The 47,726-nt window shown below is 71.0% G+C and carries 47 protein-coding genes and 4 tRNA genes; 18 read left to right on the forward strand and 33 right to left on the reverse strand.

What is annotated here, in order from left to right:
* Nucleotides 1-1,162 (reverse strand): IS110 family RNA-guided transposase (locus tag ESG85_RS18970; protein ID WP_128980783.1); only part of this gene is annotated, 1,162 nt, incomplete at its 3' end.
* Between the two features lie 212 nt (nucleotides 1,163-1,374).
* Between ESG85_RS18970 and ESG85_RS18980 the strand changes: the two genes are divergently transcribed.
* The 7 genes from ESG85_RS18980 (at nucleotide 1,375) to ESG85_RS19010 (ending at nucleotide 6,349) form a co-directional block, all read left to right on the forward strand.
* Nucleotides 1,375-2,517: a hypothetical protein gene (locus tag ESG85_RS18980; protein WP_128980803.1), complete on the forward strand. Its 1,143-nt coding sequence runs from the start codon at nucleotides 1,375-1,377 to the stop codon at nucleotides 2,515-2,517.
* A gap of 12 nt (nucleotides 2,518-2,529) precedes the next feature.
* Nucleotides 2,530-3,666: a hypothetical protein gene (locus ESG85_RS18985; RefSeq protein WP_128980805.1), complete on the forward strand. Its 1,137-nt coding sequence runs from the start codon at nucleotides 2,530-2,532 to the stop codon at nucleotides 3,664-3,666.
* Entirely contained in the window at nucleotides 3,666-4,238 is a 573-nt protein-coding gene (locus tag ESG85_RS18990) for a hypothetical protein (protein ID WP_128980807.1), read from the forward strand. Before ESG85_RS18985 ends, ESG85_RS18990 begins: the two co-directional genes overlap by 1 nt.
* A 40-nt stretch (nucleotides 4,239-4,278) precedes the next feature.
* A complete protein-coding gene (locus tag ESG85_RS36655; protein ID WP_128980809.1) occupies nucleotides 4,279-4,752 on the forward strand; it encodes an ATP-binding protein in 474 nt (157 codons plus the stop codon).
* A gap of 165 nt (nucleotides 4,753-4,917) precedes the next feature.
* Complete coding sequence (locus ESG85_RS19000; RefSeq protein WP_128980811.1) at nucleotides 4,918-5,829, forward strand: peptidoglycan-binding protein; 912 nt, start codon at nucleotides 4,918-4,920, stop codon at nucleotides 5,827-5,829.
* Nucleotides 5,830-5,865: 36 nt separating this feature from the next.
* Nucleotides 5,866-6,099: a hypothetical protein gene (locus ESG85_RS19005; RefSeq protein ID WP_128980813.1), complete on the forward strand. Its 234-nt coding sequence runs from the start codon at nucleotides 5,866-5,868 to the stop codon at nucleotides 6,097-6,099.
* On the forward strand, nucleotides 6,086-6,349 hold the full coding sequence (locus tag ESG85_RS19010; RefSeq protein WP_128980815.1) for a hypothetical protein: 264 nt from the start codon (nucleotides 6,086-6,088) through the stop codon (nucleotides 6,347-6,349). Before ESG85_RS19005 ends, ESG85_RS19010 begins: the two co-directional genes overlap by 14 nt.
* A gap of 104 nt (nucleotides 6,350-6,453) precedes the next feature.
* Here ESG85_RS19010 and ESG85_RS19015 read toward each other — a convergent pair whose 3' ends face one another.
* The 10 genes from ESG85_RS19015 to ESG85_RS19065 all read right to left on the reverse strand — a co-directional run bounded on the left by ESG85_RS19015 (nucleotide 6,454) and on the right by ESG85_RS19065 (nucleotide 19,712).
* The gene (locus ESG85_RS19015; RefSeq protein WP_128980817.1) at nucleotides 6,454-10,353 is read right to left on the reverse strand and encodes a DNA-directed RNA polymerase subunit beta'; all 3,900 of its coding nucleotides are present in this window, start codon (nucleotides 10,351-10,353) and stop codon (nucleotides 6,454-6,456) included.
* 108 nt (nucleotides 10,354-10,461) lie between these two features.
* Nucleotides 10,462-13,944: a DNA-directed RNA polymerase subunit beta gene (rpoB, locus tag ESG85_RS19020; protein WP_128980819.1), complete on the reverse strand. Its 3,483-nt coding sequence runs from the start codon at nucleotides 13,942-13,944 to the stop codon at nucleotides 10,462-10,464.
* Between the two features lie 543 nt (nucleotides 13,945-14,487).
* A complete protein-coding gene (rplL, locus tag ESG85_RS19030) occupies nucleotides 14,488-14,874 on the reverse strand; it encodes a 50S ribosomal protein L7/L12 (RefSeq protein WP_128980821.1) in 387 nt (128 codons plus the stop codon).
* A gap of 112 nt (nucleotides 14,875-14,986) precedes the next feature.
* Nucleotides 14,987-15,517 (reverse strand): 50S ribosomal protein L10, encoded by a 531-nt coding sequence (gene rplJ / locus ESG85_RS19035; protein WP_128980823.1) that lies wholly within the window; start codon nucleotides 15,515-15,517, stop codon nucleotides 14,987-14,989.
* 258 nt (nucleotides 15,518-15,775) lie between these two features.
* Complete coding sequence (locus ESG85_RS19040) at nucleotides 15,776-16,708, reverse strand: SCO4651 family lipoprotein (RefSeq protein WP_128980882.1); 933 nt, start codon at nucleotides 16,706-16,708, stop codon at nucleotides 15,776-15,778.
* Nucleotides 16,709-16,882: 174 nt separating this feature from the next.
* Complete coding sequence (rplA, locus tag ESG85_RS19045) at nucleotides 16,883-17,611, reverse strand: 50S ribosomal protein L1 (RefSeq protein ID WP_128980825.1); 729 nt, start codon at nucleotides 17,609-17,611, stop codon at nucleotides 16,883-16,885.
* Between the two features lie 108 nt (nucleotides 17,612-17,719).
* Nucleotides 17,720-18,154 carry a 50S ribosomal protein L11 gene (gene rplK / locus ESG85_RS19050; RefSeq protein WP_128980827.1) on the reverse strand — a complete coding sequence of 145 codons (435 nt, stop codon included), beginning with the start codon at nucleotides 18,152-18,154 and terminating at the stop codon, nucleotides 17,720-17,722.
* Nucleotides 18,155-18,313: 159 nt separating this feature from the next.
* On the reverse strand, nucleotides 18,314-19,201 hold the full coding sequence (nusG, locus tag ESG85_RS19055) for a transcription termination/antitermination protein NusG (protein ID WP_128980829.1): 888 nt from the start codon (nucleotides 19,199-19,201) through the stop codon (nucleotides 18,314-18,316).
* Between the two features lie 44 nt (nucleotides 19,202-19,245).
* Nucleotides 19,246-19,533, reverse strand: coding sequence for a preprotein translocase subunit SecE (gene secE, locus ESG85_RS19060; protein WP_128980831.1), 288 nt, complete (start codon nucleotides 19,531-19,533; stop codon nucleotides 19,246-19,248).
* Between the two features lie 106 nt (nucleotides 19,534-19,639).
* Nucleotides 19,640-19,712, reverse strand: a tRNA-Trp gene (locus ESG85_RS19065).
* Between the two features lie 283 nt (nucleotides 19,713-19,995).
* Here ESG85_RS19065 and ESG85_RS19070 point away from each other — a divergent pair.
* The gene (locus ESG85_RS19070) at nucleotides 19,996-21,222 is read left to right on the forward strand and encodes a pyridoxal phosphate-dependent aminotransferase (RefSeq protein WP_128980833.1); all 1,227 of its coding nucleotides are present in this window, start codon (nucleotides 19,996-19,998) and stop codon (nucleotides 21,220-21,222) included.
* Between the two features lie 131 nt (nucleotides 21,223-21,353).
* Nucleotides 21,354-22,388 (forward strand): adenosine deaminase, encoded by a 1,035-nt coding sequence (locus tag ESG85_RS19075; RefSeq protein ID WP_128980835.1) that lies wholly within the window; start codon nucleotides 21,354-21,356, stop codon nucleotides 22,386-22,388.
* A 41-nt stretch (nucleotides 22,389-22,429) separates the two neighbouring features.
* Here the strand turns inward: ESG85_RS19075 and ESG85_RS19080 are convergent, their stop codons facing one another.
* The 6 genes from ESG85_RS19080 to ESG85_RS19105 all read right to left on the reverse strand — a co-directional run bounded on the left by ESG85_RS19080 (nucleotide 22,430) and on the right by ESG85_RS19105 (nucleotide 24,965).
* Nucleotides 22,430-23,485, reverse strand: coding sequence for a UDP-N-acetylmuramate dehydrogenase (locus ESG85_RS19080; RefSeq protein WP_128980837.1), 1,056 nt, complete (start codon nucleotides 23,483-23,485; stop codon nucleotides 22,430-22,432).
* Nucleotides 23,486-23,555: 70 nt separating this feature from the next.
* On the reverse strand, nucleotides 23,556-23,984 hold the full coding sequence (locus ESG85_RS19085) for a MaoC family dehydratase (RefSeq protein ID WP_128980839.1): 429 nt from the start codon (nucleotides 23,982-23,984) through the stop codon (nucleotides 23,556-23,558).
* Between the two features lie 2 nt (nucleotides 23,985-23,986).
* A complete protein-coding gene (locus ESG85_RS19090) occupies nucleotides 23,987-24,439 on the reverse strand; it encodes a MaoC family dehydratase N-terminal domain-containing protein (protein WP_128980841.1) in 453 nt (150 codons plus the stop codon).
* 82 nt (nucleotides 24,440-24,521) lie between these two features.
* A complete protein-coding gene (gene rpmG, locus ESG85_RS19095; protein ID WP_003956487.1) occupies nucleotides 24,522-24,686 on the reverse strand; it encodes a 50S ribosomal protein L33 in 165 nt (54 codons plus the stop codon).
* A gap of 89 nt (nucleotides 24,687-24,775) precedes the next feature.
* A tRNA-Met gene (locus ESG85_RS19100) sits at nucleotides 24,776-24,848 on the reverse strand.
* A 44-nt stretch (nucleotides 24,849-24,892) separates the two neighbouring features.
* A tRNA-Thr gene (locus tag ESG85_RS19105) sits at nucleotides 24,893-24,965 on the reverse strand.
* A gap of 262 nt (nucleotides 24,966-25,227) precedes the next feature.
* On the opposite strand from ESG85_RS19105, the gene ESG85_RS19110 reads away from it, so the two are divergent.
* The 3 genes from ESG85_RS19110 to ESG85_RS36005 all read left to right on the forward strand — a co-directional run bounded on the left by ESG85_RS19110 (nucleotide 25,228) and on the right by ESG85_RS36005 (nucleotide 28,238).
* Nucleotides 25,228-26,508 carry an amidohydrolase family protein gene (locus ESG85_RS19110; protein ID WP_128980842.1) on the forward strand — a complete coding sequence of 427 codons (1,281 nt, stop codon included), beginning with the start codon at nucleotides 25,228-25,230 and terminating at the stop codon, nucleotides 26,506-26,508.
* Nucleotides 26,509-26,510: 2 nt separating this feature from the next.
* On the forward strand, nucleotides 26,511-27,167 hold the full coding sequence (locus ESG85_RS19115; protein WP_128980844.1) for an SDR family oxidoreductase: 657 nt from the start codon (nucleotides 26,511-26,513) through the stop codon (nucleotides 27,165-27,167).
* Nucleotides 27,168-27,254: 87 nt separating this feature from the next.
* A complete protein-coding gene (locus tag ESG85_RS36005; protein WP_246095157.1) occupies nucleotides 27,255-28,238 on the forward strand; it encodes a hypothetical protein in 984 nt (327 codons plus the stop codon).
* Nucleotides 28,239-28,494: 256 nt separating this feature from the next.
* Here the strand turns inward: ESG85_RS36005 and ESG85_RS19125 are convergent.
* Nucleotides 28,495-28,576: transfer RNA gene (locus ESG85_RS19125), tRNA-Tyr, on the reverse strand.
* Nucleotides 28,577-28,746: 170 nt separating this feature from the next.
* Here ESG85_RS19125 and ESG85_RS19130 point away from each other — a divergent pair.
* The 3 genes from ESG85_RS19130 (at nucleotide 28,747) to ESG85_RS19140 (ending at nucleotide 30,496) form a co-directional block, all read left to right on the forward strand.
* The gene (locus ESG85_RS19130) at nucleotides 28,747-29,238 is read left to right on the forward strand and encodes a YajQ family cyclic di-GMP-binding protein (RefSeq protein ID WP_128980846.1); all 492 of its coding nucleotides are present in this window, start codon (nucleotides 28,747-28,749) and stop codon (nucleotides 29,236-29,238) included.
* A gap of 80 nt (nucleotides 29,239-29,318) precedes the next feature.
* Nucleotides 29,319-29,843 (forward strand): methylated-DNA--[protein]-cysteine S-methyltransferase, encoded by a 525-nt coding sequence (locus ESG85_RS19135; RefSeq protein ID WP_128980848.1) that lies wholly within the window; start codon nucleotides 29,319-29,321, stop codon nucleotides 29,841-29,843.
* On the forward strand, nucleotides 29,840-30,496 hold the full coding sequence (locus ESG85_RS19140) for an alpha-ketoglutarate-dependent dioxygenase AlkB family protein (RefSeq protein ID WP_128980850.1): 657 nt from the start codon (nucleotides 29,840-29,842) through the stop codon (nucleotides 30,494-30,496). The genes ESG85_RS19135 and ESG85_RS19140 overlap by 4 nt, the downstream gene beginning before the upstream one ends.
* A 7-nt stretch (nucleotides 30,497-30,503) precedes the next feature.
* On the opposite strand, the gene ESG85_RS19145 is transcribed toward ESG85_RS19140, so the two are convergent.
* Nucleotides 30,504-30,773 (reverse strand): GlsB/YeaQ/YmgE family stress response membrane protein, encoded by a 270-nt coding sequence (locus ESG85_RS19145; RefSeq protein ID WP_128980852.1) that lies wholly within the window; start codon nucleotides 30,771-30,773, stop codon nucleotides 30,504-30,506.
* A gap of 57 nt (nucleotides 30,774-30,830) precedes the next feature.
* Here ESG85_RS19145 and ESG85_RS19150 point away from each other — a divergent pair, with 57 nt between their 5' ends.
* Complete coding sequence (locus ESG85_RS19150) at nucleotides 30,831-32,063, forward strand: APC family permease (RefSeq protein WP_128980854.1); 1,233 nt, start codon at nucleotides 30,831-30,833, stop codon at nucleotides 32,061-32,063.
* On the opposite strand, the gene ESG85_RS19155 is transcribed toward ESG85_RS19150, so the two are convergent.
* The 14 genes from ESG85_RS19155 to ESG85_RS19225 form a co-directional block, all read right to left on the reverse strand.
* A complete protein-coding gene (locus ESG85_RS19155) occupies nucleotides 32,029-33,030 on the reverse strand; it encodes a barstar family protein (protein WP_128980856.1) in 1,002 nt (333 codons plus the stop codon). The two genes, ESG85_RS19150 and ESG85_RS19155, sit on opposite strands and share 35 nt — an antisense overlap.
* Before the next feature lie 187 nt (nucleotides 33,031-33,217).
* Nucleotides 33,218-33,625 carry a YccF domain-containing protein gene (locus tag ESG85_RS19160; RefSeq protein WP_128980858.1) on the reverse strand — a complete coding sequence of 136 codons (408 nt, stop codon included), beginning with the start codon at nucleotides 33,623-33,625 and terminating at the stop codon, nucleotides 33,218-33,220.
* Entirely contained in the window at nucleotides 33,622-34,485 is an 864-nt protein-coding gene (htpX, locus tag ESG85_RS19165) for a zinc metalloprotease HtpX (protein ID WP_128980860.1), read from the reverse strand. Before htpX ends, ESG85_RS19160 begins: the two co-directional genes overlap by 4 nt.
* 179 nt (nucleotides 34,486-34,664) lie before the next feature.
* A complete protein-coding gene (gene mscL, locus ESG85_RS19170; protein WP_128980862.1) occupies nucleotides 34,665-35,135 on the reverse strand; it encodes a large conductance mechanosensitive channel protein MscL in 471 nt (156 codons plus the stop codon).
* 79 nt (nucleotides 35,136-35,214) lie between these two features.
* A complete protein-coding gene (locus tag ESG85_RS19175) occupies nucleotides 35,215-36,732 on the reverse strand; it encodes an NADH-quinone oxidoreductase subunit N (protein ID WP_128980864.1) in 1,518 nt (505 codons plus the stop codon).
* Entirely contained in the window at nucleotides 36,729-38,282 is a 1,554-nt protein-coding gene (locus ESG85_RS19180; protein WP_181019068.1) for a complex I subunit 4 family protein, read from the reverse strand. Before ESG85_RS19180 ends, ESG85_RS19175 begins: the two co-directional genes overlap by 4 nt.
* Before the next feature lie 27 nt (nucleotides 38,283-38,309).
* Entirely contained in the window at nucleotides 38,310-40,334 is a 2,025-nt protein-coding gene (locus ESG85_RS19185) for an NADH-quinone oxidoreductase subunit 5 family protein (protein ID WP_128980868.1), read from the reverse strand.
* Nucleotides 40,331-40,702 carry an NADH-quinone oxidoreductase subunit NuoK gene (nuoK, locus tag ESG85_RS19190; RefSeq protein ID WP_128980870.1) on the reverse strand — a complete coding sequence of 124 codons (372 nt, stop codon included), beginning with the start codon at nucleotides 40,700-40,702 and terminating at the stop codon, nucleotides 40,331-40,333. The genes ESG85_RS19185 and nuoK overlap by 4 nt, the downstream gene beginning before the upstream one ends.
* Entirely contained in the window at nucleotides 40,702-41,256 is a 555-nt protein-coding gene (locus ESG85_RS19195; protein ID WP_128980872.1) for an NADH-quinone oxidoreductase subunit J family protein, read from the reverse strand. Before ESG85_RS19195 ends, nuoK begins: the two co-directional genes overlap by 1 nt.
* Nucleotides 41,253-41,987, reverse strand: a complete 735-nt coding sequence (locus ESG85_RS19205) for a NuoI/complex I 23 kDa subunit family protein (protein WP_246095158.1) — start codon at nucleotides 41,985-41,987, stop codon at nucleotides 41,253-41,255. The genes ESG85_RS19195 and ESG85_RS19205 overlap by 4 nt, the downstream gene beginning before the upstream one ends.
* Entirely contained in the window at nucleotides 41,987-42,955 is a 969-nt protein-coding gene (locus ESG85_RS19210) for a complex I subunit 1/NuoH family protein (RefSeq protein WP_128980874.1), read from the reverse strand. Before ESG85_RS19210 ends, ESG85_RS19205 begins: the two co-directional genes overlap by 1 nt.
* Entirely contained in the window at nucleotides 42,952-44,280 is a 1,329-nt protein-coding gene (locus ESG85_RS19215; protein ID WP_164986272.1) for an NADH-quinone oxidoreductase subunit C, read from the reverse strand. Before ESG85_RS19215 ends, ESG85_RS19210 begins: the two co-directional genes overlap by 4 nt.
* Complete coding sequence (locus tag ESG85_RS19220) at nucleotides 44,277-44,864, reverse strand: NADH-quinone oxidoreductase subunit B (protein WP_128980876.1); 588 nt, start codon at nucleotides 44,862-44,864, stop codon at nucleotides 44,277-44,279. The genes ESG85_RS19215 and ESG85_RS19220 overlap by 4 nt, the downstream gene beginning before the upstream one ends.
* Nucleotides 44,855-45,235, reverse strand: a complete 381-nt coding sequence (locus ESG85_RS19225) for an NADH-quinone oxidoreductase subunit A (RefSeq protein ID WP_128980884.1) — start codon at nucleotides 45,233-45,235, stop codon at nucleotides 44,855-44,857. Before ESG85_RS19225 ends, ESG85_RS19220 begins: the two co-directional genes overlap by 10 nt.
* Nucleotides 45,236-45,530: 295 nt before the next feature.
* Between ESG85_RS19225 and ESG85_RS19235 the strand changes: the two genes are divergently transcribed.
* Both ESG85_RS19235 and ESG85_RS19240 read left to right on the forward strand, forming a co-directional pair.
* A complete protein-coding gene (locus ESG85_RS19235; RefSeq protein ID WP_128980878.1) occupies nucleotides 45,531-46,718 on the forward strand; it encodes a sensor histidine kinase in 1,188 nt (395 codons plus the stop codon).
* 240 nt (nucleotides 46,719-46,958) lie between these two features.
* Nucleotides 46,959-47,726 (forward strand): sensor histidine kinase (locus ESG85_RS19240; RefSeq protein WP_181019067.1); only part of this gene is annotated, 768 nt, incomplete at its 3' end.

Here is a 47,726-nt window from a genome sequence, read left to right on the forward strand (position 1 = left end):
GGTTGTCGCGCAGGAGGGCCCACAGGACGCTGGCTCGTCGGCGGGCCAGGGCGATCACGGCCTGAACGTGCTTGCAGCCCTCGCCGCGCTTCTTGAGGTAGAAGTCTCGGTTCGGTCCCTCGCGGATGATGCTGGTCTGCGCGGACATGTAGAAGACCCTGCGCAGGCGGCGGCTGTAGCGCTTGGGCCGGTGGAGGTTGCCGGTTCGGCGGCCCGAGTCGCGTGGGACTGGCACCAGCCCGGCCGCGGAGGCGAGATGGCCGGCATCCGCGTAGGCCGCAAGGTCACCTGCAGCGACGATGAACTCGGCGCCGAGTATGGGGCCCATGCCGGGCAGGGACTCGATGATCTCGGCTTGCGGGTGGCTGCGGAACGTGTCGCGGATCTGCTTGTCGATCCGCTTGAGCCGGTCGTCCAGGTCCAGGATCTGCGTGGCCAGGTCGGCCACGATCTGGGCGGCGACGTCCTCACCCGGCAGGGCGGTCTGCTGGGCCTGGGCGGCTTCGAGTGCGGTTGCCGCGACGGCGTCGGCGCCGCGCACACTGCGGTTGGCGAGCCAGGCCGTGAGCCGCGCCCGGCCACGTCGGCGGATGGCGGCTGGGGTCTGGTAGCCGGTCAGCAGTACCAGCGCACCTTTGTGGGCGGAGTAGTCGAAGGCCCGTTCCAGGGCGGGGAAGACACCGGTCAGCACGTCGCGGAGTCGGTTGATCATTCGCACCCTGTCGGCCACCAGGTCGGTTCGGTGGGCGGTCAGCAGGGCAAGGTCCGCGGCGAGTTGGGCGGGCACTTCGATGGTGGCGAAGTCCCGGCGGTGGCGGGCGGTTTCCGCGATGACGTAGGCGTCGCGGGCGTCGGTTTCGGCCTCGCCCCGGTAGGCGCCGGACATGCGGTTGACCGTGCGGCCGGGCACGTAGACGGCCTGCTGGCCATGGGCCGCGAGCAGGGCAAGCAACAGCGCGGAGGACGTACCGGAGATGTCCACCGCCCACTGGACTTCGTCGGCCAGCTCCAGGATTTCGCCGAGTGCGGTCAGGATCTCCGACTCGTCGTTGCCGATCTTCTTCGACCACAGAGTCGCGCCGGTTTCGTCGACCACCGCCGCCCAGTGATGGCCCTTACCGGCGTCGATGCCGACCCAGACCCGGGCCCGTCGCTCGTTCACTCGCCCCTCCTCGTTCCGCACGGCGTGCCGTCGGCCCAAGGAACACCCCGCTGTCATCTCCGTAATCAGCGACCGCACAAGGCGCGCACATCTCAATCAGCAGTCAGGGCGCCCCGGAGAACCGGGCGGCCACTCCTGAGAAGCCACTGAAGGCAAGAACCCATAAGCCACACCCGGCCCTCCCGGGCCACCAAACAACTTACGGAGACTCCATGCCCGTACGCTCCGGCTGGCTGACGCCCACCGGTCAGACCCGTCAGCACACCCGCCTCACCAACATCGGCGCCACCACTCCCGTCGACCCGCTCGGCGCACGGTCGGGCATCCTGCCCGGAACGGTCGACGGCACGTACCGGGTCGGCGGTCTGGGGATGAACACCAGCGGCCCGATGACCGCCACCGTCCACGCCGGCCGGGCCGTGGTCCAGGGGGCGCCCGGCGACGGCGCCTACCCCGTCGCCCTCGACCAGGACATGACCCTCACCTTCGCCGACGGCGACGCGCTGAACCCGCGCATCGACCTCGTCGTCCTGCGCGTGTACGACAACGACGCCGACCTCCAGGGCCGGTACGAGGCCGTCGTGGAGATCGTCAAGGGCGAGCCGAAGGCGGCACCGGAGCCTCCGCCGGCCCCGGCCCGCTCCCTGGTGCTGTTCAGCGTCAAGGTGCGGGCCGGCGCCTCGGCGGGCAACGGCGGCATCGAATGGTCGGCTCCCGGCACCACCACCGACCTGCGCACCACGACGGTCGCGGTGGGCGGCATCCTGCCCGTCTACAACAACGCCGGTGTGACGGGCTCCTACCCGGGCCAGTACCAGGACAACGACAACGCCCACTACCTCCAGCGCTGGAACGGCGAAGGCTGGATCCCCTACCCCAGGGAGATCGGCGGCATCGCCCCCGCCGGCATCCTGTCGACGGGCAGCTACACCGGCCAGTTCCGCGAGAACGCGGGGGTGCTGCAGCGCTGGAACGGCACCGCCTGGGTGAACTACCAGCCGCCGGTGGAGGTGACCACCGCCGTCTCCGGGGTGACGGCCATGCCCAACTGGGCGGTGGTCGCGTTCGCCGGCCGCAAGACCAAGAGCGGGCTGTGCACCCTCACCGTGACCGTGACGCGCACCGGCCCCACCGTCACCTCCAGCAGCGCCGGCCAGATCGCCGACGAACCGCTGTGCACCCTGCCCACCGGCTGGCGCCCCGCGTTCGGCATGGAGGCGCTCGCCGGCGACGGCTACGCCGACGGCGCCGCCGACATCACCTCCGGTGGCATCGTCAACCTGCGGACCTGGTCCCCGAACGGCCAACTGACCGCCAACCGGAACATCCGCGTCAGCGCCACGTTCGTCCTGTAAAGGAGGCCCGTCATGGCCATCGACACGCCCTACCGGGCCATCTTCACCGATCTGCTCACCGACCAGACCCTCGACATCCTGCCGCTGCGGGACGTCTCCATCGACGACTACATCGGCAAGGCCGGCTCCCTCTCCGGCACCATCCCGGTCCCCAACGAGGAGATGGCCGAGCGGGTCAAGCAGGTCCGGGAAGGCCGCACCGCGGTCTACCTGGAGCGCGGCGGCGACCTGTGGTGGGGCGGCATCGTCTGGACCACCACCCTGCAGTCCAGCGGACGGGGCGTCCTGACCCTCGGGATCCAGGCCGCCACCTTCGACTCGTACGCGGGCCGGCGGCGCATCCGCACCGACATCTCCTTCGACGAGGACACCGACCAGCTGGAGATCGCGCGCCGGCTGTGGCGGGAGCTCGACCTCCAGGACGACCCCACCGTCCCCCTGCCGCCCGACCGGGAGCCCCGGCGCCTCGGGATCACGTTCGGCGAGGAGAGGTCCGACGTCTACCGGAAGGCCTCCTGGCGCAACGGCGACGAGACGGTCTACCTGGAGGCGCTCGACCAGCTCGCCGCCATGGAGAACGGCTTCGAGCACCAGATCCTGGTCTACCGCGACCCGATCAGCGGCAGGCGGGTCAAGCAGCTCCGGCTCGGCTCACCCAAGATCGTCAACGGTGCGACGGACCTGGTCTTCGACCGGCCGGGCGCGATCCTGTCGTACTCCTTCCCGTACGACGCGACCCGCGGCGGCACCACCGCCGTGGCCCGCGGCGGCTCCGCCAACTCCAACGCGGGCACCGAGTCCCGGCCGGTGCTCTCCACCCAGCAGATCGCCGGCGACCTGCTCGCGGACGGCTGGCCGCTGATCGACCTGTCCTCGGACCACAACGACATCACCGACCCCGTCACGCTCGGCTCACTGGCCAAGCGGGAACTCGACGAGGCGCGCGGCGCCGTCGTGATCCCGGCGATCACCATCCGCCTCGGCGGGATCATCCCGCCGCAGCTCATCGGCCGCGTGGCCCGGATCCGCATCACCGACGAGTGGCACCGCCAGGGCCTCGACGCCCGCTGCCGCATCATCGGCGTCAAGGTCACTCCCCCGGAGCGCGGCCGTCCCGACACCGCCGAGCTCTACCTTGAGGAGGCCTGATGCCCCAGCTGCCCGAGGACATCATCGACCGGCTGAACCAGATGGAACGCCGGATCAAGGCCCTGTCCACGGCCGTCACCACCCGGCCCGCGGTCAGCGAGATCCGCCCGCCCGCGCAGACCGGCAGCGTCACCATCAACCGGCCGCTGTTCCGGATCTTCGACGGCTACGGCCACGAGATCTTCGCCGACGACATCATGACCGGCGGCCTCGCCCGGCCCTGGCTGGCCCTGCTGCCGCCGCAGCCCACGGACAAGGCCCGATGGCCGTCGACCACCAGCACGGCCTTCACGACGGTCGCCAAGTCCTACAACCCGATCTGGCAGCCGAAGCTGCGGCTGACCGTGGAGACCGCGGTGTCCAGCGGTGCCAGCGGTGAGGTGAAGGTCCTGGTCGACGGCCTGCAGTTCGGCCCCACCGTCATCGCCGGCACCACCTTCAACCACATCGGTCTGCTCCCCGTCGACGTGAACAGCAGGTTCGGCCAGACCATGCAGATCGAGATCCAGGCCAAGGCCACCGGCGGCACCGTCTACGCCCAGCCCGTCCTGATCCACGGCACCCAGACCTGATCCGTCCACCGAGGCCGTCCAGGCCGTCGAGGAGCAGACCATGAACATCGACCCCGCCTACCCCTGGGGCGTGGCCATCGACTACGCGGGCCGCGTCACCGTCACCGAGGACGGCCACACCGTCGCCGTCCGCGTACACGACAACAGCCTCGGCAACACGCTGGAGCGCGACCCGGTCACCGGCCAGTACCCGTCGGTGTACGTCACCGCCCAGACCAGCGAGAGCGGCACGGGCGACACCGTCCTGCGCGGCTCCGCCACGGTGCTCGTCGACGGACGGAACGGCGCCCCCGTCGTCCCCGACCCGACCGCCGTCGAGCGGGCCGTCACCGCCGCCCTCGCCGATTTCGAGGCCCGCCGGAGCGCCTACGCCGCCCTCTGCGCCACCTGGGCCCCGGCCCCCGAACCGGAGCCGACGCCCGAACCCGAACCGGAGCCGACGCCCGAGCCGACCCCGGAGCCCGAGCCCGCCCCGGAGCCGTCCCCGGAACCGACGCCCGAGCCGGCTCCGTAACGCCCGGCCCGCCCGCCCCCGTACACACGCCACCCTCCCCCCACACCCCACATCCCACATCCCGACCCCACACCCCACCCCACCCCACGCCCCGCGCCGCACCGATCCGGCCGGGGTTTTCTCATGCCCGGGTCCCGGCCCGGAACCCCTGCCCGGAGGACACACATGGCAGCCCCCCTCTCCGCGGACCGGCTCGTCGCCGCGCTCCGCGCCGAAGGCGTCAAGGTCGTCGAGCACGACGGCTGGCGCACCCACAACCGCAACGGCCACGGCGCCTGGGGGCCCGTGATCGGTGTGATGATCCACCACACCGTCTCCAGCGGCACCGCGAACACCGTGAGCCTCTGCCACGACGGCTACGCCGGCCTGCCCGGCCCGCTGTGCCACGGCGTCATCGCCAAGGACGGCACCGTCCACCTGATCTCCGCCGGCCGCGCCAACCACGCCGGGGGCGGCGACCCGTCCGTCCTCCAGGCCGTGATCAGCGAGACGTACGGGGTCCGGCCGCCGGTGCCGCGCGAGCACCAGGGCAGCCGCGGAGCCGTCGACGGCAACTCCCGCTTCTACGGCTTCGAATGCGTCAACCTCGGCAACGGCCGCGATCCCTGGCCCGCCGAACAGCTCGACGCCATCGAGCGGGTGTCGGCGGCGATCTGCCGCGCCCACGGCTGGGGCGCGAGGTCCGTCATCGGCCACTCCGAGTGGTCCGACTGGAAGAACGACCCGAACGGCTTCGGCATGCCGGGCATGCGCGACCGGGTGCAGAAGCGGCTCGGCAAGGCCCCGGCCGCCCGCCCGACCGCCCCCGCCGGGCCGGCGACCCCCCGCCACCAGCCCTTCCCCGGCGCCGCCTTCTTCAGGACCACCCCGAGCTCGCCGATCGTCACCGCGATGGGCCGCCGGCTGGTCGCCGAGGGCTGCGGCCGCTACCGGGTCGGCCCCGGGCCGCGCTGGTCCGAGGCCGACCGCCAGTCGTACGCCGCCTGGCAGCGCAAGCTCGGCTTCCGCGGCTCCGACGCCGACGGCTGGCCGGGCGCCACCTCGTGGAACGCCCTCAAGGTCCCGTACACCGGCTGACCGCCCCACTCCCCCGCACAGCAAGGAGAACCACCGATGACCGAAGCCGCCAAGCGGACGGCCCGCACGCTGGTGCAGACCGCCGTCGGCATCGCCGTCGTGCTGCCCGCGATCGTCGACGCCGCGGGCATCCCCGAGACCCTGCCCTGGGTCGCCGGGGCGCTCGCCGTCGCCGGCGCGCTCACCCGGGTGATGGCCCTTCCGGCCGTCCAGCGCCTGCTGCCGTCCTGGCTGCGCGTGGAGCCGGGAGCGGCCGATGACCGAGCCTGACCCGAACGACCCGGTCGCCGTCGCCCTGGAACTGGAGCGGCTGCGCGGCACCCTGGAGGCCGGCTTCGCCCGCGTCGACGGCTCCCTCGCGCTGCTCGTGCAGCGCAGCGACCAGACCGACAAGCAGCTCGCCGACCACGAGTCCCGTCTCGACGCCCTGGAGCGCGCCCGCTGGCCCCTGGCCTCGATCGCCGCGCTCACGGCGGGCGCCGGCGTGCTGCTCGCGGCCTGGGAACTGGCCGGACGCTGAGCCGCGGCGGACCTCCTCGACCGTCTCGCGGACGGACACCGCCGAACGCCGAAGGGCGGCACCCCCTGCGGGGTGCCGCCCTTCTCTGGCGTGTCGCCTACGCCTTACTGGTTGTACGGACCGTAGTCGTAGTCCTCCAGCGGCACGGCCTGGCCGGAGCCGGTGCCGAACGGCGAGTAGTCGATGTCGTCGTAGCCGACGGCCGAGTACATCGCGGCCTTGGCCTCCTCGGTCGGCTCGACCCGGATGTTGCGGTAGCGGGACAGACCCGTACCGGCCGGGATGAGCTTACCGATGATGACGTTCTCCTTGAGGCCGATGAGGCTGTCGGACTTGGCGTTGATCGCCGCGTCCGTCAGCACTCGGGTCGTCTCCTGGAAGGAGGCGGCCGACAGCCAGGACTCCGTCGCCAGCGAGGCCTTGGTGATACCCATCAGCTGCGGACGGCCGGAGGCCGGGTGGCCGCCTTCCTGGACCACACGACGGTTCTCGGTCTCGAACTTCGAGCGCTCCACGAGCTCGCCCGGCAGCAGCTCCGCGTCACCGGACTCGATGATCGTCACGCGGCGCAGCATCTGCCGGATGATGATCTCGATGTGCTTGTCGTGGATCGACACGCCCTGCGAGTTGTAGACCTTCTGGACCTCGCCGACCAGGTGGACCTGGACCGCGCGCTGGCCGAGGATGCGCAGCACGTCGTGCGGGTTGGTGGCACCCACGGTGAGCTTCTGGCCCACCTCGACGTGGTCGCCCTCGCCCACCAGCAGACGGGCACGCTTCGAGATCGGGAACGCCGTCTCGTCGCTGCCGTCGTCCGGGGTGACGACGATCTTCTTGGTCTTCTCGGTCTCCTCGATGCGGACGCGACCGGCCGCCTCGGAGATCGGGGCGACACCCTTGGGCTGACGGGCCTCGAAGAGCTCGACGACACGCGGCAGACCCTGGGTGATGTCGTCACCGGCCACACCACCGGTGTGGAAGGTACGCATCGTCAGCTGGGTACCGGGCTCACCGATGGACTGGGCGGCGATGATGCCGACCGCCTCACCGATGTCGACCAGCTTGCCGGTGGCCAGCGAGCGGCCGTAGCACATGGCGCAGGTGCCGACGGCGGACTCACAGGTCAGGACCGAACGCGTCTTGACCTCCTCGACGCCCGCGGTGACCAGCTGCTCGATGAGCACGTCACCCAGGTCGACGCCGGCCGGGGCCAGCACCTTGCCGTCGACGACGACGTCCTCCGCGAGGCAGCGCGCGTACACGCTGGTCTCGACGTCCTCGGCCTTGCGCAGCACGCCGGCCTCGTCCTTGGCCGCGATCCGCAGCTTCAGACCGCGGTCGGTGCCACAGTCCTCCTCGCGGATGATCACGTCCTGCGAGACGTCCACCAGACGACGGGTCAGGTAACCCGAGTCGGCGGTACGCAGGGCGGTGTCGGCGAGACCCTTACGGGCACCGTGGGTCGAGATGAAGTACTCGAGCACGGAGAGGCCCTCGCGGAACGAGGCCTTGATCGGACGCGGGATGGTCTCGTTCTTCGCGTTCGACACCAGACCGCGCATACCGGCGATCTGCCGCATCTGCATCATGTTTCCTCGGGCACCCGAGTCGACCATCATGAAGATGGGGTTGGTCTTGGGGAAGTTCGCGTTCATCGCCTCGGCGACCTCGTTGGTCGCCTTGGTCCAGATCGCGATGAGCTCCTGCGTGCGCTCTTCCTTGGTGATCAGACCGCGCTCGTACTGCTTCTGGACCTTCTCGTCCTGCGCCTCGTAGCCGGCGACGATCTGCTTCTTCGCCTCGGGGACGACGACGTCCGAGATGGCGACGGTGACGCCGGAACGGGTGGCCCAGTAGAAGCCGGACGCCTTCAGGTTGTCGAGCGTCGCCGCCACGATGACCTTGGGGTAGCGCTCGGCGAGGTCGTTGACGATCTCGGAGAGCTGCTTCTTGCCGACCGAGTAGTCGACGAACGGGTAGTCCTCGGGCAGCAGCTCGTTGAAGAGCGCACGGCCGAGCGTGGTCTTCAGACGGAAGCTGTCACCCTGCTGCCACTCCGGCTCGCCCTCCTCCGCGACCGGGGGAACCCAGCCGCGCGGCGGAACGGTGCCGATCGGGAAGCGGATGTCGATCTGCGCCTGCAGCGACAGCTCGCCGGCGTCGAACGCCATGATCGCCTCGGCGGTGGAGCCGAACGCGCGGCCCTCGCCCTTGACGTCACGCAGCTCGCCGTCGGTGGTGAGGAAGAACAGACCGAGGACCATGTCCTGGGTCGGCATCGTCACCGGACGGCCGTCGGCGGGCTTGAGGATGTTGTTCGAGGACAGCATCAGGATGCGGGCCTCGGCCTGCGCCTCCGCGGAGAGCGGCAGGTGGACGGCCATCTGGTCACCGTCGAAGTCCGCGTTGAACGCGGTGCAGACGAGCGGGTGGATCTGGATGGCCTTGCCCTCGACCAGCTGGGGCTCGAAGGCCTGGATGCCGAGGCGGTGCAGCGTGGGAGCACGGTTCAGCAGGACCGGGTGCTCGGCGATGACCTCTTCGAGGACGTCGTACACGACCGTGCGGCCGCGCTCGACCATCCGCTTGGCCGACTTGATGTTCTGCGCGTGGTTCAGGTCGACCAGGCGCTTCATCACGAACGGCTTGAAGAGCTCCAGCGCCATGGCCTTCGGCAGACCGCACTGGTGCAGCTTGAGCTGCGGGCCGACGACGATGACGGAACGCGCCGAGTAGTCGACACGCTTGCCGAGCAGGTTCTGACGGAATCGACCCTGCTTGCCCTTCAGCATGTCGCTGAGGGACTTCAGCGGACGGTTGCCGGGGCCCGTGACCGGGCGACCGCGACGGCCGTTGTCGAAGAGGGCGTCGACCGCCTCCTGGAGCATCCGCTTCTCGTTGTTCACGATGATCTCGGGGGCACCGAGGTCGAGCAGACGCTTCAGACGGTTGTTGCGGTTGATCACGCGGCGGTACAGGTCGTTCAGGTCGGAGGTCGCGAAGCGGCCACCGTCGAGCTGCACCATCGGACGCAGGTCCGGCGGGATGACCGGCACGCAGTCGAGAACCATGCCCTTGGGGCTGTTCGCGGTCTGCAGGAACGCCGAGACGACCTTGAGGCGCTTGAGCGCACGGGTCTTCTTCTGGCCCTTGCCGGTGCGGATGATCTCGCGGAGCTTCTCCGCCTCCTCCTCCAGGTCGAAGGACTCGAGGCGCTTCTGCAGCGCCGCGGCACCCATCGAGCCGTCGAAGTACGTGCCGAAGCGGTCACGCAGCTCGCGGTAGAGGAGCTCGTCGCCCTCCAGGTCCTGGACCTTGAGGTTCTTGAAGCGGTTCCACACCTCGTCGAGGCGGTCGATCTCGCGCTGCGCGCGGTCGCGGAGCTGCTTCATCTCGCGCTCGGCGCCCTCGCGCACCTTGCGGCGCACGTCGGCCTTGGCGCCCTCGGCCTCGAGCTCGGCCAGGTCGGACTCGAGCTTCTTGGCGCGGGCCTCCAGGTCGGAGTCGCGGCGGTTCTCGATCTGCTGACGCTCGACGGAGACGTGCGCCTCCAGCGAGGGCAGGTCGCGCGTACGGCGCTCGTCGTCGACGTACGTGATCATGTACGCCGCGAAGTAGATGACCTTCTCCAGGTCCTTCGGGGCGAGGTCGAGCAGGTAGCCCAGACGCGACGGAACGCCCTTGAAGTACCAGATGTGGGTGACGGGAGCGGCCAGCTCAATGTGGCCCATCCGCTCACGGCGCACCTTGGCGCGGGTGACCTCGACGCCACACCGCTCACAGATGATGCCCTTGAAGCGGACACGCTTGTACTTGCCGCAGTAGCACTCCCAGTCCCGGGTCGGACCGAAGATCTTCTCGCAGAAGAGTCCGTCCTTCTCGGGCTTCAGGGTGCGGTAGTTGATGGTCTCCGGCTTCTTGACCTCGCCGTGGCTCCACTGACGGATGTCGTCAGCGGTGGCCAGACCGATCCGGAGCTCGTCGAAGAAGTTGACGTCGAGCACTATGCGTCAATCCCTCTCAGGGTTGTAAGGCTGTGGGTCTGATACGGGGGTCCTGGGGCCGGCCGGGGACTCAGCGGTGTTCCACCGAGTCCCCGCACCGGACTCCCGTCAGACCTCTTCGACGCTGCTCGGCTCGCGCCGGGACAGGTCGATGCCGAGCTCCTCCGCAGCGCGGAAGACGTCCTCGTCGGTGTCGCGCATCTCGATGGACATGCCGTCCGAGGACAGCACCTCCACGTTGAGGCACAGGGACTGCATCTCCTTGATGAGCACCTTGAAGGACTCGGGGATGCCGGGCTCAGGGATGTTCTCGCCCTTGACGATGGCCTCGTAGACCTTCACGCGGCCGGTGACGTCGTCGGACTTGATCGTCAGCAGCTCCTGGAGGGCGTAGGCGGCGCCGTACGCCTCGAGCGCCCACACCTCCATCTCACCGAAGCGCTGACCACCGAACTGGGCCTTACCACCCAGCGGCTGCTGGGTGATCATCGAGTACGGGCCGGTCGAGCGGGCGTGCAGCTTGTCGTCGACCAGGTGGTGGAGCTTGAGGATGTACATGTACCCGACCGAGATCGGGTCCGGGAACGGCTCGCCGGAGCGGCCGTCGAACAGACGCGCCTTGCCGGACGGGAGCACCATGCGCTCGCCGTCGCGGTTCGGGATGGTGTGCTGGAGCAGACCCGCGAGCTCGTCCTCACGCGCACCGTCGAAGACCGGGGTGGCGACGTTGGTGCCGGGGGCGACCTGGTCGGCACCGATGGCCTGGAGGCGCTGCGCCCACTCGTCGGCGAGGCCGGAGACGTCCCAGCCGCGGCTGGCGAGCCAGCCGAGGTGGATCTCCAGGACCTGTCCCGGGTTCATTCGGGACGGGACGCCGAGCGGGTTGAGGATGATGTCGACCGGAGTTCCGTCCTCGAGGAACGGCATGTCCTCGATGGGCAGGATCTTGGAGATGACACCCTTGTTGCCGTGACGGCCGGCGAGCTTGTCACCGTCGGTGATCTTGCGCTTCTGGGCGACGTAGACGCGGACCAGCTGGTTCACGCCCGGGGGAAGCTCGTCGCCCTCCTCGCGGTCGAAGACGCGGACGCCGATGACCTTGCCGGTCTCGCCGTGCGGGACCTTCAGCGAGGTGTCACGGACCTCACGGGCCTTCTCGCCGAAGATCGCGCGGAGCAGGCGCTCCTCCGGGGTCAGCTCGGTCTCACCCTTCGGGGTGACCTTGCCGACCAGGATGTCGCCGGCGACGACCTCGGCACCGATGCGGATGATGCCGCGCTCGTCGAGGTCGGCGAGGACCTCCTCGGAGACGTTCGGGATGTCCCGGGTGATCTCCTCGGGGCCGAGCTTGGTGTCACGGGCGTCGACCTCGTGCTCCTCGATGTGGATCGAGGAGAGGACGTCGTCCTGCACGAGGCGCTGCGACAGGATGATCGCGTCCTCGTAGTTGTGACCCTCCCACGGCATGAACGCCACGAGCAGGTTCTTGCCGAGGGCCATCTCGCCCTCTTCGGTCGCGGGACCGTCGGCCAGGACCTGGCCCTCGATCACGCGGTCGCCCTCGGAGACGACGACCTTCTGGTTGACCGAGGTGCCCTGGTTCGAGCGGGAGAACTTGGCCAGGCGGTAGGTGATGTAGGTGCCGTCGTCGTTGGCCACGGTGATGTAGTCCGCGGACAGCTCCTGGATGACACCGTCCTTCTCGGCCTTGAGCACGTCGCCGGCGTCGGTGGCGCAGCGGTACTCCATGCCGGTGCCGACGAGCGGGGCCTCCGCCTTGATGAGCGGAACGGCCTGGCGCATCATGTTCGCGCCCATGAGGGCACGGTTGGCGTCGTCGTGCTCGAGGAACGGGATCATGGCGGTCGCGACCGACACCATCTGGCGCGGCGAGACGTCCATGTAGTCGACCTCGGACGGCTCGACGTAGTCGACCTCACCGCCACGCTTGCGGACCAGGACGCGGTTCTCCGTGAAGCGGAGGTTCTCGTCGAGGGTCGCGTTCGCCTGGGCGATGACGAAGCGGTCCTCCTCGTCGGCGGTGACGTAGTCGACCTCGTCGGTGACCTGGCCGTCGACGACCTTGCGGTACGGCGTCTCGATGAAGCCGAACGGGTTGATCCGGCCGTACGAGGCGAGCGAACCGATCAGACCGATGTTCGGGCCTTCGGGCGTCTCGATCGGACACATGCGGCCGTAGTGGGACGGGTGCACGTCTCGGACCTCGAAGCCGGCCCGCTCACGGGACAGACCGCCGGGACCCAGCGCCGAGAGACGACGCTTGTGCGTCAGACCCGACAGCGGGTTGTTCTGGTCCATGAACTGCGACAGCTGGCTGGTGCCGAAGAACTCCTTGATGGAGGCGACGACCGGCCGGATGTTGATCAGGGTCTGCGGCGTGATCGCCTCGACGTCCTGGGTGGTCATGCGCTCGCGCACGACGCGCTCCATACGGGCGAGACCCGTACGGACCTGGTTCTGGATGAGCTCGCCGACGTTGCGCAGACGACGGTTGCCGAAGTGGTCGATGTCGTCGGCCTCGATGACGACCTCGCTGCCGCTGGCGCCGACCGTCTCGGTCTCGCCGGCGTGCAGCTTCACCAGGTACTTGATCGTGGCGATGATGTCGTCGGTGGTGAGGACGCCCGCGTCCAGCGGCTCGTCGGCACCGAGCTTCTTGTTGACCTTGTAGCGGCCGACCTTCGCGAGGTCGTAGCGCTTCGGGTTGAAGTACAGGTTCTCGAGCAGCGTCTGGGCGGCCTCGCGCGTCGGCGGCTCGCCCGGACGGAGCTTGCGGTAGATGTCGAGCAGCGCGTCGTCCTGGCCCTGGGTGTGGTCCTTCTCCAGGGTGGCGCGCATGGACTCGTACTCGCCGAACTCCTGCAGGATCTGCTCGGTGGTCCAGCCGAGCGCCTTGAGGAGGACGGTCACGGACTGCTTGCGCTTGCGGTCGATGCGGACACCGACCAGGTCGCGCTTGTCGATCTCCATCTCCAGCCAGGCACCCCGGGACGGGATGATCTTGGCGGAGAAGATGTCCTTGTCGGACGTCTTGTCGATGGAGGAGTCGAAGTAGACACCGGGCGAACGGACGAGCTGCGACACGACGACACGCTCGGTGCCGTTGATGACGAAGGTGCCCTTGTTGGTCATGAGCGGGAAGTCGCCCATGAAGACCGTCTGGGACTTGATCTCGCCGGTCTCGTTGTTCGTGAACTCGGCGGTCACGAAGAGCGGGGCACCGTAGGTGAAGTCACGGTCCTTGCACTCGTCGATCGAGTTCTTCGGCGGCTCGAAGCGGTGGTCGCGGAAGGTCAGCGACATCGACCCGGAGAAGTCCTCGATCGGGGAGATCTCCTCGAAGATCTCCTCCAGACCGGACTTCGTGGGGACGTCCTGTCCCGACTCAAGGGCGGCCTCGACGCGAGCCTTCCACGCGGCGTTGCCGAGCAGCCAGTCGAAGCTCTCGGTCTGGAGCGCGAGGAGGTTCGGAACCTCGAGGGGCTCCTTGATCTTTGCAAAGGAGATGCGCAGCGGGGCGGTGCTGGCGCCGTTGTTCGTATTGGTCGAGGCGTTGCGCGAGGCGGCCAAGAGGGGGTCCTTCCGAGGGCTCGGACTCACTGCGCGCGTACCGGTCCCTTGCGGAGCCCCGTGGAAGACGATTCTCGATATGGCCGAAAGGCCAGGTCAGAGTGGGTCGACCAGCGAGGCGGATGCGAGGGTATGCCCCTTGTGACGGGCAGGGGACAGCTAACAGGCAGCGCAAAGGGACAGTGTAGCCACTTGGCCCACTGATGTCCAGGGCGTGTCTTTCTCGACCCTCGTTGTTCTCAACTCCGCGGTACCTCGCGCCGTGCGGCGCACCTCGATACTGCCCGTTCGGTCGTCGATCCATGCCTCGGAATCGGATCGTTGTGACGACGCGTCCTGAGAATTGCGCGCTGCGTGCGGTTCGTCAAGGCCCCCGCCCCTGCGCGGCGCACGGCGAAGATCACCTTACTCCGCTTCCGAGGCCCCCGGCGACGGCCGCCACGCCGTTCCCGGGAACGCCGAAAGGCGACCACCCAGATGGATGATCGCCTTTCACGCGGCGAGCGTTACACGCCCACCGGAAGGTCGCTACGCGACGAGGTCTTACTTGACCTCGACGGAGGCGCCGGCGCCCTCGAGGGCCTCCTTGGCCTTGTCAGCGGCTTCCTTGTTGACCTTCTCGAGGACCGGCTTCGGGGTGCCGTCGACGAGGTCCTTGGCCTCCTTCAGACCCAGGGAGGTCAGCTCGCGCACGACCTTGATGACCTGGATCTTCTTGTCGCCGGCGCCGGTGAGGATGACGTCGAACTCGTCCTTCTCCTCGGCAGCGGCCTCGCCGCCACCGGCGACACCGCCGGCCACGACGACCGGGGCGGCAGCGGCAGCGGTGACGTCGAACTTGTCCTCGAAGGCCTTCACGAACTCGGAGAGCTCGATGAGGGTCATCTCCTCGAACTGGGCAAGCAGCTCGTCCTGGGTGAGCTTCGCCATGATGGGCGATCCTTCCACTTATTCGGCAGGTGCCGGATGTACTGGGTAAGGCGGGCGTACGTCGGCCCGCTGCGACCCGCGCCTAGGGCCACGGGTCAGAAAGCGAGCCGAGTTACTCGGCACCGCCCTGCTCGGCCTGCTTGGCGCGCAGCGCGTCCACGGTGCGGACGAGCTTCGACGGCAGCGCCTGGAAGACGGAGGCAGCCTGGGACTGCTTCGCCTTGAAGGCACCGGCCAGCTTGCTGAGCAGAACCTCGCGGGACTCGAGGTCCGCAAGCTTCTTGATGTCGTCGGCGGAGAGAGCCTTACCGTCAAGGACACCGGCCTTGATGATGAGGTTCGGGTTCTCCTTGGCGAAGTCACGCAGAGCCTTCGCCGACTCCACCGGGTCACCGGTGACGAAGGCGACCGCCGTCGGACCAGCGAAGTGGTCGTCGAGCGCGGTGATCCCAGCCTGGTTGGCCGCAATCTTGGTCAGCGTGTTCTTCACCACGGCGTACTGGGCGTTCTCACCGAGGGAACGGCGCAGCGTCTTGAGCTGCGCCACGGTGAGACCCCGGTACTCGGTCAGCACGGCGGCGTTGGAGCTCTGGAACGCGTCCGTGAGCTCGGCCACCGATGCAGCCTTGTTGGGCGTCGGCATAGTGCGTTCGCCTCCTTCCGGGTGATGAGGACCGCTCAGAAGGGGCTGAACAAACGAAAACGCCCCGGGCGCAGGCGCACGGGGCTCAGCTCGACCGAGCCGGACGAATCCGGACCGGGAACTTCTCCACTGTCACCTGCGCGGGTCGCTCGCATCTTCCAGCGAATCCTTCGGCCGCCGCGCCCATCAGGGCGCAGCGACGACCAGCGGTCTTTGGCTTCTCCGGAAGAGTACGGGACGGGGACGGCCGGGGGCAAATCAGCCCTGCTCGGCCCCGCCGGCCTCCTGGATCATCTTGAACAGGTCGACGGTGTCCTTGGCCGGCGGCACCTGGACGGTGGCCTCGGCCCCGTAGTCGGTGTAGTCCGCCCGCATGTGCACCGAACCCTGGGCCATGGTCATGCTGACGTCCATACGGGCCGGGTAGCCGTCCTCGTTGACCCAGACCTCGGTCTCGTAGCCCTTGAGACCGGTCTTCTTCACGTTGGCGACGAGCTCGTCGTACTCCTTCTGGGAGAGGAGCTTCGTGGAGTTGTTCGCCTTGAGCATCTGCTCGAAGGTGAGCGTGCCCTTGTAGTGCTCGGTCTCCATGCCGTTGACCTTCTCGGCACCGACGTGCTTCAGGTTCGGGGATTCCAGGAGGAGGGCGAGCTGCTGGGCCGGGTCCTGGTTCGCGTTCTCCAGGCCGCCGGTCATCGACTTCTGCACGCCCTTGTCGCCGCCGGCCGCCGCGGCGGCCTTCAGGTCGATCTTCATCCAGCGCTTGCCGTCCATCTCGGCGGCGGCCTCGGGGCCCATGTCCATGTACATGGCCTCGTCGCGCATCACCATGCGGATCTGCTCGGGAGCCTTGGCGCTGCCCGCGCCCGCGCCCCCACCCAGCAGGGAGCCCTTCATGGTGAAGTCCATCGCCGCCGGGTCCCAGCCCTGGACGCCGGTCATGGTGATGGTGCCGGACTCGGCGGCGCCGACGCCCTCCAGCGTCATCGTCATGCTGACCTTGGCGGACTTGGCGGCCGAGGTCTTCTCGAACGCGGCCGTGAGCGCCTTCGTCACGTCCGCGATGCCCTGCGCGGCCGCCTTGGCGGGCGCCTCGGCCGCGCTCTTCGCGTCGCCGTCCTGGCAGCCGGCCACGCCGGTGACGACGGCCGTGGCCGTCAGTGCGATGCCCGCGCGCTTCCACGTGCTCATGCTGGTCATGGTTCCCCACCCCTTGTGGTCGTCGATCATGTGGCCCCGCTGGCACGGTATCCCAGGGCACCGACAGCCTCGTAACGAAAAACCGCCCCCCGGGCCTCCGTAGAGGCCCGGGGGGCGGTTCAAGGACGCTGGAGCCCCGGTGAGAGGGCTCCTGAGCCGTCAGGCTCAGACCGCGGCCGGGTCCTCCTCGACGAGGAGGTTGCGGGTGCGGTTCGAGTCGACCGGAATGCCGGGGCCCATCGTGGTGCTGATGGCGGCCTTCTTGATGTAGCGACCCTTGGCGGCGGACGGCTTCAGACGGAGGATCTCCTCCAGGGCCGCGCCGTAGTTCTCCACCAGCTTGGCGTCGTCGAAGGACACCTTGCCGATGATGAAGTGCAGGTTGGAGTGCTTGTCGACGCGGAACTCGATCTTGCCGCCCTTGATGTCGTTGACAGCCTTGGCGACATCGGGGGTGACGGTGCCGGTCTTCGGGTTCGGCATGAGACCACGCGGACCGAGCACGCGGCCGAGGCGGCCGACCTTGCCCATGAGGTCCGGGGTGGCGACGACGGCGTCGAACTCGTTCAGGCGGTTGCCCTTGGAGATCTCGTCGATGAGCTCGTCGGAGCCGACGATGTCGGCGCCCGCGGCGATCGCGGCCTCGGCACGGTCACCGGTCGCGAAGACCAGGACCCGGGCGGTCTTACCGGTGCCGTGCGGAAGGTTCACGGTGCCACGGACCATCTGGTCGGCCTTGCGCGGGTCGACGCCCAGGCGGAAGGCCACCTCGACGGTGCCGTCGAACTTGGTGGTGGAGGTCTCCTTGGCGAGACGCACGGCCTCGAGCGGGGCGTACAGCTTCTCCCGGTCGATCTTGGCGTCGGCAGCCCGGAGGGACTTGCTGCGCTTCACATCTGCTCCTGTTGTCGTTCAGGTATGGAGTCGTGGTGCGGACCGAGCGCTGGCCCTACCACTGAGTGACGATGTGCGGCTACCGCCGCATGGTCACAAGGAAGGTGATCAGCCCTCGACCGTGATGCCCATGGAACGGGCGGTACCGGCGATGATCTTCGCGGCGGCGTCCAGGTCGTTGGCGTTGAGGTCGGGCATCTTGGTGGTGGCGATCTCGCGGACCTGCGCCTCGGTGATCTTGGCGACCTTGGTCTTGTGCGGCTCGCCGGAGCCCTTCTCCACGCCCGCGGCCTTGAGGATCATCTTGGCGGCCGGCGGGGTCTTGGTGATGAAGGTGAAGGAACGGTCCTCGTAGACCGTGATCTCCACCGGGATCACCCAGCCACGCTGCGACTCGGTCGCGGCGTTGTAGGCCTTGCAGAACTCCATGATGTTGACGCCGTGCTGACCCAGCGCGGGGCCGACCGGCGGGGCCGGGTTGGCCGCGCCGGCGTTGATCTGGAGCTTGATAAGCCCCGTGACCTTCTTCTTCTTGGGAGGCATAGCTCTCTCCGGGTCCTAGTGAGAGTTTTCAGCCGATCCATCCGGTCATCCGGATGGAGGCATACCGCACAACGATAACGGGTATAGCTGCGCGTCCAAAAACCGAGCAGGTCAGAGTGGCTGTGGCAGCCCCTCTGACCTGTCCGGAAACTTGAGTCGTCAGTTCTTCTGGATCTGGTCGAAGCTGAGCTCGACCGGGGTCTCGCGACCGAAGATCTCGACGAGGCCCTTGACCTTCTTCGAGTCGGCGTTGATCTCGTTGATCGTCGCCTGGAGCGTCGCGAAGGGGCCGTCGGTGACGGTGACCGAGTCGCCCACCTCGAAGTCCAGGACCTCGACGGTGACCTTGCGGGCCGGAGCCGGCTTGCCCTCGGCCTCGGCGGCCTCGCGGGCGGCCTTCTCCTCGGCCTCCGGGGCGAGCATCTTGACGATCTCGTCCAGGGTCAGCGGGTACGGGTCGTAGGCGTTGCCCACGAAGCCGGTGACGCCGGGCGTGTTGCGGACGACACCCCAGGACTCGTTCGTCAGATCCATGCGGACGAGCACGTAGCCGGGCAGCTTGTTCTGCCGGACGTTCTTGCGCTCGCCGTTCTTGATCTGGACGATCTCTTCCTCGGGCACCTCGGCCTGGTAGATGAACTCCTCGACGTTCAGCGAGACGGCACGCTGCTCGAGGTTGGCCTTCACGCGCTTCTCGTAGCCCGCGTAGGTGTGGATCACGTACCACTCACCGGGCAGCGTGCGCAGCTCCTCGCGGAGCGCGGCGATGGGGTCGACCGGAGCGGCGGGCTCGGCCTCCTCGGCCTCGACCTCGTCCTCGTCCCCGGCCTCGGCCGCGTCGTCGGACTCCTCCGACTCCTCGGCCTCCTCCTCGGCGGCCTCGACGTCGGCGACCTCGGTGCCGTCGTCCTCGGCAGCGGTCTCCTCGACCTCGCCGAGTTCGGCGTCAGCAGCGTCGGCCTGCTCCTCGTCGGCCGCCTCGACGATGTCCAGCTCGTCCTCGACGGACTCGGACTCGAAGGCGTCGTTCAGGTTCGCGTCAGACACGGTGGCTGCTTCTTCCTGCGCTACAGATGGGGTGGAACAAAAAGTCAGCCGAAGACGTACTTGACTGCTTCCTGGAAGCCATAGTCAATCACGGTCACGAGACCGATCATGATGACAACGAAGACAATCACCACAGTGGTGTACGTCGTCAGCTGGCTGCGAGTGGGCCAGACGACCTTGCGGAGTTCCGCGACGACCTGGCGGTAGAACAGCGCGAGGCGGCCCAGAGGGCCCTTCTTACCGCGCTTGCCGCCCTTCCGGGCCTTCTTCTTCGACTCGGGAGCCGTATCCTCGGCGTCAGGCATGTCGATGGAGCCTACGGCATCCGTCACGATGTCTCACCTGATTCCGGGTCGTGGCCGTGCCGCGCCCGGAGATGGAGCCGCACGGCGGTGCAAGGAGTACGTACATGCGCACACAACCTGGCGGTGTGTGTAGCAGGGCCGGAGGGACTTGAACCCCCAACCGCCGGTTTTGGAGACCGGTGCTCTACCAATTGAGCTACGACCCTTTGTGGCTTCCCCAACCTACCGCATCGTGAGATGTGGTCGGTGCGGGGCCAACGAGCAGTGAGTGTACGTGGTCTTGGGCCCCTACGTCGAACAGAAACGTCCCCGACCTGCCGCAGGGGCCCCCGAGGCCCTGCTTCCCGGGGCCGCGCACCCCGTGTTCCCGAGGCCCGCACGCCCCCTTTCCCGGCCCCCGCACCGCCCGTACGACCGGGAATGACCGGTCCTGTCCGCTCCGTGAAACCTGCGTGCCCGGCCCGGACGGGGTCTGGGACGATGGGCCGTATGAGCGCTGCTACTCCTCCCACCGAGCGCCGGGTCTCCGCCCGCGTCGGTGCGATCTCCGAGTCCGCCACCCTCGCCGTCGACGCCAAGGCCAAGGCCCTCAAGGCCGCCGGGCGACCGGTCATCGGTTTCGGCGCGGGTGAACCCGACTTCCCGACGCCGGACTACATCGTCGACGCGGCCGTCGAGGCCTGCAAGAACCCCAAGTACCACCGCTACACGCCGGCCGGCGGTCTGCCCGAGCTGAAGAAGGCCATCGCCGAGAAGACCCTGCGCGACTCCGGCCTGGAGGTCGACCCGGCCGAGGTGCTGGTCACCAACGGCGGCAAGCAGGCCATCTACGAGGCCTTCGCCGCGATCCTCGACCCGGGCGACGAGGTCATCGTCCCGGCGCCGTACTGGACCACCTACCCGGAGTCGATCCGCCTCGCCGGCGGTGTCCCGGTCGAGGTCGTCGCCGACGAGACCACCGGCTACCGGGTGTCCGTCGAGCAGCTGGAGGCCGCGCGCACGGAGAACACCAAGGTGCTCCTGTTCGTCTCGCCGTCCAACCCGACGGGCGCGGTGTACAGCGAGGAGGACGCCCGCGCGATCGGCGAGTGGGCCGCCGAGCACGGCCTGTGGGTGCTGACCGACGAGATCTACGAGCACCTGGTCTACGGCGACGCCACCTTCACCTCGCTGCCGAAGCTGGTCCCGGCGCTGCGCGACAAGTGCGTCATCGTCAACGGCGTCGCCAAGACGTACGCCATGACGGGCTGGCGCGTGGGCTGGATCATCGGCCCGAAGGACATCGTGAAGGCCGCGACCAACCTGCAGTCGCACGCCACCTCCAACGTCTCCAACGTGGCGCAGGTCGCCGCGCTCGCCGCCGTCTCGGGCAACCTGGACGCCGTCAAGGAGATGGGCAAGGCCTTCGACCGCCGCCGCCGGACGATCGTGAAGATGCTCAACGAGATCGAGGGCGTGATCTGCCCGACGCCGGAGGGCGCGTTCTACGTGTACCCGTCGGTGAAGGGCCTGCTCGGCAAGGAGATCCGCGGCAAGCGCCCGCAGAGCTCGGTCGAGCTGGCCGCGCTGATCCTGGACGAGGTCGAGGTCGCGGTCGTCCCGGGCGAGGCCTTCGGCACGCCGGGCTACCTGCGCCTCTCGTACGCCCTGGGCGACGAGGACCTGGTGGAGGGCGTGTCCCGCATCCAGAAGCTGCTCGCCGAGGCGCGCGACTGACCGGTCCTTGACGTCAAGGGCGCTTGCGGGCCCCTGGTTCTCCGGAGCCGGGGGCCCGTTTTTGCGTTCTAGTCGGGCCCGATCGGGGAATCGGACTGTATTCGTCCATTCGGGTAAGGCAGGATCGGCCAATGGAGCACCTTCCTCACCGCGACCTCAGTCTGCTGCCCAAGGCCCATCTGCACCTGCACTTCACGGGCTCGATGCGGCCCACGACCCTGATCGAACTGGCCGACAAGTACGGGGTGCACCTCCCCGAGGCGCTCAGCGGCGGCACCCCGCCCAGGCTGCGGGCCACGGACGAGCGGGGCTGGTTCCGCTTCCAGCGGCTCTACGACATCGCCCGCTCCTGCCTGCGCGAGCCCGAGGACATCCGGCGCCTGGTGCGCGAGGCGGCCCAGGAGGACGTGGCGGACGGCTCCGGCTGGCTGGAGATCCAGGTCGACCCGACCTCGTACGCGCCGCTGCTCGGCGGTCTGATCCCGGCCATGGAGATCATCCTGGACGCCGTGGACACGGCCTCGCGCGAGACCGGGCTCGGGATGCGGGTCCTGGTCGCGGCCAACCGCATGAAGCACCCGCTGGAGGCGCGCACGCTCGCCCGCCTCGCGGTGCGGTACGCGGACCGGGGCGTGGTCGGCTTCGGGCTCTCCAACGACGAGCGGCGCGGCATGGCCCGCGACTTCGACCGGGCCTTCGCCATCGCCCGCGAGGGCGGTCTGCTCGCGGCCCCGCACGGCGGCGAGCTCACCGGGCCCTCGTCCGTACGGGACTGCCTGGACGACCTGCGGGCGGCCCGGGTCGGGCACGGCGTACGGGCGGCCGAGGACCCGCGGCTGCTGCGCAAGCTCGCGGAGCGCCAGGTGACCTGCGAGGTGTGCCCGTCGTCGAACGTGGCGCTCGGCGTGTACGAGAAGCCGGAGGACGTGCCGCTGCGCACCCTGTTCGAGGCGGGCGTCCCGATGGCCCTGGGCGCGGACGACCCGCTGCTCTTCGGCTCGCGGCTGGCCGCCCAGTACGAGATCGCGCGCCGGCACCACGGCTTCACGGACGAGGAGCTGGCGGAGCTGGCCCGGCAGTCGGTGCGCGGCTCGGCGGCACCCGAGGACGTCCGGCAGAAGCTGCTGTCCGGCATCGACGACTGGCTGGCGGCCCCGGCCGGCTGACCGGCCGGGCCGCCGGGCCACGGTCCTCGCCGCCGAGGCCGCTACAGCTCGACGCCGACGGTCACCGGCTCGTTGACGAGCGTGACGCCGAAGGCGTCGCGGACGCCCGCGACCACCTCACGGGCCAGCGCGAGCAGGTCCTCCGTGGTGGCCTCGCCGCGGTTGGTGAGGGCGAGGGTGTGCTTGGTGGAGATCCGGGCCGGGCCGGAACCGTAGCCCTTGGTGAAGCCCGCCTTGTCGATCAGCCAGGCCGCGGACGTCTTCGTCAGGCCCTCCCCCGCCGGGTAGGCGGGCGGCGCGGCGTCGGCGCCGAGGCGCTCGGCCACGCGCGCGAGGAAGGCCTCGTACTGGCCGGCGGTGAGGATCGGGTTGGTGAAGAACGAGCCGGCCGACCACGTGTCGTGGTCCTCCGGGTCCAGCACCATCCCCTTGCCGGCCCGCAGCTTCAGGACCGTCTCGCGCGCCCGCTCCAGCGGCACCCGGTCGCCCGCCTCGACGCCCAGGGCCCGCGCCGTCTCCGCGTACGCGATCGGCGCGGAGAGGCCGCCGGCGTCCTCCAGCGCGAAGCGGACCCGCAGCACCACGTAGCGGTCGGGCTGCTCCTTGAAGACGCTGTGCCGGTACGAGAAGGCGCACGCGGCGTTCGTGAGCGTGACCGTCTCCTCGGCCCGGCGGTCGTACGCGACGACCTCGGTGACGGTCGCGGAGACGTCCTGCCCGTAGGCGCCCACGTTCTGGATCGGGGTGGCGCCCGCCGATCCGGGGATCCCGGCCAGGCACTCGATCCCGGCGAGTCCGGCCTCCACGGTCCGCGCGACGGCGTCCGTCCACACCTCGCCCGCGGCGAGCTCCAGCCGGGTCCCGTCGAGGGCGAAACCCCGGGTGGCGACGTGCAGGGCGGTGCCGTCGAAACCCTTGTCGCCGATGACCAGGTTGGAGCCGCCGCCGATGACGAGCAGCGGGGTGCCGGAGGCGTCGGCCTCGCGGACCGCGGCGATCACCTCGTCGTCCGTGGTGGCCGTGACGAGCCGCGTGGCGGGCCCGCCGAGCCGGAAGGTGGTCAGGGGCGCGAGGGGGGCGTCGTGGAGAAGCTGCACGGGCACAAGGGTACGGGCCCCTCCCGTACGGAAGGGGCCCGCGTCGCTCAGCGGCTCGGGTGGGGCGGGCTCAGGCGAGCTTCACCACGGCCCGGCTCATGCCGAGCACCTTCTGCCCGGCGCTGGTCGCCGTGAGGTCGACGCGCACCCGGCCGTCGTCCAGCTTCGCGGCGACCTTCGCGGAGACCTCGATCACGGCGCCCTCGTCGTCGTTGGGCACGACGACCGGCTTGGTGAAGCGGACGCCGTACTCGACGACGGCGGCCGGGTCGCCGGCCCAGTCGGTGACGACGCGGATCGCCTCGGCCATGGTGAACATGCCGTGGGCGATGACGTCGGGCAGGCCGACCTCCCTGGCGAACTTCTCGTTCCAGTGGATCGGGTTGAAGTCACCCGAGGCACCGGCGTAGCGCACCAGTGTGGCGCGGGTCACGGGAAAGGTCTGCGCGGGCAGCTCGGTGCCGGCCTCGACCTCGTCGTAGGCGATCTTCGCGGTCACGGTCAGGCCTCCTCGGGGGCGCGGGCGACGAGCTTGGTCCAGGCGGTGACGACGTGTTCGCCGGACTCGTCGTGGACCTCGCCGCGGATGTCCAGGATGTCGTTGCCCGCGAGCGACTTGATCGCCTCGATGGTGCTGGTCACCGAGAGCCGGTCACCGGCGCGCACCGGCCGGGTGTACGCGAACTTCTGGTCGCCGTGCACGACGCGGCTGTAGTCGAGGCCCAGCTGCGGGTCCTCGACCACCTGGCCCGCGGCCTTGAAGGTGATCGCGAAGACGAAGGTCGGCGGGGCGACGACATCGGGGTGACCGAGGGCCTTGGCGGCCTCCTGGTCGGTGTACGCGGGATTCGCGTCGCCGATCGCCTCGGCGAATTCGCGGATCTTCTCACGGCCGACCTCGTACGGCGCGGTGGGCGGATAGGTCCGGCCCACGAAGGACTGGTCGAGCGCCATGGCCTCGATACCTCCTGGATCTCTTGCGTACAAACGACGCGAGGCCGCCCCCGGCAGGGGACGGCCTCGTGTACGAGCCTGTTTAGCGCGTCTCGCGGTGCGCGGTGTGCGAGTTGCAGCGAGGGCAGTGCTTCTTCATCTCAAGACGGTCCGGGTTGTTGCGCCGGTTCTTCTTGGTGATGTAGTTCCGCTCCTTGCACTCCACGCAGGCCAGCGTGATCTTCGGGCGGACGTCGGTGGCAGCCACGTGAGTGCTCCTTGACGGACGGATGGGATGGATGAACGCATGAAAGAGTAGCCGATCGCAGGACCGACCCCACAATCGGCTACCGTGTGTAGCGGTGACCGGACTTGAACCGGTGACACAGCGATTATGAGCCGCTTGCTCTACCGACTGAGCTACACCGCTTTGATGATCCGGATCCCGCCCGAAGGCGGGTCCCTTCTCACCAGAGCCCCAATACGGAATCGAACCGTAGACCTTCTCCTTACCATGGAGACGCTCTGCCGACTGAGCTATTGGGGCGAGCGAGGAAGACATTACACGGTCTCCCGCCCATCACCCAAATCCGTTTCCCGACCCCCACACGCACCGACTTCACGACCCCCACCAGGCCACCGCCCCGGCCGACTCCTACGCCACTCGTGCAGTCATCAGTACGACTATTGCGCTCCTCCTCGAAGGCGGCCCGGCCCGCCCCTAGGCTCGGGCCCACGTGCGTGATCTTGGTCCTGGCGAGCCGCGACCGCGCGCCGTGAGCCGCGAGCCTGGAGCCCCGAGGAGCCCGATGTCCGCCGACAGCAAGCAGCCCCAGCCGCCGCCCGACGACCGGGCCGCCGCCCCCGCCGACACCACCTCGCTGCTGCTCGCGAACGCGCGCCTCACCGACGGCCGCACCGTCGACGTACGCCTCGGCGGCGGCCGCATCGAAGCCGTCGGCACCGCCGGCAGCCTCACCGCCGTCGGCGCCCGCGTCGACCTCGCCGGCTACCTGCTGCTCCCCGCACCCGCCGAACCCCACGCCCACCTCGACACCGCCCTCACCGCCGACTCCCCCGGCCCCCTCCCGCACACCGCCGACGAAATCCAGCGCCGCGCCACCGAAGCCGCCCTCCTCCAGCTCGGACACGGCGCGACCGCGCTCCGCACCCACGTACGCATCGGCGACGTACACGGCATCGGCCCCCTCGAAGCCGTCCTCCAGGCCCGCCGCTCACTGCGCGGCCTCGCCGAACTGACCACCGTCGCGACACCCCGGCTCCTGACCGGCACGGCCGGCGCCGACGGCCTCGCGATGCTGCGCGACGCGCTCAAGATGGGCGCCGACGTGGTCGGCGGCTGCCCCGACCTCGACCCCGACCCCACCGGCTACGTGGAAGCCCTCCTCGAGGTCGCCGCCGAACACGGCTGCCCCGTGGACCTCCACACCGACGGCGACGACCCCGCGCGCCTCGCCCGCCTCGCCGCCATGGCCGGCGGACTGCGCCCCGGGGTGACGATCGGCCCCTGCGCGGGACTCGCCCGCCTCCCCGCCGACCAGGCCCACCGGGCCGCGGACCGGCTGGCGGCGGCCGGGATCACCGTCGTCTGCCTCCCGCAGGGCGGCTGCGCCGCCACCGAACTGCGCGGCACCGCACCCGTACGCCTGCTGCGCGCCGCCGGCGTACGCGTCGCCGCGGGCGGCGGTGCGCTGCGCGACCTGTCCAACCCGGTGGGCCGCGGCGACCCGCTGGAGGCCGCCTACCTCACCGCCTCGCTCGGCGGACTCCCCGCGCCCGAGGCCTACGGAACGGTGAGCACGGACGCACGGGCCGCCATGGGCCTGCCGCAGGTACGGGTGGAGGCCGGCTTCCCGGCCGAGCTGCTCGCGGTGCGGGGCGAACGGCTCACGGGCGTGCTGTCCCTCGCGTACAGCCGGATCGTGGTGCACCGCGGCCGGGTGGTGGCCCGGACCAGCGCCGTACGCGAGTACTGCGACTCGGCGGCCGCCCTCGACCTGCCCCGGCAGACCCGGCCCGAGCGGCCCGACCCGACGGGCCCCGCGGGGCCGGGAGCCGTACGGTCGTGAGTATGCGCGTAGTCATCGCCGGTGGACACGGACAGATCGCCCTGCGACTGGAACGCCTCCTCGCCGCGGCCGGACACGAACCGGTCGGCGTCATCAGACACCGCGAACAGGAACCGGACCTGCGGGCGGCCGGCGCCGAGGCGGTCGTCCTGGACCTGGAGTCGGCCTCCGTCGACGAGGTCGCCGCCGCCCTGCACGGCGCCGACGCGGCCGTCTTCGCGGCCGGCGCGGGCCCGGGCAGCGGCGCGGACCGCAAACAGACCGTGGACCACCAGGCCGCGGTCCTCTTCGCCGACGCGGCGGAACGGGCAGGCGTACGACGCTTCCTGATCGTCTCCTCGATGGGCGCCGACTCCGGCCACGAGGGCGACGCCGTCTTCGACGCCTACCTCCGCGCCAAGGGCGCCGCGGACGACGACGTCCGCGCCCGCGAGGCCCTCGACTGGACGATCCTGCGCCCCGGCATGCTCACCGACGACGCGGGCACGGGCCAGGTCCGCCTGGAAGCCTCGACGGGCCGCGGCCCGATCCCCCGCGACGACGTGGCGGCCACCCTCGCCGAACTCCTGGAAACCCCGGCGACGGCCGGCCTGACCCTGGAACTGGTCACGGGCACGACCCCGGTAGCGGTCGCGGTCCGCGCGATCGCGGGCAACTGACCTCTGTTCGCCCATCGAATGAGTGACCTTCCGCGAGCGGTGTCGTTGGTCCGATGACAACACCGGCGGTCGCGGGGGAGGCGAACGTTGAGCCGAAAGCTGCTGCTTGCCGACGGGGAGACGGCCCGGACCGGCTGCGCTCGCGGAGTCCTCTATTCCGCGACGGACACGAAGACCGGCGAACTGCTGAACTCGGCCGCCCTCGCCGAGCGAGTGGGGTGGGCGGCAGATCTGGTGTCCCGCATGACCGCCGACCTGCTGGCCGCGCACTGGAACAGCAACGACGTGGCAGCGCTGGCCTCGGGCGAGGACGCCGAGGGCCGAACGCTGCCGTCACAGGCCTGGATGGCGTTGCGGCGACTGGGCTGGGCCGCCACGCCCGGCAACGGCCTCCGGGCCAACGACCGGATCGTGCGCATGGCCCAGGAGCAGGCCGGCCGGGTGCTGCGGTCGGCGAAGTGGCGTGCCGACATGACGGCCGGGATCCTCGCCACGTGGCCGGCCGATCCGGCCAGGCGCACACCAGGGGAATGGGAAGCCGTACGCGGCTCGGTGCCGGGTGGCCGGGACCTCCCGTCCAGCACCGTCAAGTCCCGCACCCGGCAGGTGGTTTCGTTCGTCGAGAAGCACGGCCACAAGCCGGCCGATGTCTTCGAGCTGGAGACCGCGCCCCGCGCGGCGCGCCTGCTCCTGCTGTCCGCCTGCGACGGCCAGCAGGCCACCCTCGAGCGCGGCGACTCGCCAGGGCGCGCCCTTCTGCGCCTCCAGCTCCCCAACCGCCCCGACCCTCGGTCGTACGCGGATTGGACGTGGGTGGCCTGCCCGGTCTCCCTGCCTCCGACCGTTCCCCCGAGCGCCGTAGTGCACCTGCCCGCCCTTCGGAGGGACACGTTCACCCGGACCGGCCCCGACTGCCTCGCGCAGCGGACCGGCACCAGGACGTGCGGACGACCAGCACCCCCACCAAGCCGCGGCACCAACCGAGAGGGGCGGCGCTGGGCGCAGGTTTCCACCTCGGCGCCCACGCCACTCCCCCGCGGTGGGCAGGCCCGTACGGCCTCGGGAAGCTGACCAGAGACGCCAAGCCGACGGATTCCAGGCGGCAGCAGCGCCGTCGACGTCAACGCCCCGAAAACGCCGCCGAGACGACGAACACCCGGAATCTCTCCGCACCTGAAGAGGGCCGCGCCGGCACTCAGCCGAGCCGTGGTCACACCGGGGTTCGGCGGTCAGGCGGTCAGAGCGAGGCCGCTCGACCCTGTCCCAGGTGGATAACAAAACGACCCCCGCTCCGCGTTTCCGCAGATCAGGGGCCGTTCTTCCACAGTGGCGGCGCCAGGATTCGAACCTGGGTAGGCTACGCCGACGGATTTACAGTCCGCTCCCATTGGCCACTCGGGCACACCGCCATGGGATTGATGCCTCGGAGCCGCTTTCTCGGCCGCGCTCCCTGGCAACGACGTAAACAATACCCGATCCCCAGGGGTGCTCCGCCACCTGATGGATCACGGGTTGGCGGCGGTGCGGGTGGCTACGCTTTGTGCTGTACCCAACGCATCCGAGCAAGGAGCCTCACCTCATGGCCGACTCCAGTTTCGACATCGTCTCCAAGGTCGAGCGGCAGGAGGTCGACAACGCCCTCAACCAGGCCGCCAAGGAGATCACGCAGCGCTACGACTTCAAGGGCACCAACGCCTCGATCTCCTGGTCGGGCGAGAAGATCCTGATGCAGGCGAACGGCGAGGAGCGGGTCAAGGCGATCCTCGACATCTTCCAGTCCAAGCTGATCAAGCGGGGCATCTCGCTGAAGTCGCTGGACGTGGAGGGCGAGCCGCAGCTGTCCGGCAAGGAGTACAAGCTCTTCGCCTCCATCCAGGAGGGCATCTCCCAGGAGAACGCGAAGAAGGTCGCCAAGGTCATCCGCGACGAGGGCCCCAAGGGCGTCAAGGCGCAGGTCCAGGGCGACGAGCTGCGGGTCAGCTCGAAGAGCCGGGACGACCTGCAGGCGATCATCGCGCTGCTCAAGGGCAAGGACTTCGACTTCGCCCTGCAGTTCGTGAACTACCGGTAGGACCCTTCGCGGCCCTGGCTTCCAGGGTCGTGTCCGAAAACCGCCAGCCCGACTGCGGGTCGGGCTCGCACACTGGACGTATGACGACGAACAGCACTCTCTACGCCCACGTCGACGGCCCCCTCGGCGCGATGCTCCTGGTGGGGCGGGTCGCCGACGGGGGTTCCCTCGTGCTGCGGTCGCTGTCGCTGGAGGGGCAGAAGGGCGGGGTCCGCGTCCAGGACGGCTGGACGTGCGACCCTGCGGCGTTCACAGGGGTCGCGGCGCAGCTCGGCGCGTACTTCGCCGGACGGCGTGAGGGTTTCGACATCCCGTGCGAGGAGTCCGGGACCGACTTCCAGCGCGCCGTCTGGACGGCGCTGGAGGAGATCCCGTACGGGTCGACCGTCTCGTACGGGGACATCGCCCGTCGGGTCGGGGCGTCCGGGGCCGGTGTGCGGGCCGTGGGCACCGCGATCGGGCGCAATCCGCTGCTGGTGGTGCGGCCCTGCCACCGGGTGATCGGTGCCGACGGCAGCCTGCGCGGTTACGCGGCCGGGCTCGAGCGCAAGGAGCGGCTGCTCGCGCTCGAAGGGGTTGTGGCGAACGGCGGCCGACGGGCGTGACCGACGGGCTGTTCGCGCGTGAGCGGAGCGAGCCGGCGCCCGGCGTGGTGCACGTGCCCGGCTGGCTGTCGTTCGCGCGGCAGCGCGAACTGGTGGCGGCCTGCCGGGAGTTCGGGCGCGGTCCGGTGTCGTACGAGCACACGGTCCTGCCCGGTGGCGGGGTGATGTCGGTGCGCTCGCTGTGTCTCGGGCGGCGCTGGGTGCCGTACCGGTACCTCGAGCCCGAGGAGAATCTGCTCGAACTGCCGGAGTGGCTGGTCGGGTTGGGGCGGGCGGCGGTGGCGGAGGCGTACGGTGCGGACGAGACGTACGGGGCGGACGAGACGTACGGCGGCTTCGCGCCCGACACCGCGCTGGTGAACTTCTATGCCGACGGCGCGAAGATGGGCATGCACCAGGACAAGGAGGAGCGGTCGCCCGCTCCTGTCGTGTCGTTGAGCATGGGCGACACCTGTGTGTTCCGGCTCGGGAACACCGAGAGCCGTGGACGGCCCTGGACCGACGTGGAGTTGGTCTCCGGTGACCTGCTCGTCTTCGGCGGGCCGTCGCGTCTCGCGTACCACGGGGTGCCCAAGGTGTACGCGGGCAGTGCCGAGCCCGGTCTCGGGCTCGCCGGGCGGCTCAACATCACCCTGCGGGAGACCGGACTGTAGGCGGCCCTCAGCGCTCGCGCGAGTGGCCGAAGAGGATGCGGTAGCCGATCAGCAGCACCAGCGAGCCGCCGATGGCCGACAGCCAGGTCGCGCCGTCGTAGAAGTCCCGGGTGATGGGGCGGTCCAGGAAGCGGGCGGACAGCCAGCCGCCGAGGAACGCGCCGACGACGCCGATGACCGTCGTGCCGATGAGGCCGCCCGGGTCGCGGCCCGGGAGCAGGACCTTGGCGATGACTCCGGCGAGCAGGCCGAGAACTATCCAGCTGATGATGTGCATGTCCAGGAGGACGCCCGGCGGTCCCGGGCGGTTGCCGCACCCCCTAGTGTGCGGGGCATGACACAGGAACTGCGCCGCACTCTCGGAGTGTTCGACGCCGTCGTGATCGGGCTCGGCTCGATGGTCGGCGCCGGGATCTTCGCGGCGCTGGGGCCCGCGGCACGGGCGGCCGGCCCCGGGCTGCTTCCGGCGCTCGGCGTGGCCGCCGTCGTGGCCTACTGCAACGCGATGGCCTCGGCCCGGCTGGCGGCCCGCTATCCGGCTTCCGGTGGCACGTACGTGTACGGGCGGGAGCGGCTCGGCGCGTTCTGGGGGTATCTCGCGGGCTGGGCGTTCGTCGTGGGCAAGACGGCTTCGTGCGCGGCGATGGCGCTCACGGTCGGGGCGTACGTGTGGCCCGATCACGCCCACGCGGTGGCGGTCGCCGCGGTCGTGGTCCTGACGGCCGTCGACTACGCGGGCGTGCAGAAGTCCGCGCTGCTCGCCCGGGTGATCGTCGCGGTCGTGCTCGCCGTCCTCGCGGCGGTGGTGGTGGCCGCCGCCGGGGCCGGGGAGGCGGGCCGGCTCGCGCTCGGCGGGGACGTGCCGACGGGTGGTGTGCTGCAGGCCGCGGGGCTGCTGTTCTTCGCGTTCGCCGGGTACGCGCGGATCGCGACGCTCGGCGAGGAGGTCAGGGATCCGGAGCGGACGATCCCGCGGGCGGTGCCGATCGCGCTCGGTGTCGCGCTGGTCGTCTACGCGGCCGTGGCCGTGACCGTGCTCGGCGTGCTGGGTCCGGGGGGTCTGGCGGCGTCCCCCGCCCCGCTGGCGGACGCGGCGCGGGCGGCCGGTGCGGACTGGCTGGTGACGGTGGTGACGGTGGGCGCGGCGGTCGCCGCGCTGGGCTCGCTGCTCTCGCTGATCCTGGGCGTGTCGCGGACGACGCTGGCGATGGCCAGGGACGGTCATCTGCCGGCGACGCTCGCCGCCGTCCATCCGCGTTCCCGGGTGCCGCACCACGCGGAGCTCGCGGTCGGCGCGGTGGTGGCGGTGGTGGCGGCGACGGCGGACGTGCGGGGCGCGATCGGCTTCTCGTCGTTCGCGGTGCTGGTCTACTACGGGATCGCGAACGCGTCGGCGTGGACGCTGGGGCGCCGGGAGCGGCCGCTGGCCGTGCTGGGCCTGGCGGGTTGTGGGGCGCTGGCGTTCTCGTTGCCGCCGGAGGCCGTGCTCGCGGGGCTCGGTGTGCTGGCGGTGGGGGTGGTGGCCCACGCGGTCAGTCGAGGACGACCTGGACCCCCTCGTCCCTGAGGCCGTCGACGATCTGCCGGAAGGTCTCGGGAAGGCGTCGCCCGGCGAACGGCAGGACGCCGAGGCAGGCCCGGGCGACGTCGGAGTGGTGCCAGACCAGGGTGATGCCGCCCAGGTCCTCCTCCATGAGGCGGTGGCCGGGGCCGAGGACCGCCTCGCCCAGTGCGCAGGAGAAGGTGTCCTCGTCGATGACGTCACGGCCGTCGAGGTGGTACGTGGCTCCGGGGGTGACCTCGGGGGCCCGATGGCGTCGCCGGAGGGCGAGGTCCATCCAGGCGACGCGGTCGGCGCCGGTGAAGCGGCGCCAGGTGCCGGGCTCGGCGGGGCCCTCGTAGCCGTGGAAGAGGTCCCAGACCTCCCGTCTCCCGGGCGGTATCAGGCCCGCGCGGGGGAAGCTGACCGTCAGGTCGAGCAGCCCGTGGTGGGTGGCCGAGGTGTCCCAGGCGACGACGGGGCCGGCCGTGTCCTCGTGCTGTCCGTTCCCGACGCTGTCGAGGACCTGGTAGCGGACCGTCTCGAACTCGGGTGCGCCGGCGGCGATCGCGTCGCGGAGTGCGCCGCGCGGGGAGCATCCGAGGAAGGTGACGTCCGCATGGGTGCGCTCCGGGGGCTCGGGCGGCGAGATCCGGACCAGGTCCGCGCAGTGGACGGAGGGCCAGGCGTACGAGCGGCGCGGGCCGCCGTTCGATTCGACGGTGACGGTGTCGCCGTGCGCGCCGAGGACCCGTACGCCGTCGAGGAAGGACGCCCGGCCGTCGCGCGTGCGGAGGTGCAGGGTGCCGAAGGGCGCGGTGCCTTCGGCGGTGGCCTGGGCGACGGCGCGGGCCAGGTCGCCGTCCGGTCGGCAGTCGCGTAGTTCGTGAACGGCGCGGGCGGGGTGCGCGGGCTCGCCGTAGAGGCCTCGGACGTCCTTGCACAGGGCGACGGCGTCCGGGCCGGACATGAGGGCGTATCGGGGGTGCTGCACGGGCGGATCCTAGACGGGCCGCCGGGGTTCCGTCCGGTTCGTTTTTCCCGGCCGGGCGCGCCCTTCTTCGCCCGCCGGGTCGGGCACGCCCGCGTCCCGTCGGGGCGGGCACGCCCGCGTCCCGTCGGGGCGGGCACGCCCGCGTCCCGTCGGGGCGGGCACGCCCGCGTCCCGTCGGGGCGGGGGTTCAGCGGACGTTGTAGCCGTACGCGGCGTAGGCCTGGTCCGTGGGGACGATTTCCTTGCCCAGGGGGAGGAGGGAGACGGGGATCAGCTTGAAGTTGGCGATGCCCAGGGGGATGCCGATGATCGTGAGGCAGAGGGCGATGCCGGTGGTGATGTGGCCGAGGGCCAGCCACCAGCCGGCGAGGATCAGCCACAGCACGTTGCCGACGCAGGACGGGGCGCCGGCGTCGCGTCGGTCGACGACGGTGTGGCCGAAGGGCCACAGGGCGTAGAGGCCGATGCGGAACGCGGCGAGTCCGAAGGGGATGCCGATGATCGTGATGCAGAGCAGGACGCCGGCCAGCAGGTAGCCGAGGAACATCCAGAATCCGCACAGGATCAGCCATATGACGTTCAGGATCGTCTTCACGGGCGGTGACCTGCCATCTGTTCGAGCCGGGCGATGCGCTCCGCCATCGGCGGGTGGGTGGAGAACATCCTGGACAGTCCCTGTCCCGGACGGAAGGGGTTGGCGATCATCATGTGGCTCGCGGTCTCGATCCGGGGCTCGGGCGGCAGCGGGAGCTGCTTGGTGCCCGCCTCCAGCTTGCGCAGGGCGCTCGCGAGGGCGAGCGGGTCGCCGGTGAGCTGGGCGCCGGAGGCGTCGGCCTCGTACTCGCGGGAGCGGGAGATGGCCAGCTGGATGACGGAGGCGGCGATGGGGCCCAGGATCATGATGAGCAGCATGCCGAGCAGGCCGGGGCCGTCGTCGTCGTCGGAGCGGCCCAGGGGGATCAGCCAGGCGAAGTTGACCAGGAAGAGGATCACGGAGGCGAGGGCTCCGGCGACCGACGAGATCAGGATGTCCCGGTTGTAGACGTGGCTCAGCTCGTGGCCGATGACGCCGCGCAGCTCGCGCTCGTCGAGGATCGCGAGGATGCCCTCGGTGCAGCACACGGCCGCGTTGCGCGGGTTGCGGCCGGTCGCGAAGGCGTTGGGCGCCTGGGTGGGTGAGATGTACAGCCTGGGCATGGGCTGGCGGGCCTGTGTGGAGAGCTCGCGGACCATCCGGTAGAGGGCGGGGGCCTCGAACTCGCTCACCGGCCGGGCCCGCATGGCGCGCAGGGCGAGCTTGTCGCTGTTCCAGTAGGCGTACGCGTTGGTGCCGAGCGCCACGACGAGCGCGACGATCAGGCCGGTGCGCCCGAAGAAGCTGCCGATGACGATGATGAGGGCGGAGAGCCCTCCGAGGAGTACGGCGGTCCTCAGCCCGTTGTGCCGGCGGTGCACGGTACGCCCTCCATGTGGTGCGGCAGGGGAACCCTTCTGTCCAGTGGACCCTCCCTTTCTGGTCAACGCCATGCGGGAGGTACGGGTTCCCCGGCCGCGCCGGGGCGACGCTGTGCGCCGTTCGGGTGAGTGGGCCCGGGGGGCCTGGGGGCCTGGGGGCCTGGGGCCGGACGGACGCCCTAGCGGGCGACCGGGATGGTGACCTTGTCCAGGCCGGCCTTCAGGAGGGCGTCGGCGACGGGCTCGACCTCGCTGGTGCAGTGGCCGCAGCGGGAGGCGATGGCCGGGATCTCGGTGAAGCAGCGGGGGCAGTCGCGCTTCTCCGACTTCGGGTCCAGTGCCTCTTCCCTGGCGAACCGCTCCTGGATCTTCCCCATGGGGACGACGATCAGGAAGTAGAGGACGGCGGCGGTGATCACGAACGCTATGGCGGCGGCGATCGCCAGGCCGTACGGGAAGACGGTCTTGCCGACGGTGAACTTCGCCTCGCTGAAGTCGCCGACCGAGCCGGTGGCCAGACCGATGAGCGGGGTGATGAACGCCTTGCTGAAGCCGGTCACGACGGCGGTGAACGCGGAGCCGACGGCCAGGCCGATGGCCATGGAGACGACGTTGCCGCGAAGTATGAAGTCCTTGAAACCGTTCAGCACGGGTCCTGCTCCTTGGAGGGTTCTGCTTGTGGGGGGGGTAAGCGTAGTGGGGTCGTGGGGTCGGAAAGAGGGGGCGGTCTCAGAAGAGGGTGTTCGACGCGAAGCGGAGGGCGAGCTGCGGGTAGCCCGACAGCACGACGCCCGCGACGGCGGTGAGCGCGACGGCCACGGTGACCGGGGCGGGGGCCCGGTGCCGTACGGTCTCGCCTTCCGGCCCGCGGAACAGCAGCGCCGTCCACCGCAGGTAGTAGAAGAGACCGATCACGACGTTGACGCCCATGATCACGGCGAGCCAGCCGAGGCCCGCGTCGACGGCCGCCGAGAAGACGGTCACCTTCGTGAAGAGGCCGATGATACCCGGGGGCAGTCCGGCCAGGTTCAGGAGGAAGAAGCCGAGCGCGAGGGCGGCGGCGGGATGCGCCGCGTACAGGCCCCGGTGGTCGGCGATGCGGTTCTCCGGGTGGGTACGGGCGACGACGGCGACGACCGCGAAGGCACCGAGGTTCACGACGGCGTACATGAGGGCGTACGCGACGGTCGCGCCGATCTGGTCGTCGCCGGAGTACGCGGCGGCGGCGATCGGCACCAGGAGGTAGCCGGCCTGGGCGACGGACGACCAGGCGAGCAGCCGTACCGCGCTCCACGCGCGCGTGGAGGCCTGGCGCAGGGCGCCGACGTTGCCGACGGTCATGGTGAGCGCGGCGAGCACGGCGAGCGCGGGGCCCCACACGTCGGCGTACGACGGGAAGGCGACGACGGTGACGAGGATGAGGCCGGTGAAGCCGACGGCCTTGCCGACCACGGAGAGGTAGGCGGCGACGGGCAGCGGCGCGCCGACGTAGGTGTCGGGCACCCAGAAGTGGAAGGGCACGACGGCCGTCTTGAAGACGAAGCCGACGAGGGTGAGGACGACGCCGGTCTGGGCGAGGGTCTGGAGCTGTCCGGGCACGTCGCCGAGGCGCTGGGCGACCTCGGTGAGGTGGAGGGTGCCGGTCGCCGCGTAGACGAAGCTGACGCCGAGCAGGGTGACGGCGGTGGCGGTGACGGAGGACAGGAAGAACTTGAGGGCGGACTCGCTGGACATCCGGTCGCCGCGGCGCAGGCCGACGAGCGCGAACGCGGGCAGCGAGGCGACTTCGAGGGCGACGACGAGGGTGGCGAGGTCGCGGGAGGCGGGCAGCAGGGCGGCGCCGGCCGCGGAGGACAGCAGCAGGAACCAGTACTCGCCGGCGGGGAGCCGGTCGCGGGTGTCGGCGATCGAGAGCAGCGCGGTGACGAGCGCGCCGCCGAGCACCAGGAACTGGATGACCAGGGTGAAGTGGTCGGCGGTGTAGCTGCAGGCGCGCAGCTGGGTGTCGGCGGTGAGGCAGAAGGTGGAGCGGTCGCCTTCGCGCAGGGGTACGAGCAGGGCGACGGCGGCGACGAGTCCGGCGACGGAGGTCCAGCCGAGGAGCTGTTTGCGGGCCGCCGGGACGAACAGGTCGGCGACGAGGACGACGAGCGCGACCAGGGCGGTGAGGGTGGGCGGGGCGATGGCCAGCCAGTCGACGGACTGGACGAGGCTGGGTGCCGCGGCCGTGGCGGTCTCTGGGCTCACTTGGTGCCTCCCGCGAGGAGCTGCTGGACGGCCGGGTCGGTGAGGCCGAGGAGGACCGCGGGCCACAGTCCGGCGAGGACGGTGAGGGCGACGAGCGGGGTCCAGGCGGCGAGCTCGTAGCCCTGGACGTCGGCGAGGGCGGTCTCGCCGGCCGGGCGGGGGCCGCCCATGCAGACGCGTCGGACGACGACGAGGAGGTAGGCGGCGGTGAGGAGGGTGCCGAACGCGCCGATCGCCATGAAGGTGAGGAACGCGGGCCTGCTGAGGCCGGCGGCCGGTTCGAAGGCGCCGAACAGGGCGAGCATCTCGCCCCAGAAGCCGGCGAGGCCGGGCAGGCCGAGCGAGGCGACGGCGGCGAAGGCGAGGAGGGCGCCGAGGCGGGGGGCGCGGCCGTAGAGGGCGGCGCCGGTGGCGCCGGCGAGGGTGTCGAGGTCGGCGGTGCCGTAGCGGTCCTTGAGGGCGCCGACGAGGAAGAAGAGGAGGCCGGTGATGAGGCCGTGGGCGATGTTGGCGAACAGGGCGCCGTTGACGCCGGTGGGCGTCATGGTGGCGATGCCGAGCAGGACGAAGCCCATGTGGCCGACGGAGGAGTAGGCGATGAGCCGCTTGAGGTCGCCCTTGTTGCCGGGCCTGGCCAGGGCGAGGCAGGCGAGGGACCCGTAGATGATGCCGGCGACGGCGAAGGCGGCGAGGTAGGGGGCGAACGTCCGCATGCCGTCGGGGGTGATCGGCAGCGCGATGCGGACGAACCCGTAGGTGCCCATCTTCAGGAGCACGCCGGCGAGGAGCACGGAGCCGACCGTCGGGGCGGCGGTGTGGGCGTCGGGCAGCCAGCTGTGCAGCGGCCACATCGGGGTCTTCACGGCGAGCCCGATCCCGATCGCCAGAACGGCGATGACCTGGACGGACGTGGTCAGCCCGCGGCCGTTGTCAGTGGCGAGTGCCACCATGTCGAACGTGCCCGCCTTCACGCCGATGAGGAGCAGGCCGAGCAGCATGACGACGGAGCCGAGCAGCGTGTAGAGGATGAATTTCCAGGCGGCGGCCTGCCTGCCCTCGCCGCCCCAGCGGGCGATGAGGAAGTACATCGGGACGAGGACGGTCTCGAAGGCCAGGAAGAAGAGGACGAGGTCGAGGACGGCGAAGGTCGCGAGGGTGCCGGACTCGAGGACGAGGAGCAGGGCGACGAAGGCCCGGGGGGACGGGCCCTGCGGTTGCTTGAAGTACGAGTACAGCGCGCAGAGGAAGGCCAGCAGCGCGGTCAGGAGCAGGAGGGGGAGCGAGATGCCGTCGACACCGAGGTGGATCCGCACGTCGAGTGCCTTGATCCACGTGATGTCCGTGGTGGCCTGCATCGTCGACGGGTGGTCGTGGTCGAAGCCGAGGGTGAGGACGATCGCGGCGAGCAGGATGACGCCGGTGACGGTCACGCCGTGGCGGAGGACGGCCTGCTCCGGTGACTTCCCCTTCAGTCCGGGCGGGGCGGGCAGGAGGGCGGCCGCGGCGCCGAGGAGCGGGCCGGCGACGATCGATGCGAGAAGGAACTGCATCACGGATTCGCTGATATCGATCACGGCTCACGCTCCGGCGGCGGCGTTGGCGAGGACGACGGCGACGACCGCCAGGACGACGGAGCCGGCGAGCAGCGCGCTGAGGTAGGTCTGCACGTTGCCGGTCTGGGCGCGGCGGACGAGCCATCCGAGGCCCTTGGCGCTGTCGCCCGCGCCGCGTACGTAGGTGTCGACGACCTCGCGGTCCAGGAAGCGGACCAGGGAGGCGGCGGCGAGCACGGGGCGGACGAAGGCGGCGCGGTAGACGGCGTCGAGGTGGAAGCCGTCGGCTGCGGGCCGGTGCAGCGGGCCGAGCAGGGCGCGGCCGGGGTCGGCCGGGTCGGCCGCCGGGTGCGGCAGGTCCAGGGCCTCGGCCTCGACCTGGCCGGCCTCGGCGTCGGGGTGGGCGACCGTGGGCGCCGCGGCGGGGCCCGCGGCGGGTACGGGCGTGGCGCCGGCGGGGGCGGCCGGGGGCGGTGCGGTGCGCGCGAGGAGCGTGCTGCGTACGGCGTAGGTGACGGCGGCGCCGACGACGGCGAGGCCGGTGCCGAGGACGGCGGTGGTGAGGGTCGGGGTCAGTGCGTTTCCGTCGAACCAGTCGTCGAGGTAGGCGGCGGTGAGGCCGAAGCCGAGGGAGGGGACGGCGAGCACCCACAGGACGGTGGTCATCTGGATCGGCTGGCGCCCGTGGTCGGGGGCTTCGGCGCCGCGGCCGCGGAAGGCGAGCAGCCACAGCCGCATCGCGTACGCGGCGGTGAGCAGCGCGGTCAGGAGTCCGGCGACGAGGACGATCCAGCCGGCGCCGGCCGGGGCTGCGGTGTGGTCGCCGGTGGCGGTGTGCTCGGCGGCGACGAGGACGGCTTCCTTGGAGAAGAAGCCGGCGAAGGGCGGGATCGCGGCGAGCGCGAGCAGGCCGACGGTCATCGTCCAGTAGGCGTCCGGGATGCGCTGGGTGAGTCCGCTCATGCGGGACATCGCCGTGAGCGAGTTGGTGCCGGCGGCGTGGATGACCGCGCCGGCGGCGAGGAAGAGCAGCGCCTTGAAGGCGCCGTGCGACAGGAGGTGGAAGACGGCGGCGCCGCGGTCGGCGACGGCGAGGGCGCCGGCCATGTAGCCGAGCTGGCCGATCGTCGAGTAGGCGAGGACGCGCTTGATGTCGTCCTGGGCGAGTGCGGCGAGCGCCGAGCCGACCATGGTGACGGCGGCCATGACGGCGAGCACGGTCAGCGCGGCGGCGGAGGCGGCGAAGACGGGCAGGAGCCGGGCGACGAAGTAGATGCCGGCGGCGACCATGGTGGCCGCGTGGATGAGGGCGGACACCGGGGTGGGGCCGGCCATGGCGTCGGGGAGCCAGGTGTGCAGCGGGAACTGCGCGGACTTGCCGGCCACGCCCGCGAGGAGCAGCAGCGCCACGAGGGTGGGGTGGTCGAGCGCGCCGCTCGTGACGGCGCCGAGCACGCCGGTGATCCGGAAGGTGCCCGCGTCGGCGGCCAGCGCGAACAGGCCGATGAGGAAGGGCACGTCGCCGAGCTTGGTGACGAGGAAGGCCTTGAGGGAGGCCGAGCGGGCCTCCGGCGTCTCCCAGTAGTGCCCGACGAGGAAGTACGAGCAGATGCCCATGACCTCCCAGCCGACCAGGAGGACCATCAGGTCGCCGGAGTAGACGACGAGCAGCATCGCGGCGGTGAAGAGGGAGACCAGCGCGGCGTACGAGGGGTAGCGCGGGTCGTGGCGGAGGTAGCCGGTCGAGTAGATCTGCACGCAGGTGGCGACGACGCCGACGAGGACGGCGACGACGGCGGCGAAGCCGTCGATGTGCAGGGCGAGGTCGATCGGGACCGAGCCGGTGGGGGTGAGCTGGGTGGCGGCGTCGACGGCCTTGCCGCCGCCCTGGCGGGCGGCGACGAGCACGGCGAGCACGGCGGCGGCGAGGGTCGGCAGCACGGCGAGCGGGCGGACGAAGCCGGGCGCGGTGCGGCCGAGGAGCAGGCCGGCGGCGGAGCCGAGGAAGGGAAGGAGGGGGACGAGAACGGCGAGGGTCGTGGTGGTCACGCGGTGGCCTCGGCCTTCTCGTCGGCGGACGGCGTGCCGTCGGCGGTGGGCGTCTCGTCGTCCGTTTCGCTGGTGTCGCGGAGGCGGTCGACGTCGGAGGTGCCGCGGTTGCGGTACACCATGAGGACGATCGCGAGACCGATGCCGATCTCCGCGGCGGCGATGGCGATGGTGAAGAGGGTGAGTGCCTGGCCCGCGTGCAGGGTGTCGCGGAGCCAGACGTCGAAGGCGACCAGGTTGAGGTTGACGGCGTTGAGCATGAGCTCGACGGACATCAGGACCAGGATCGCGTTGCGGCGGGCGAGGACTCCGTACAGGCCGACGGAGAAGAGCAGCGCGGCGAGGACGGCCGGGTAGGCGAGGTGCATCAGCCTTCCTCCCCGTTCTTCTTCCGGGACAGGACGATGGCGCCGACGAGGGCGGCGAGCAGCAGCACCGACAGCGCCTCGAAGGGCAGCACCCAGTGCCGGAAGAGGATCTCGCCGGACACCCGGGTGGAGCCCTGCGCGGGCCCGTCGAGGTCGATCCAAGTGGTGCGGAACGCGTCCACGACCACCCAGACGAGGGCCGCGGCGGCGGCGAGCGCCACGGCGAGGGCGACGGGCCGGTTGCCGGAGTCGGCGTCCGGGGAGCGGCCGATGGGGGCCTTGGTGAGCATGAGTCCGAAGAGGAGGAGGACGACGACGGAGCCGACGTAGATCAGCACCTGCACCCAGGCGATGAACTCGGCGGTCAGCAGCAGGTACTCGACGGCGAGCCCGCCGAGCGCCACGACCAGCCACAGGGCGGCGTGGACGAGCTGCCGGGTGGTGACGGTGACGAGGGCGGCGCCGAGGGTGACGAGGCCGACGAGGAGGAAGGCGATCTCGACGCCGGTCGGCGAGAGGAAGCCGTGCCCGGCGGCCTGTGCGGCGAGGCTCACTGCGGTCCCTCCTGCTGCTCGGGCCGCTGCGGGGCCTGGGGCTCCGCCTGGGTGTGGGGCTCCGCCTGGGTGTGGGCCTCTGACTGGGTCTGGGCCTCTGCCTGGGTCTGGGTCTCCGCCTGGGTCTGGGCAGCGGCCTCGGAAGCCTCCGCCTGGGCGGAGGCCTCGGCGGCGGCCCGGGCTTCGGCTTCCGCCGCGGCTGCGGCTTCGGCGGCGGCCTGGGCCTTCTCCGCCGCCTTGCGCGCGGCGGCGATCTCCTTCGGCTCCTCCGCGCGCGGGTCGAGCGCCGGCGGCTCCGGCACCGTCCACATCCACTCGCGGAGCTTGTCGCGCTCGTGCGTCAGCTCGTGGATTTCGGTCTCCGCGTACTCGAACTCCGGCGACCAGAACAGCGCGTCGAACGGGCACACCTCGATGCAGATCCCGCAGTACATGCAGAGCGAGAAGTCGATGGCGAACCGGTCGAGGACGTTGCGGCTGCGCTCGCGCCCGCCGGGCACGGCGGCCGGGACCGTCTCCTTGTGGGAGTCGATGTAGATGCACCAGTCGGGGCACTCACGGGCGCACAGCATGCACACCGTGCAGTTCTCCTCGAACAGCCCGATGACGCCCCGGGTGCGGGGCGGCAGCTCGGGCTGGACGTCCGGGTACTGCGCGGTGACGGACTTGCGCGTCATCGTGCGCAGGGTGACGGCGAGCCCCTTGGCGAGGCCGGAACCGGGGATGGGCATTACTGGATCGCCACCTTCACGATGCCGGTGAGCGCGATCTGCGCGAGGGCGAGCGGGACGAGCGTCGTCCAGGCCAGCTTCTGCAGCTGGTCCTCGCGCAGGCGCGGGTAGGTCACCCGGAGCCAGATCACGACGAAGGCCAGGACGGCGGTCTTGAGCAGGGTCCAGACCCAGCCGAGGCCGTCGGCGCCGCCGGGGCCGTGCCAGCCGCCGAGGAACAGGACGGTGGTGAGGCCGCAGAGGACGACGATGCCGGCGTACTCGGCGAGCAGGAACAGCGCGAAGCGGAGGCCGGTGTACTCGGTGTACGCGCCGAAGATGATCTCCGAGTCGGCGACGGGCATGTCGAACGGCGGCCGCTGGAGCTCGGCGAGACCGGCCGTGAAGAACACCAGGGCGCCGACGATCTGCCAGGGCACCCACCACCACGCGAACGCGTCGAGGATGCCGGGCAGGGACACGGTGCCGGCCGCCATCGCGACGGACGCGGCGGCGAGCAGCATCGGCAGCTCGTACGCGAGGAGCTGGGCGACGGTGCGGAGCGCGCCGAGGAGGCTGAACTTGTTGGCGGACGCCCAGCCGGCCATGAGGCTGCCGAGCACGCCGATGCCCATCACGGCGAGCACGAAGAAGATGCCCGCGTCGACGACCCGGCCGACGGCGCCCTCGCCGGGGCCGATGGGGATGGCGACGAGGACGAGGAGGTACGGGAGGAGGGCGACGGCCGGCGCGAGCTGGAACACCCGCCGGTCGGCGTCCTTCGGGACGACGTCCTCCTTCTGCGCGAACTTCACCCCGTCCGCGACGAGCTGTGCCCACCCGTGGAACCCGCCGGCGTACATGGGCCCGAGGCGGCCCTGCATATGGGCCATGACCTTGTGTTCGGTCTGCCCGACGACGAGCGGCAGCACGAGGAACACGGCGAAGACGACGAGCAGCCGGAGGGCGACGTCGAGTACGTCGTTCACGCGGAATCGCCTCCGTCGGGGTCCGGGGTGGGCTTGGCGCCGGGGGTGCGGTCGGGAGTGGGGTCGGGGTCCCCGGTGGACTTGGCACCGGGGGTGGGCTCGGCGGCGTCGCCCTCGGCCTCGGGGGCCGGGACCTTCGCCGGGGCTTCGCCCTCGGCGGGCGGGGGCGGGGTCTCGGGCTTGGCCGGCTGCTCCTCGTCGAAGGCCGGGCGGGCGTGGTGCCACGGGGCGTCGGAGCTGCGGGTGCGCGGCGGCGCGGAGCGCTCGGTCGGCGCGCCTCCCTCCGGGGCGGCCTCCGTGCGCTGGCTCGCCGAGCCCGCGCTCGCCGACCGGGTGCGGCGCGGGCCCGCCGGGGCCACCGGGGACTCCGGCGCGCCTCCCTCGGGGGCGGCCTCCGCGCGCTGGCTCGCCGAGCCCGCGCTCGCCGAACGGTTACGGCGCGGGCCCGCCGGGGCCGGCGCGGGGGCGGTACCCGTGGCGGGGGCCGTGGCCTCGGGCGAGGCTGCCTCGGGCGACGCGGTGGAGGTTTCCGGAGCGGCGGGCGTCGGTGCCGTGGGCGACGGGGCGGCGGCCGCCTCGGGCCGCCGGCTCGCCAAGCCCTCGCCTGCCGTGCGGGTGCGGCGCGGAGTGGTGGCCTCCGCCGCCGTGCGGGTGCGGCGGGCCGGGCGGTCGCCGGCCGCTGCCGCGCCGCGGGCGGGGCGGGACGGGGCCGGCGGGAGCTGGCCCTTGAGGGGGCCCCAGTCGTTGGGGTCCGGGACGCCCGGCGGCAGCATCTGGCGGCGCTTCGGGGCGTTCGGGTCGTGCGACTCGCCCGGTTCCTTGGCGCCGGGCCACGCCTTCGCGACGCGCGCGGCGAGCACGAAGTCCTTGCGCAGCGGGTGGCCCTCGAAGTTCTCCGGGAGGAGGAGGTGCACCAGGTGCGGGTGGTCCGTGAACGTCACGCCGAACATCTCGTACGTCTCGCGCTCGTGCCACGCGGCCCCCGCGTACACCTCCACCGCCGACGGCAGGGACGGCGCGGAGTGCGGGACGGTCGTGCGGACGAGGAGGCGGCGGACGTTGCCCCGGTCCACGGACGCGACGTGTGCGGACACGCGGAAGCCGGTGCCCGGCTCGTCGACCGCGCTCAGCCAGTCGAAGTAGGTCAGCCCCAGCTTGTCCCGTGCGATCTCCAGCGCCGCGATCCACGACGCCGTCGGGACGTCGACCGTCAGCAGGTCGTACGCCCGCTCCGCCGTCGCCTCCTCGCCGAAGATCTCGGTGACGGAGTCGGGCAGGGCGTCGTACGCGTGGGTGTCGTAGGCGTGCGGGTCGTACGCGTTCACCGGTCCTCGCCTCCCGCCGGTCCGGCCGGCTTCGGGGGCTGCACCAGGCCGCTGGTGAGCTGCGCGACCGACGGCGCGCCCGCGCCGTACCGCTCGCCCAGGCTCTCCTGCGCGATCTTCTCCTGGAGCTTGAGGATGCCCTGGAGCAGCGCTTCCGGCCGCGGCGGGCAGCCCGGCACGTAGACGTCGACCGGGATGATCTGGTCCACGCCCTTGGTGACGGAGTACGAGTCCCAGTACGGGCCGCCGCAGTTCGAGCAGGCGCCGAAGGAGATGACGTACTTCGGCTCCGGCATCTGCTCGTACAGCCGCTTGACCGCCGGCGCCATCTTGTCGGTGACCGTGCCCGAGACGATCATGAGGTCGGCCTGGCGCGGACCCGGCGCGAAGGGGATCACGCCGAGCCGGATGAAGTCGTGCCGGGCCATCGACGCGGCGATGAACTCGATCGCACAGCAGGCGAGGCCGAAGTTGAAGACCCACAGGCTGTAGCGGCGGCCCCAGTTCAGGACCACCTTCATCGGCTCGGGCGCCAGCCGGGCCAACGGGCCGAGGGTGGGGGCGGGCAGGGGTGTCACATCCATGCCAGGACGCCCTTCTTGTACGCGTAGAGCAGTCCCACGGCCAGGAAGCCGAGGAAGACGAACATCTCGACCAGGGTCGTCGCCCCGTAGCCGGGCGCGGCGAAGACCGTGGCCCAGGGGAAGAGGAAGATCGAGTCGACGGCGAAGATCACGTAGAGGAAGGCGTAGACGTAGTAGCGGACCTGGGTGTGGGCCCAGCCCTCGCCCACCGGGTCGACGCCGCACTCGTAGGTGAGGAGCTTCTCGGGGGTCGGCACGACGGGGCGCAGCAGGCGCCCGGCGCCGAAGGCGACGGCGACGAAGAGCACGCCGAGGACGGCGAGCAGGCCGACGACGGAATAGGTCGCGTAGTAGTCCGCGGCGTGCGTCATGTGCGTCGCGGACGTCGTGACGGGGCCCGCTGCGGGTGCCGCGGGCACCGCGAGACTGTCCGCGGCGTACGTCGCAGGCGCCGCGGGCGTCGCATGCGTCGCGAAGTGGTTCGCCGCGACAACGGTCGGTTCGCGCACGTCCGCCCCTCGGTCTCGGTGTCTCATTCCTCTGTACGGACGCGAGTCTAGGCCCTGCTAAAGGCGGCGTAAGCAGTCGCGGGTGGGGTTATCCCCCCTGCGCTCCGGCCACCTCCCCCATGGCGTGTCACGGTCCGCGACCGGCAGCCTTGGTCCCATGAGCAGCAACCCCGACACCCCGCCGCCGCCCGCCCGCCTCGCCTACGGGCGGCACACCTGGAAGGAGGTCGCGCACCTCCTCGCCGATCTGCCGTGCGCGCTCGCCGGCTTCGTGTACGCGGTGGTGACGATCGCCCTGGGCGTGGGACTGGCGGTGACCGTCGTCGGTCTGCCGCTGCTCGCGCTGGGGCTCGCCGGGGCGCGCGGGATGGGCCGCTCGGAGCGGGCCCGGGCGCGGGCGCTGCTCGGGGTGCGGGTGGACTCCCCGAGCCGGCTGCCGCACCGGGACGGCTTCCTGCCGTGGCTGTGGGCGCAGTTGAAGGACCCGGTGGCGTGGCGCAGCCAGCTGTACGGCTTCATCCGGCTGCCGTGGGGTGTGCTGACCTTCACGGTGACGCTGGTGTCGCTGGTGGTGCTGTGGCCGGTGCTGCCGTTCGTGGCGCGTGGTCTCGCCAACGCCGACCGGGCGATGGTGCGCGGGCTGCTGTCGCCGTCGGACGAGCTGGAGCGGCGGATCGCCGAGCTGGAGTCGGACCGGGGCGTGGTCGTGGACACGGCCGCCGCCGACCTGCGCCGCATCGAGCGCGACCTGCACGACGGCGCGCAGGCCCGGCTGGTGGCCCTGGCGATGGACCTGGGCCTGGCGAAGGAGAAGCTGGCGCGGGATCCGCGGGCGGCGGCGGTGATGGTCGACGAGGCGCACGGCGAGGTGAAGCTGGCCCTGCAGGAGCTGCGGGACCTGGCGCGCGGCATCCACCCGGCGGTCCTGACCGACCGCGGCCTCGACGCCGCGCTCTCGTCGGTCGCCGCGCGCTGCACCGTGCCGGTGAAGGTCTCGGTCGACCTGGCGGAGCGTCCGGCGGAGGCGATCGAGGGCATCGCGTACTTCACGGTGTCGGAGCTGCTGCAGAACGTCTCCAAGCACTCCCGGGGGCGGTCGGCCTCGGTGGAGGTGTGGCGGACGGAGGAGCGGCTGATGCTCCAGGTGCGCGACGACGGCCTGGGCGGCGCCGACCCGGCCGCCGGCAGCGGTCTCGCCGGCCTGGCCGAACGCCTCGGCGCCGTCGACGGCGTCCTCGCCGTCGACTCCCCCGCCGGCGGCCCGACCACCGTCACGGCGGAACTGCCCTGGCGGAACCGCGACGGCCAGGACCGGAGCGGCGCGGGCCGTAACGGCGCACGGTAGGGAAAACCCCCCGCCGCAGACGCCGACCCGCCTCATGGTGCCGCCCCTTCCTTCCCGGAAGGCTGGAGGACACGGGGCTTCCCGCTCGCCTCGCGTGAGAAGAGCCCCGCAGAGCCTCACAAAGCCCCGCAGAGCCCCGCAGAGCCCATAGGCCCACAGAGCCCATCCAGCCCACCCAGCCCACAGGGCCCATCCAGCCCACCGAGCCCCACCGAGCCCCCGCGCAGAAACGGATCTCCGATGGCTTCCCCTTCCCTGCCCGCCGGCCTCCGCGCGCCCTTCGAGGGCCGCACCTGGCGCGAGCTGGGCTACGTCCTGACCGGCTTCCCGCTGAGCGTCGCCTCCTTCTGCCTCGCCGTCACCCTGATCTCGGCCGGTGCCGGGCTGCTCGTCACGTTCCTCGGCATCCCGGTGCTCGCCGGGGCGCTCACCGTCTCCCGGGGCTTCGGCGCCGTGGAGCGGGCACGGGCGCGCGGGATGCTGGGCCTGGAGGTACGGGCGCCGGAGCCGGCCCGGGGCCGTACGGGCGGGGCGCTGTCGTGGATGGGCGCGACGCTGAAGAGCGGGGCGTCCTGGCGGCACCTGCTCTACTCGCTGCTGCACTTCCCGTGGGCGGTGTTCTCCTTCACCCTCGTGGTGGCGCTGTGGGCCTGGGGCTGGAGCCTGTTCACGTACCCGCTGTGGCAGTGGGTGTTCCCCCTGTACGCGGGCCAGGACGGCCTCCAGATCTACGGGGACGAGACGCGCAGCGTCTATCTGGACTCGCCGTTCGAGATCGGGGTGACCTGCGGGGTGGGTCTGCTCTTCGTGCTGGTCGGGCCGTGGGTGCTGCGCGGTCTGGTGGCGGTCGACCGGCTGATGGTGTCGGGGCTGCTCGGCCCGTCGCGGCTGGCGAGCCGGGTGACGGAGCTGGAGTCGGACCGCGGCGTGGTCGTGGACACGGCCGCCGCCGACCTGCGCCGCATCGAGCGCGACCTGCACGACGGCGCGCAGGCCCGGCTGGTGGCC

The organism is Streptomyces roseicoloratus, assembly GCF_004117935.1.
Taxonomy (GTDB): domain Bacteria; phylum Actinomycetota; class Actinomycetes; order Streptomycetales; family Streptomycetaceae; genus Streptomyces; species Streptomyces roseicoloratus.

Excerpts from the sequence above, each read along its gene's own strand:
- ESG85_RS19205 (WP_246095158.1), bottom strand. The coding sequence starts at position 41,987 with ATGCCCATCCCCGGTTCCGGCCTCGCCAAGGGGCTCGCCGTCACCCTG.
- ESG85_RS19115 (WP_128980844.1), top strand. The coding sequence starts at position 26,511 with ATGCGCGTAGTCATCGCCGGTGGACACGGACAGATCGCCCTGCGACTG.
- ESG85_RS19145 (WP_128980852.1), bottom strand. The coding sequence starts at position 30,773 with ATGCACATCATCAGCTGGATAGTTCTCGGCCTGCTCGCCGGAGTCATC.
- ESG85_RS18985 (WP_128980805.1), top strand. The coding sequence starts at position 2,530 with ATGGCCATCGACACGCCCTACCGGGCCATCTTCACCGATCTGCTCACC.
- ESG85_RS19130 (WP_128980846.1), top strand. The coding sequence starts at position 28,747 with ATGGCCGACTCCAGTTTCGACATCGTCTCCAAGGTCGAGCGGCAGGAG.
- ESG85_RS19225 (WP_128980884.1), bottom strand. The coding sequence starts at position 45,235 with ATGACGCACGCCGCGGACTACTACGCGACCTATTCCGTCGTCGGCCTG.
- ESG85_RS36655 (WP_128980809.1), top strand. The coding sequence starts at position 4,279 with ATGAACATCGACCCCGCCTACCCCTGGGGCGTGGCCATCGACTACGCG.
- rplJ (WP_128980823.1), bottom strand. The coding sequence starts at position 15,517 with ATGCCGACGCCCAACAAGGCTGCATCGGTGGCCGAGCTCACGGACGCG.
- ESG85_RS18980 (WP_128980803.1), top strand. The coding sequence starts at position 1,375 with ATGCCCGTACGCTCCGGCTGGCTGACGCCCACCGGTCAGACCCGTCAG.
- ESG85_RS19235 (WP_128980878.1), top strand. The coding sequence starts at position 45,531 with ATGAGCAGCAACCCCGACACCCCGCCGCCGCCCGCCCGCCTCGCCTAC.
- ESG85_RS18990 (WP_128980807.1), top strand. The coding sequence starts at position 3,666 with ATGCCCCAGCTGCCCGAGGACATCATCGACCGGCTGAACCAGATGGAA.
- ESG85_RS19000 (WP_128980811.1), top strand. The coding sequence starts at position 4,918 with ATGGCAGCCCCCCTCTCCGCGGACCGGCTCGTCGCCGCGCTCCGCGCC.
- ESG85_RS19220 (WP_128980876.1), bottom strand. The coding sequence starts at position 44,864 with ATGGATGTGACACCCCTGCCCGCCCCCACCCTCGGCCCGTTGGCCCGG.
- ESG85_RS19010 (WP_128980815.1), top strand. The coding sequence starts at position 6,086 with ATGACCGAGCCTGACCCGAACGACCCGGTCGCCGTCGCCCTGGAACTG.
- ESG85_RS19110 (WP_128980842.1), top strand. The coding sequence starts at position 25,228 with ATGTCCGCCGACAGCAAGCAGCCCCAGCCGCCGCCCGACGACCGGGCC.
- ESG85_RS19090 (WP_128980841.1), bottom strand. The coding sequence starts at position 24,439 with ATGGCGCTCGACCAGTCCTTCGTGGGCCGGACCTATCCGCCCACCGCG.
- ESG85_RS19005 (WP_128980813.1), top strand. The coding sequence starts at position 5,866 with ATGACCGAAGCCGCCAAGCGGACGGCCCGCACGCTGGTGCAGACCGCC.
- ESG85_RS19135 (WP_128980848.1), top strand. The coding sequence starts at position 29,319 with ATGACGACGAACAGCACTCTCTACGCCCACGTCGACGGCCCCCTCGGC.
- rplK (WP_128980827.1), bottom strand. The coding sequence starts at position 18,154 with ATGCCTCCCAAGAAGAAGAAGGTCACGGGGCTTATCAAGCTCCAGATC.
- ESG85_RS19070 (WP_128980833.1), top strand. The coding sequence starts at position 19,996 with ATGAGCGCTGCTACTCCTCCCACCGAGCGCCGGGTCTCCGCCCGCGTC.
- ESG85_RS19150 (WP_128980854.1), top strand. The coding sequence starts at position 30,831 with ATGACACAGGAACTGCGCCGCACTCTCGGAGTGTTCGACGCCGTCGTG.
- ESG85_RS19180 (WP_181019068.1), bottom strand. The coding sequence starts at position 38,282 with ATGCAGTTCCTTCTCGCATCGATCGTCGCCGGCCCGCTCCTCGGCGCC.
- rplL (WP_128980821.1), bottom strand. The coding sequence starts at position 14,874 with ATGGCGAAGCTCACCCAGGACGAGCTGCTTGCCCAGTTCGAGGAGATG.
- nuoK (WP_128980870.1), bottom strand. The coding sequence starts at position 40,702 with ATGCACCTCGCCTACCCGGCCGTCCTCGCCGCGCTGCTCTTCTCCGTC.
- ESG85_RS19075 (WP_128980835.1), top strand. The coding sequence starts at position 21,354 with ATGGAGCACCTTCCTCACCGCGACCTCAGTCTGCTGCCCAAGGCCCAT.
- ESG85_RS19040 (WP_128980882.1), bottom strand. The coding sequence starts at position 16,708 with ATGAGCACGTGGAAGCGCGCGGGCATCGCACTGACGGCCACGGCCGTC.